The following is a 56,960-nucleotide window of genomic DNA, read 5'->3' on the forward strand; positions in this document are numbered from 1 at the left end:
CCCCCCCCCCCCCCCCCCCCCCCCCCCCCCCCCCCCCCCCCCCCCCCCCCCCCCCCCCCCCCCCCCCCCCCCCCCCCCCCCCCCCCCCGCCGCTCATCGGGGCGCGTCCCGGCTACTGCTTGCGCAGCTCCCGGACGGCCGCCTCCAGCCGCTGCCCGTAGTCGGCGTCGGCCTTGCGGAAGTTGTCGACCGCCCGCTCGACGATGTCCTCGCGGTCGGCGGAGACCTTGGCGATGAAGCCGGCCAGGTTGGCGATCAGCCGCTGCTTCTCGTCCTCCGAGAACAGCCGGTACAGGTTGCCTGCCTGCACGAAGTCGTCGTCCTCGGCGTGCGAGGGCGCCTCGTGGTTGCCGGTGGCGCCGGTGACCGCGGTGGCGGCCCACAGCGGGCGGCCGGTCTGCACCGGGCCGCCGAAGCTGTTCGGCTCGTAGTTCTTCTGTCGGCCGTGGCGGCCGTCGTACAGGTGGCCGTCGCGGCTGTTGGTGCGCGCCTCGGTGGCGTGCGGGCGGTTCACCGGCAGGTGGTCGGCGTTGATGCCGACGCGGTAGCGGTGGGCGTCCGCGTACGCGAACAGGCGGCCCTGCAGCATCTTGTCGGGGGACGGGCCGATGCCGGGCACGAAGTGCGACGGGGAGAAGATCGACTGCTCGACCTCGGCGAAGACGTTGTCGGGGTTGCGGTTGAGCTCCAGCCGGCCGATCTCGACCGGCGGGTAGTCGGCGTGCGGCCAGACCTTGGTGAGGTCGAAGGGGTTGAAGCGGTAGTTCGCCGCGTCGGCCGCCGGCATGATCTGGACCTGCACGGTCCAGCTGGGGAACTCGCCGCGCTCGATCGACTCGCGCAGGTCGCGCTGGTGGCTGTCCGGGTCCTCGCCGGCCAGCCGGTTGGCCTCGTCCTGGGTGAGGTTCCTGATGCCCTGGTCGGTCTTGAAGTGGTACTTGACCCAGAAGTGCTCGCCGGCCTCGTTCTGCCACTGGAAGGTGTGCGAGCCGTAGCCGTTGAGGTGGCGGTAGCTGGCCGGGATGCCGCGGTCGCCGAACAGCCAGGTCACCTGGTGGGTGGCCTCGGGCGACAGGCCCCAGAAGTCCCAGACGTTGTCCGCCTCCTGGGAGCCGGTGTACGGGTCGCGCTTCTGGGTGTGGATGAAGTCGGGGAACTTCACGGCGTCCTTGATGAAGAACACCGGGGTGTTGTTGCCGACGAGGTCGTAGTTGCCCTCCTCGGTGTAGAACTTCAGCGCGAAGCCGCGCGGGTCGCGCACCGCGTCGGCCGAGCCGAGGTTGCCGGCCACGGTGGAGAACCGCAGGAAGACCTCGGTCTGCTTGCCGACCTCGGACAGGAACGAGGCCCGGGTGTAGGGCGTCAGGTCGGCGGTCACCGTGAAGGTGCCGTAGGCCGCCGCGCCGCGGGCGTGCACCACGCGCTCCGGGATCCGCTCGCGGTTGAAGTGCGCGAGCTTCTCGAAGAGCTGCTGGTCCTGGATGAGCGCCGGGCCGCCGGGGCCCGCGGTCTCGGTGTTCTGGTTGTCGGCGACGGGGGCACCCGCCTCCGTGGTGAGGGTGGGGCGCAGCTCGTCCTGGGTCGTCATAAGAGGGCCTCCGCGTTATCCGGTCGTGACGACTCGATCCTAACTTGGACTTTGTCCAAGTCAACACTGGAACCAATCTCAGAGCGTGACTTATCCTGTTCCCATGAGCGACCTGCTGGAACGACTTCGCGGACGCGGCTGGCGGCTGACCTCACAGCGCCGGGTCGTGGCCGAGGTCCTCGACGGCGACCACGTGCACCTCACCGCGGACGAGGTGCACGCCCGCGCCGTCGCCCGCCTGCCCGAGATCAGCCGCGCGACCGTCTACAACACCCTCGGCGAACTGGTCGGCCTCGGCGAGGTCCTGGAGGTCGCCACCAACGGACGCGCCAAGCGCTACGACCCCAACGCCCACCGCGCCCACCAGCACCTGGTCTGCTCCGGCTGCGGCGCCATCCGCGACGTCCACCCGCACGGCGACCCGCTCGCCGCCCTCCCGGCCGGCGAACGCTTCGGCTTCACCGTCACCACCGCCGAGGTCACCTACCGCGGCCTCTGCCCGGACTGCACGGGCACGCCGTAACACGGCCCCCAGAAACCGCCGCCCCGGGGGGCCTCCGGACACGCCCTACGCGCTCAGCTCCGCGTGCAGCGCGCCCAGCAGGCGCCCGGCCCGCTCCGCCACCTCGGCCGGCCCGTAGTCGGCCGCCCGGCGGCACCAGTTCTCCGCCTGCACCGGCTCCCCCCGGCGCAGCGCCAGCAGTGCCAGGCGCAGCGCCGCCCGCCCGTGCCCGGCGTCGGCCGCCCGGGTGTACCAGAGCATCGCCTGCGCCTCGCGGTCCTGCCGGGCCAGCAGCAGCCCCAGGTTGAAGGCGGCACTGCGGCTGCCGGCCTCGGCCGCCCGCCGGTACCAGCTCTCGGCGATCTCCAGCGCGCCGCGCTCGGCCGCCCGCACCCCCATCCGCACCTGCGCCCGCCGGTGCCCGGCATCGGCCGCCAGCGCGTACCAGTGCTCGGCCTCGGTGTCCGCGTCACCGCGCCGGTCCAGCACCGAGGCCAGCCGGAACGCGCCCTCCGCCGACCCGCCGGACGCCGCCTGCCGGTAGCGCTCCAGCGCGCCGGCCAGGTTGCCCCGCTGCTCCTGGGCGACGGCCAGTTGCAGCGCGGCCTCGCCGTGGCCCTCGGCGGCGGCCCGCGCGTACCACTCCTGGGCCTGCCGCTGCTCGCCGCGCCCGGCGTGCAGCACGCCCAGGTTGAACGCGCCGTCCACGCTGCCGGCCTCGGCCGCCTTGGAGAACCACGGCTCGGCGCCGGTCTCCTCGCCGCGCTGCAACAGCACCACGGCCAGCGCGTTGCAGGCCTCCCGGTGCCCGGCGTACGCGGCCCGGCGGTACCACTGCTCGGCCTGCTGGTCGCGGCCGGTGGCGACGCAGAGCAGGCCGAGGTTGAAGGCGCCGTTCTGGTCGCCCGCGTCCAGGGCGGTGCGGTACCAGTGCTCGGCCTCCTTGGACTCGCCGCGGCCGGCGTGCAGGGCGCCCAGCGCGTTGGCGGCGTTGCCGTCGCCGGCCTCGGCGGCCTCCCGCCACCACTCGGCGGCGGCGGCCAGGTCCCCGGAGTCGCGCAGCAGGAAGCCCAGCGCGCAGGCGGCCCGCGGCTCGCCGTTCTGTGCGGACTGCCGGTACCAGCGGGCGGCCTCCTCCAGCAGCGGCTGGTCGGTGGCGGCACGCTCCTCCAGCAGCACGCCCAGGCGCAGCGCGGCGCGGGCGTGGCCGCGGGCGCCGGCGGTGCGGTACCAGGCCTCGGCGATCTCCTTGTCCCCGGCGGCCTCGCGCATCCGGGCCAGCCGGTAGGCGGCCTCCCGGTGCCCGGCGTCGGCGGAGACCTTGAACCAGCGCTCGGCGCGCACGTCGCGCCGGTGCTCCATCAGGTCGCCCAGCGCGTAGGCGCCGAGCGGGTGGCCGTGGTCGGCGGCGAAGTGCAGCCAGTACTCGGCGGCCTCCTCCTCGCCCTGGTCGCGCAGTTGGAGCCCGAGCGCGTGCGCGGCGGGGGCGCTGCCGGCCACCGCGGCCTGGCGCCACCACTGGGCGGCCTCGGCGCGGTGGCCCTGCTGGTGCAGCAGCACGCCGAGGTTGTTGGCGGCGGCGCGCGTCCCGGCGGCCGCGGCGGCGCGCAGGTAGGGCTCGGCGTCCTCCAGGTCGCCGCGGCGCAGCAGCAGGGTGCCGAGCCGGCTGGCGGCGTCCGGGTCGCCGTCGTCGGCGGCCTGCCGGTGGCGGGCCTCCAGCGCGGCGCTCTCGCGGGCGGCCAGCGCGGTCTCGAAGCTGGTGGTGTCCAGGCCGGCCGGGTCGAGTGCGGCGGCGTTCGGGCCGTCGGCGGCGGCGCCGTCGGGCCCGTACGGGCGGACGGCGTCGGCGAACTGACGGGTGGGCACGCGGACCAGGCTGTCGGGGCCGTAGCCGGCGACCGGGGGGCGCTCGGACAGGCCGCTGGTGCGCTGGGCGGGCAGGGCTCCGGGGCGGCTCTCGGGGCTCTCCGCCCAGGCGTCGGTGTCCGCCTCGGTGGCCGCCGCGGACTTGGTGCCTGACCCGTTCTTGCCGATCAGCCTCATGCCGACTCCCGCTCCCCCAGAGTGTCGCGGCATCGTGCCCCGGCCCGCGGCCGGGGGGACCCCCAGGGGAGGTACCGGAACCGACGGCCGGTCAGCAGCCGCGCACCGTCCCCCATGTGTCCCATCGTCGCACCACCCGCAACCCGCGTACACCTGCCCCGGCCGAATTCGGGCGGGGCCGACCCGAAGCCGACGAAATTGCTTCGGCGCTTTGTCGATTTCCCGACACTCGGGCCCCACAAACCCCGTGCCGTCGTCGTTGGCGACGGTTGATGGTACCGGAGCGGTTCCCACCGCTTCGGGGGAAAAACGCCAGAGGCCCGGAGGAAGAATCCTCCGGGCCTCTGGCCACTGAGTAGCGGGGACAGGATTTGAACCTGCGACCTCTGGGTTATGAGCCCAGCGAGCTACCGAGCTGCTCCACCCCGCGTCGGTAGTTGAACCATAGCACGGGTGCGGGGTGGAACAGGAATCGGTTGCCGCAGCTCAGCGGGCTACGGCTGCGGCTACGGCTGCCCGGACGGCGATCCGGTCGGCGTCGCACCCGGGGTCGCACCCGGCGTCGGGGCCTGCACCGGGCTCCCGCCGCGGGCCGCCTCGGCCGCCTTCAGCGCATCGCCCAGCGCCTTCTGGGCGTTGCCGTAGGCCACCCAGTCGCCGTTCTTGAACGCGGTCTGGCTGTCGTTGTACGCCTTCTCCGCGTCCCCGAGCGCCTTCTGCAGCTCCGGCGAGATCGTCCCGCCCGGCGTCGCCGTCCCCGGACCGGTCGACGTCCCCGGATTGGTGGGCGTCCCCGGGTTGTTCGGCGTGGACGGCGCGGTCGGCGTGGTCCCCGGGGCCGCCCCGGCGAACACCTTCTTCAGCGCGTCCTCCAGGGTGTTCTCGAACGCCACGTTGTCGTTCCCGTACACCGCCAGCACCTTCTGCAGCGTCGGGTACTTGGCGCCGCGTCCGCGCACGTACACCGGCTCGACGTTGAGCAGCCCGCCGCCGACCGGCAGGGTCAGCAGGTTGCCGTACTCCAGCTCGGTGTCACCGCCGCTCTTCAGCGCGAAGATCTGCGAGGCCACCTCCTGCCGGGAGTTGAACGTCGACTGCACCAGGCCCGGGCCGGGGGCGCTGTTGTCCCCCGAGATCTTCAGGATGCGGATCTTCCCGTAGTCCGGTCCCGGATCGGCGTTGACGGCCATGAACGCGGCCAGGTTCGGGCGGCCGTTGGGCACGAAGGTCGTGGTCAGCGAGAAGCTCGCCGAGGTGACCTGCGGGTCCGGCATCCGCACCGTCACGTAGTACGGCGGCTGGACCTGCTTGGTGTCGCTGGTCGGGTCGACCGGGATCTGCCAGATGTCGCTGCCGTTGAAGAAGGAGTTGGCGTCGGTCACGTGGTACTGGCCGAGCAGGTCGCGCTGCACCTTGAACATGTCCTGCGGGTAGCGCAGGTGCGGCAGCAGCGTGCCCGGGATGTCCGCCTTCGGCTCGACGGTGCCGGGGAACGCCTTCATCCAGGTCTTCAGCACCGGGTCCTGGTCGTCCCACTGGTAGAGCTTCACCTCGCCGGTGTAGGCGTCCACCGTGGCCTTGACCGAGTTGCGGATGTAGTTGACCTGGTTGGCGACGGTCAGCAGCTCACCGCGCTGGTTGGTCAGCGAGTCCTTGGTCGCGGTGCCCAGCGTCGTCTTCGACGAGAACGGGTAGCCGTCCGAGGTGGTGTAGCCGTCCAGCACCCAGACCACCCGGCCGTCCTGCACCACCGGGTACGCGTCGGCGTCGATCGACAGCCACGGGGCGACCTTCTCCACCCGCTCCTTCGGCGTCCGGTTGTAGATCACCTTCGCGCCGTCGGTGATCGCCCCCGCGTACAGGATCTGCGGCTCGGCGAAGCGCACCGCGTACGCGGCCCGGGTGATCGGGTTGTCCAGCGAGACACCGCTGTTGCCGGTGTAGGTGTACTCCTTGTTCTCGCCGGTCTTGGTGGTGTAGTCGATCTCCTTGTTCGAGCCGCCGACGATCGAGTACGACGTCGTCTTCTCGCCGTAGTAGATCCGCTGCTGGTAGTCGCCCAGCGCGCCGGTGGCCGGCAGGCCGGACTCGGTGAACACCGGCTCGCCCTTGTCGCTGACCTGGTTGCCCTTGGCGACGACCGCGCCGTAGCCGTGGGTGTACTTGAAGTGGTCGTTGATCCAGTTGCGCTGCACGCCGTTGAGGTCCAGCTCGCGCAGGCCGATCACGGTGTCCTGCTTGTCCGTGCCGGAGCCGTAGCGGTCCACGTCCAGGGTGTTCGGGAAGGCGTAGTAGTTGCGCTGCTGCTCGATCGACTGGAAGGTCGGCGAGACGACGTTCGGGTCCAGCAGCCGGATGTCGGAGATGGTCTGCGCGTCCGGCTTGAGCGCCTCGGCCGTCGTCGACCCCTGCGGGCTGTACTGGGTGGTCTGCGCGTCCGCGATCCCGTACGCCTGCCGCGTCGCGTCGATGTTCTTCTGGATGTACGGCGTTTCCTTGGCCTGCTCGTTCGGCTTGACCTGGAACTGCTGCACGATCGCCGGGTACAGCCCGCCGATCAGCACCGCCGACAGCACCATCAGCCCCAGCCCGATCAGGGCCGGCGCCCAGGTGCGGCGCACCGGCGTCAGGAAGAACAGCAGCGCGCAGATGATCGCCACGAAGAACAGGATCGTCTTGGCCGGCAGGAACGCGTTGGCGTCCACGTAGCGCAGGCCGGTCCAGCCGGAGACCCCCTTGTAGGAGCCGGTCTTCACCGCCAGCGCGTACCGGTCCAGCCAGTACGCCACCGCCTTCAGCAGCACGAACACGCCCAGCAGCACCGCCAGGTGCCCCTGCGCGCCCGCGCTCGCCCGACGGCCCGGGCCCTGCAGCCGCAGCCCCCCGTACAGGTAGTGCACCAGCGCCGAGGTCAGCAGCGAGACGATCACCGCGCTGAACGCGAAGCCCAGCACGAACTCGTAGAACGGGAGGTCGAAGGCGTAGAACGAGACGTCCATGCCGAACTGGGCGTCCTTCTCGCCGAAGGGCGTCGCGTTCGTCCACATCAGCCAGGTCCGCCACTGGCCGGACGCCGCGGCGCCCGCCACCAGGCCGATCACCAGCGAGACCCCGATCAGCGCCCAGCGCTTGAACGGCGCCAGGCCCGACCGGTAGCGGTCCAGGCTCTGCTGCTCGACCGACATCGCCGACAGCGGCGGCCGCAGCCGGTGCGCCAGCCAGACGTTGAAGCCGACGATCACCGCCATCAGCAGGCCGAACACCGCGAACAGGCCGATCTTCGTCCACAGCTGCGTGGTGAACACCGAGGAGTAACGGACGGATCTGAACCACAGCCAGTCCGTCCAGAACCCGGCGAACATGACGAACAGCAGGAACAGCACCGCGAGCACGCCCAGGGTCAGCAGGGCCACCCGCGCCCGCCGGGAGGGCGGCCCTACCCTGCGCCGGAAACCCGGCCCTGAGCGTTCCGGCATCTGGAATACCACGGTGGCACCTCAGCTGTGTCGTCTGGAGTCAGTCGGTCTTCAGGGAAACTTAACCAGGCTTTGGCCGAGTTCCCACCGTTAGCAGACGGTTACGACGCCGTTCCCCGTCCCGGCCGCTCCCCGGCCCACCGGCGGCGCCCGGCGCCCGGGCCCCCGCCCGGCGTGTGAGGATTGAGGCATGTCCGACGCGTCCAATGCACTCAACACCCCCGGCTCCCCCGACGACGTCTCCAAGCTCCCCGCCGCCACCCCGCTCACCCGGGCCGCGCTGGAGATCGACGAGTACGCCGCCACGCTCGGCTGGGACCTCCCGGCCCGGCTGTTCGCCCTGGTGGACAGCACCGCCCTGCGCAAGGCCGACCCGAAGATCGCCGCCCAGCTCGGCCTCGGCGACGACGACACGGCCGGCCTCACCCCGGTCGAGCAGGACGAGCTGCCGGCCGGCATGGAGCTGGACAAGTTCCTCGGCACCATCGCCTGGCCCGACGCGGTGGTCGGCTGCGCCCTGGTCGTCGAGCGCCTGATGCTGCCTCCGGGCTCCGAGCAGACCCGCCCGCGCAACGCCAGCGACGCCCAGCTCGCCGAGTGGGTGGCCAACCACCCCAAGCGCGAGGAGGTGCGGATCACCGCCGCCGTGCTGCGCAACGGCAAGAAGGAGATCGCGCTGCGGCTGCGCTCCAAGGACGTCGCCCGCGAGGTGCTGACCGGCCCGGACCTGGTGCCCGGCCTGACCGCGGCGCTGCTGGCGACCTTCTCGTAGCCCCCGGCCGCCCCGGCGGCACCCCTTCACGTTCACCGCACTACGTCACGGCATTACTTCACGGCACTACTTCACGGCGCAGGACGGCAGCGCGGAGGTCTGCCCGGAGCGGATCTGCTCCAGCGACTTCAGCGCGCCGTCCAGCGTGTCCGTCTTGATCAGGTTCAGCCCGGACGGGACGTTCTTGGTCGCCTCGGCGCAGTTCGAGGACGGGGTGAAGAAGTACTCGGCGCCGGCGTCCCGGGCGGCGATCAGCTTCATCGATATCCCGCCGATCGGGCCGACCTTGCCGTCGTCGTCGATGGTGCCGGTACCCGCCACGAACCGGCCGCCGGTGAGGTCGCCGCCGGGGGTGAGCTTGTCGATGATGCCGAGCGAGAACATCAGTCCGGCGCTCGGCCCGCCGACGTCCTGGAGGCCGATGTCGATCTGGAACGGGTAGGTGTGCCGGATCGTGGTGCCGATGCCGACCACCGCGAGTTCCGCCCGCTCGGCCGGGGCCTTCGGGTCGAGGTCCTTGGCCCGCACGGTGGGGACGGTGACGTCGGTCCGGTCCCCCGGGTTGGCGCCGCCGTTGCCGGTCGCGTCCTTGACCCGCGGGACCACGGTGAAGACCACCGACTCACCCGGCTTGTGCCTGGTGACCGCGGCCACCACCTGCTCGGCCGTGCTGACCGGCGTGCCGTCGACGGCCACGATCTGGTCGCCCGCGTGCAGCCGGCCCTCCGCCGGAGCCCCCGCCGTGACCGATTTGATGATCAGCTCGGTGCCGACCGGGATGCCCATCTGGTTGAGCGCGGCGGTGCGGGCGCTGTCCTCGGAGGAGGCGAACTCCTCGGCGTTCTGCTTCTTGGCGTCGGCGTCCGTCTGCCCCTTCGGGTAGACGTTGTCGTGCGGCACGACCATCACGTCGTCGCGCAGCCACCCGACCACCGCGTTGACCAGGCTGGGCTCGTACTTGGCCCCGGTGACCTGGACGGTGGTCATGTTGAGGTGCCCGGTGGTCGGGTACGAGTCGCGCCCGGTGATGGTGATCACCGACTTGCCCCCCTGGTTGCCGAGCGTGTTGTACGTCGGCCCCGGACTCATCTCCGTGTACGGCACCTTCATCAGCACCGAGACGCAGAGCAGCGCTATGAGCAGCAGGGTGGCAGCGAGCATCGTCGCGGAGCGGCGTGGCATGCCTCGACAGTACGGGACGCGGATGAGCGGGCGCCCCCCGGGCTAGCGGCCGGAACCGTCCTCGGAGGCGGCGCTTCCGGCGGTGGTGCGTTCCATCGCGGCCATGAAGCGCCGGTGCTCGGCGAGCGAGGCCGGGTCCCCCGTGGCTCTCGGGGCACGCTGGGCCCAGCCCGCCCACAGGGCGGCGAGCAGGACGGCGATGACCGGAATGATCAACCAGGCGAGCGCACCCATATCAGTACTCCCAGCTCGTCGTGTCTATGAGCAGATTAACCACTCCGGCGGACAACGCGGCCGGCGCCGTCCGGGTTACGGGACGGCCGATCGGCTCACTGCCAGGGAGTATTCGGCCCACTGACCCAGACCCGTTCGAGTGAGAGCCCGGCCCGCCCGGCATGTTCGTCGCATTCCGTGCGCAGGTGGCCACTCTCCGCAGCCAATCGCCCTTTTCGGGTCCGCCCCGGTCCGATCCGGTCCGGTCCGCAGGGGCACCCGGGTCAGCAACTGCCGGCGCCGACCCACTCCTCCTCGCCGTCGGTGAAGACCTGGTGCTTCCAGATCGGCACCTCGTGCTTGAGGTCGTCGATCAGCCGCCGGGCGGCCGCGAAGGCCTCGCCCCGGTGGGCGCAGGACACGGCGACGATCACCGCCTTGTCGGTGATCTCCAGCCGGCCGACCCGGTGCACCGCGGCCAGCGCCCGCACCGGGAAGTCGGCGACGACCTTCTCGGCGATCCGACGCATCTCCTGCTCGGCGGTGGGGTGGCAGCTGTATTCCAGCGCGGTGACCGACTTGCCGCCGTCGTGGTCGCGGACCGTCCCGACGAAGACGGTCGTCCCGCCGGCCGCGTCGTCGCCGACCGCCTCGTACACCTCGTCCAGCGAGAGCGGGGTGTCGCGGATGGCGAGCAGGCGGATGGGGTCGTGGTTCTCGGACATGCCCCCATGATTCCCCATCCCGGGTGGTTTGAGGCAAGCAGGTTCCGCATCACGATGGCGGGATTCCGCATCGTGAGAAAACCTGCCCGTCCCTCGGGGCCGCCGGTCTCAGAAGCGGCGCCGCTTGCGGGCCCGGCGCACCAGCGCGGCCGTACCGACCAGCGCCACCGTCGCCCCGGCCGCCCCCAGGCTGGTCGCGGCCTCCTTGCCGCCCAGCCGGCGCCCGGCCACCGCGTGCTTCCCGGCGACCTGGCCCAGCAGCTCGGCCAGCACCTGCTCGTTGCTGTGCTCCGGACGCCAGCCCGCCTCGTGCAGCCGGCTGCCGGACACCACCCACGGGTACATCGTGTAGGCCAGGTCCCCCGCCGGGGCCGGGGTCAGGCCCAGCCGGTGCAGCCGGGCCGCGGTGCCCAGCGCCAGCGAGGCCGGCAACTCCATCCGCCGGATCCCCGACAGCCGCTCCACGTCCTCCTGCTCCAGCCAGCCGTCACAGCCGACCGTCACCTCGCCCTCCACCAGGCCCAGCGCCGCGTACTCCAGCGCCGCCGCCAGGTCGTCCACGTGGCAGAACTGCCAGCACGGGCGGGAACCGGCCACCACCAGCAGCCTCGGCGCCTCGAAGTGCCGGGTCAGCACGGTGTCCACGCCGGGGCCGACCACCACCGCCGGACGCAGCACCGTCACCTGCAGCCCCGGGTGGGCGCGCGGCGCCCGGCGGGCCAGGCGCTCGATCTCCAGCAGGTCCCCGACCAGCGAGGCCTCCTCGGTCGCCCGCAGCTCGGAGTCCTCGGCCAGCGGCACCTCGTTGTCGGCCAGCGCGCCGTAGACCATCGCGGAGGTGCAGAGCACCACCCGGTGCACCCCGGCGGCCGCGGCCGCCGTCAGCACGGTCTGCGCGCCGCGCACGTTGTAGGCGCTGCGGGCGCGCGGATCCGACTCCATGCCGAAGTCCATCGCCAGGTGCACCACCACGTCCACCCCGGACAGCCGCTCGGCCACCGCGGGGTCGCGCACGTCCAGCACCCGCCACTGCACACCCGGCACCTCACCGCGCCGGTCGTCCACCGCCAGCACCCTGCGCACGTGCGGCGAGGCGACCAGACGGGCCGCGACCCGTTCGCCGATCACGCCGGCGGCACCGGTGACGGCCACGGTCAGCGGCCGTCCGCCGTAGGCTGGAGGCGGCGACGCCGTGATGTCCGGGGCGTCCTCGTCTCCGGTCAGCCCAGAGCGAACGTCCGAAGGCGGGGAACTCACCGACCATCCTCCACGGTTAGCTTATGTGCGTACGGACGTGTGTCACGTACGTCCATCCTGCCCGAGGCGAAGGCCCGGCGGTGCACCCGGCGCGGGCCTGCCGCACTGGAGCCGCCCACGAGTCCCCCACTCCGCTGGTGCCCCGGGCGGGCAGCACTTCCCGCCACACCCGTATGACGGCCGACCGGATCGAGGACCCCGTGAGCGACCTTCCCTTCGGATTCGGCGTTCCGCCCGAGGAGCCCGAGGACGGCAAGGCCAAGCCCGACAACGAGCAGCAGAAGAAGGACCAGGGCTCCACAGGCTCCGACCAGAGCGGCGCGCAGCCGTTCGGCTTCGGCGCCGGCAACCCGTTCGGCGCGCTGTTCGGCATGCCCGGCGGCGGAGCCCCGGGCGGCCCCGGCGGGGCCGACAACCCGTTCGCCGCGATGTTCGGCGGCCTCAACCCCAACGACCTCGGCAGCGCGTTCCAGCAGCTCGGGCAGATGCTCTCGTTCGAGGGCGGCCCGGTGAACTGGGACCTCGCCAAGAACATCGCCCGCCAGAGCGTCGTCGCCGAACCCGCCGAGGGCAAGAGCAAGGACCGCTCGGTCAGCGCCGCCGAGCACTCCGCCGTCGCCGAGGCCGTCCGGCTCGCCGACCTGTGGCTCGACGGCGCCACCGAGTTCCCCTCCGGCGCCGGCACCGCCGTCGCCTGGAGCCGCGCCGAGTGGATCGAGGCCACCCTCCCGGTCTGGAAGGACCTCGTCGACCCGGTCGCCGAGCGGGTCGGCAACGCCATGGGCGGCGTCCTGCCCGAGGAGATGCAGGCCATGGCCGGCCCGCTGATGGGCATGATGCGCTCGATGGGCGGCGCCATGTTCGGCACCCAGATCGGCCAGGCGCTCGGCGCCCTCGCCGCCGAGGTGGTCGGCTCCGCCGACGTCGGCCTGCCGCTCGCCCCGGCCGGCAAGGCCGCACTGCTGCCGCAGAACGTCGCCGAGTTCGGCGAGGGCCTCAACGTGCCCGCCGACGAAGTCCGGCTCTACCTCGCCCTGCGCGAGGCCGCCCACCAGCGGCTCTTCGCCCACGTGCCGTGGCTGCGGGCCCACCTGCTCGGCGCCGTCGAGGCCTACGCCCGCGGCATCAAGGTCGACACCTCCCGGATGGAGGAGCTCGTCGGCCAGCTCGACCCGAACAACCCGGAGGCGCTCCAGGAGGCGCTGGCCGGCGGGCTGCTCCAGCCCGAGGACACCCCCGAGCAGAAGGCCGCGCTCGCCCGCCTGGAGACCGCGCTCGCGCTGCTCGAAGGCTGGGTCGACGCGGTCGTGCACGCCGCCGCCGAACCGCACCTGCCGCAGGCCGGCGCGCTGCGCGAGACCGTCCGCCGCCGCCGCGCCGCCGGCGGGCCCGCCGAGCAGACCTTCGCCACCCTGGTCGGCCTGGAGCTGCGCCCGCGCCGGCTGCGCGACGCCGCCCGGCTGTGGGCGCTGCTCGCCGACGCGCGCGGCATCGAGGGCCGCGACGCGCTCTGGCAGCACCCGGACATGCTGCCCACCGCCGCCGACCTGGACGACCCGGACGCCTTCGTGCACCGGGGCACCGGCGACCTGGAGGGCGGCCTCGACTTCGACGCGATCGACAAGCTGCTCGGCGAGGCCGCCGCGGGCGGCACCGCCGCCAAGCCGGACCTCACCAAGAACGACGGGCCGGCGAAGAGCGAGGAGCCGAAGCGGGACGGCGACGGCGACGGCGACGGCGACGGCACCGACGGAAAGGGCGAGCCCACCGCATGACGGCCACCGACACCGGGGCGATGTCCCTGCACGCGGACGCCGTGCGCACCCTGACCGGGTGGCGCCCCGCCGACGAGGAGCAGGACCGGCTGCGGCTCGACTACCTGGCGCACCTGGCCGAGCAGCCCGAGGGCCTGTACCGGTCCTGCCTGCCCGCGCACATCACCGCGAGCGCGGCGGTCGTCGACCCGGCGGCCGGGCGGGTGCTGCTCACCCTGCACCCCAAGGTCGGCATCTGGCTGCAGATGGGCGGGCACTGCGAGCCCGACGACCGGGACCTCGCGTCGGCGGCGCTGCGGGAGGCCGTCGAGGAGTCCGGCATCCCCGACCTGGCCCTGCTGGAGCTGGACGGCGTCCCGGTGCCGGCCAAGCTGGACCGGCACCGGGTCCGCTGCACCGGCAAGGACCGGCCGGAGAACACCCACCTGGACGTCCAGTACATCGCGGTGGCACCGGCCGGTGCGCAGGCGCTGATCAGCGAGGAGTCGCTGGACCTGCGCTGGTTCGACTACGACCGGCTGCCGGAGTTGACCGACCACTCGGTGCGGGACCTGGTGGCACGGGCCCGCCGGCTGACCAGCTGAGGTGAAACGCGAAGAGGGGGGGGGGGGGGGGGGGGGGGGGGGGGGGGGGGGGGGGGGGTGTGTGGGGGGGGGGGGGGGGGGGGGGGGGGGGGGAAAAGGGGGGGGGGGGGGGGGGCCCGCCCCCCCCCCGCCCCCTCTTTTCGTTCCCCGCATCGTTCCCCGCATCGTTCTCCTCGCCACCCTCTCCGCCGCCGCCTCCCGGCCGGGCGTCAAGCCGTCAGCCGCAGGAACAGGCCGGATCGGCATCCCGGTCGGCGTGCCGGGCGCCGGGGATGTGCGGCAGCCGGGCCGCCGAGACCACGCCCTCCAGGTAGCCGCGGGCCCGTTCCGTCCGGGGGTAGGCCTCCAGCAGGGCCCAGAACGCCGGGCCGTGGTCCGGCACCAGCAGGTGGGCGAGCTCGTGCAGCAGCACGTAGTCCAGGACGTACTCCGGCATGCCCTGCAGACGGTGGGAGAGGCGGATCGTCCCCTCGCTGGGGGTGCACGAGCCCCAGCGCGAGTTCTGGTTGGTGACCCAGCGGACCTGGGCGGGCCGGGCGCGATCGCCCAGGTAGGCGGCCGACAGCCCGCGCGCCCGGTCCATCAGCGCGTCGTCGCCGAGGATCCGGCGGCTCTCCTGGGCGGCGAGCTTCTCCAGCATCTGCGCGACCCAGCGCTGCTCCTCGGCGTGCGACATCCGGGCCGGGATCAGCACGATCGTGCGGTCGCCCTCGCGGTAGGCGGAGACGGTGCGGCTGCGACGGGCGCTGCGGCGCACTTCCACCCGGCCGCGGTCGTGCGGCTCCGGTGGCGCGGCGGCGGGTGGGTGTTGCGGCGACGCGGGCCTCGCCTGCTGATCCTGGTCCCGACGCCCACGCGTGCTGGGCGCCGCCACTTGCGACCCGGACGCTGCACGGGCACGCCGACGCGACGCCGGTGGATGGGAGTCCCGCTCGGCTGCCATGGCACACGACGTTACCCGGTACCACGGACAGAAGTCCGGTGCCGTGGCCGAAATCTTTCATGGAGTGATCGGGAACGAAAAGTCGACGGCGGGTGTCCGGAAACCGGCGCCGGAGCGGATGGGCGGTTATCCACAGGGTCTGCGAACAGATGATGTGATCATGAGCCTGGGCCTGTGGATAACTTTGCGCACGACGTCGGCGCGATGGGGCATGCTGCGGTCAGCCGTCCGGAAACGATCGGAAGGGAGATCGCCGTGCGCCTCGTACTGAAGCCCGCCCTGTCCCGCAGCTGGCGGGACTCCGACACCCTGCAGTTCGGGACCATCACCCGCTACGCCGGGGTGCTCGGCCAGGCCGACAAGACCCTCTGCGACTTCCTCGGCCTGGTCGACGGGACCAGGGACCGCCCCGAACTGCTGGAGGCCGGCGAGCAGCTCGGCCTCGGCCGGGAGCCCGCCGACGCACTGCTGACCGACCTGGAGGAGACCGGGTTACTGGACGACGCGGAGGCGGCCGGCACCGCGATGGCCCGCTTCCCCCAGCCCCACCGGGACCTGCTCGGCCCCGACCTCGCCTCGCTGTCCCTGGTCCACTCCGGCCCCGGCGCCGCACCGGCCGTCCTGGCCCGGCGGGCAGGCGTCCGGATCGAGGTCCGCGGCGCGGGCCGGGTGGGCGCCGCCGTGGCGGCCGTGCTCTCGGCCGGCGGGGCGGGCACGGTCACCGTGGTGGACGGCGGCCGGGTGCGCCCCGGGGACTGCTCCCCGGCAGGACTGCCGCCGGGGGACGTCGGGCGGCTGCGGTTGACGGCCGCCCGGGAGGCCGTGCAACGGGCGGCGGGCCGACCACTGGTGCCCGTGCCCCGGCGAAAGCCCGACGGGCCGCCGCCCGACCTGGTGGTGCTCGCGCCCCGGGACGGGAGCGGGGCGTTCGCCGGCGGGACGTACGAGGCCCGACTGCTGCTCCGGGCCGGGGTGCCGCACCTGTACGTCGGAGTGGTCGAGGAGTTCGGGGTGGTCGGGCCCCTGGTGCTGCCAGGGGTGTCGGCCTGCGGACACTGCCTGGTCCTGCGCCGGGAGGACGAGGACGCCGCCTGGCCCCGGATCCTGGCCCAGCTGGCGGACGGCGGGCCCGGCCGGGCGCGCACCCCGGCCTGCGACACGGCCCTGGCCACGATGGTGGCCGGCCTGGCGGCGCTGCACGTCCAGGTCCACCTGGACGGCGGGCGGCCCCCGAGCGTGGACGGGTGGTGCGAGGTGTCGGCCGGCGAAGGGATGCCACGACGTCTGCGACTGCGCGGACACCCGGACTGCGGGTGCCTCTGGCAGCCGCAGCCACCGAGGTGAGGAGGAGAGGAACCTGCCGGGCGCGGGCCTGGCCGAGGAGAGAACCTACCGGGCGCGGGCCATGCAAGGCGGGGATCCGCTGTTGCCAGCGGGAGGTGGTGGGCGGGAGGTGGGGAGGGTGGGGGGCGGGGGGGGGAGGGGGCCCCAGAGATCAGGCAAAGAACCACGCGCAGGAAGTCGGCCCGTCCGACTTCCTGCGCACCACCACACCACCGCCCCACCCCACCGCACCGAAGGCCGGTGCCCCGGGGGCACCGGCCTTCACGGCGAGGCGGACCAGCCAGGTCCAGCGAAGTCAGGCGGCGATCCCGGCGTCCTCCACCGACGCCCCGGCCACCGGCTCCCCCGCCGCCGTCCCGGCCTTCCGGTCGCGCATCACCAGCGTGGCCACGACCGCCGCCGCCAGCACCCCGATCGCGCTGATCGTGAAGGTCGTCGACATCGCCGAGGTGAAGGCCTCCCGGACGGTCCGGACGAGCCCGGCGTCCCCGTTGGCCAGCGCCAGCGCCCCGCCGACGGAGTGCTTCGCCTCCTCCGGCATCCCGGCGGGCATCTCGGCGGCGAAGCCGCTCGACAGCAGCGAGCCCAGGATCGCGATGCCGAGCGCGGTGCCGGCCTGCTGGATGGTGTCGTTCAGCGCCGAGCCGACGCCCGCCTGCTCCGGCGGGATGGTGCCCATCAGCGCCCCCACCGCCGCCGGCATCGCCAGGCCCGCGCCGAGGCCGAGCAGCCCGAGGGCGACCGCCGGGACGGTGAAGCCGGTGCCGGCGGTGACGGTGGTCAGCAGGGCGAAGGAGGCGGCCATGACGAGCATCCCGGTGAGGATGAGCAGGCGGTTGCCGATCGTGGCGGCGAACTTGGCGCCGACCCCGTTGCCGACCAGGGCGGCGATGGCCAGCGGAACGAACGCGAGGCCCGCCTTGACCGGCGAGTAGCCGAGCACGAACTGCAGGTACTGGGTGAGCACGAGCAGCAGGCCGCCATTGCCGATCTGCACCAGGGTCAGCGACAGCGAGCCCCCGCTGAAGTTGCGGTGCTTGAAGAGCGCCAGCGGGACCATGGGCGCGGAGGTGACGTTCTCCCACACCACGAACCCGCCGAGCGCGAGCACCGCGACGGCCAGGGTGACCAGGGACTGGCCGCCGAAGGCGCCGTGCTGCGGGATCTCGATGATCCACCAGACCAGGGCGGTCATGCCGGCCGCGGACAGCACCGCGCCGAGCGGGTCGGGCTTCTGCCACGGCCCCTTGGACTCCGGCATCAGGAGCAGGCCCGCCAGGATCGCCAGGGCGACGACCGGAACGTTGATGAAGAAGATCGAGTGCCAGGAGAAGTGGTCGATCAGCACGCCGCCGAGGACCGGGCTGCCGACCAGCCCCAGCATCGCCACCGAGCTCCAGGCGGCCATCGCCTTGTTGCGCTCGTCCTCGTCGAAGACGGTGATGAGGATCGACAGCGTCGAGGGCATGATCAGCGATCCGCCGACGCCCATGGCGACCCGTGCCGCGATCACCTCGCCGGGGTTGGTGCAGAAGGTGGCCGCGAGGGAGGCCGCCCCGAAGAGCAGCAGTCCGATGATCATGATCTTCCGGCGGCCGAAGCGGTCCCCGAGGCTGCCGGCGGTGAGCAGCAGCCCGGCGAAGACCAGGACATAGGAGTCGAGGATCCACTGGGTGTCCTGGGCGCTGGCGTCGAGGTCCGCCGTCATCGAGGGCACGGCGACCGTGAGCGCCATGCTGTCGACCACCAGGACGAGCGAGCTCAGGCACAGCACGATCAGGATCCACCAGCGGTGCGGGTTGCGGCCCTCGGTCGCGTTGAGCGCTGTCATCAGCCACCCCTCCATTCTGCGCACACCGTTCCCCCGATGCGCACGTCGCTCCTTCGTTGCGCACACTGTACGCACTGCGGAACGGTGTGCGCAACACCCGACTCCTGTACGCTCGATGCGAACGGTGTACGCAGCGAAGCAGGAGCAGAGGGAAGGGGAGCCGCCATGGCCGCCGAAACGAACCCGATCCCGTCCGTGTGGGCCCGTCGGCAGCGCGAGCCCGACCAGCCCGCACTCAGCCGGGCCGCGATCGTCCGCGAGGCGATCACCATGCTGGACGCCGAGGGCATCGAGGCCCTGAGCATGCGCAAGCTGGCCACCCGGCTGAACGCGGGCGCCACCTCCCTGTACCGGCACGTGGCGACCAAGGACGAGCTGATGGAGCTCGCGGTGGACGAGGTCTTCGGCGAGATCACCCTCCCGCCCGCCGACAGCCCCGACTGGCGCGCCGCCGCCACCGAGGCCGCCGGCGCCTTCCGGGCGACGGCCCTGCGCCACCCCTGGCTGTCGTCCGTCCTCGGCCAGGCCGGCCTCGCCTACCTCGGCCCCAACCTGATGTCCTACGGCGAGCGGCTGACCGCCTTCTTCACCTCGGCCGGCTTCCCCGAGCCGGTCCGGGCGATCGACGCGGTCATCTCCTACGTCGTCGGCATGAGCACCACGGAGGCGGCCTGGCTCACCACCGTCGCCCGGGCCGGCGAGAGCGAGGCCGCGTTCATCGCCCGGCTGATGCCCGCCGCCCGGGAGGCCACCGCGGGCTTCGCCCACCTCACCGACGCCTACTCGACCGTCTCCGCGGACCCGGACCCGGCCGCCACGCGCGACGCCAAGTTCGCCTACGGCCTCGACGTGGTCCTGGACGGCCTGGCCCTCCGCCTGCCCCGCTGACTCTCCGGTCGGACGACCCCCGGCCACTCCGCTCAGCGCGCAGCCGCCGTCCGCCCACCACGCCGGGCCGACCGGACCAAGCCGTCCAACTCCCCCGCAAAGGGACAGCGGTCGCGTCCCACGTGCGGGCGCCCCTTCCCCGCCTGGCGAAATACCGGCGGTCGCGGGGTGGGGAGCGGGCACAATGGCCTAGTGATGGTGGGCCGTCCGGTGTCGGGGGGCCAGGGAATGGAGGCCCGGGTGAGCGATCTTCCGCGCAAGGCAGTGACCCGCACGGCACGGCTCGCCGCCCTGCCGCTGGGGATAGCCGGACGCGCCACGCTCGGTCTGGGCAAGCGCATCGGCGGCCGCTCCGCCGAGGTGGTGACGGCCGAGCTCCAGCAGGCCACCGCCGACCAGCTGTTCAAGGTCCTGGGTGAACTCAAGGGCGGAGCCATGAAGTTCGGGCAGGTGCTGTCCGTCTTCGAGGCCGCGCTGCCCGAGGAGGTCGCCGGGCCGTACCGGGCCGCGCTCACCAAGCTGCAGGACGCCGCTCCCCCGATGCCCGCCGCCAAGGTGCACACCGCGCTCGCCCAGCGGCTCGGGGACGGCTGGCGCGAGCTGTTCCGGGAGTTCGACGACCGGCCGGCCGCGGCCGCCTCGATCGGGCAGGTGCACCGGGCCGTCTGGCACGACGGGCGCCGGGTCGCGGTCAAGGTGCAGTACCCGGGCGCGGGTGACGCGCTGCTCGCCGACCTGACGCAACTGAGCCGGGTGGCCTGGCTGTTGGGCCCGCTGATCCCGGGGCTGGACATCAAGCCGCTGATCGCCGAGCTGCGCGAACGGGTGTCGGAGGAGCTGGACTACGAGCTGGAGGCGCAGGCCCAGCGCCGGCACGCCGAGGAGTTCGCCGGCGACCCGGACATCGTGGTGCCCGGCGTGGTGGCGCAGGCCGACCAGGTGCTCGTCTCCGAGTGGATGGACGGCACCCCGCTGGCCGAGGTGATCACGGACGGCACCCAGGAGGAGCGCGACCGTGCCGGGCAGTTGCTGGCCCGGTTCCTGTTCGCGGGCCCGTCCCGGACCGGCCTGCTGCACGCGGACCCGCACCCGGGCAACTTCCGGCTGCTGAAGGACGACGGCCCGGCGTCGGGCTGGCGGCTGGGGGTGCTGGACTTCGGCACGGTGGACCGGCTGCCGGGCGGGCTGCCCGCGCCGATCGGGGCGTCGCTGCGGATGGCCCTGGACGGCGACGCGGCGGGCGTGCTGAAGATGCTGCGCGAGGAGGGCTTCGTCAAGCCCTCGATCGAGCTGGACCCGGACGCGGTGCTGGACTACCTGCGGCCGATCATCGAGCCGGCCGCCGTGGACAGCTTCCACTTCACCCGGGCCTGGATGCGCGCGCAGGCGGCCCGGATCGCCGATCCGCGCTCGCCCGCCTACAACCTGGGCAAGCAGCTGAACCTGCCGCCCGCGTACCTGCTGATCCACCGGGTGACGCTGAGCACCATCGGGGTGCTCTGCCAGCTGGGCGCCCAGGCGCCGTTCCGGGCGGAGATGCTGGCGTGGCTGCCCCAGTTCGCCGGCCGGGAGCCGGCGAAGCCGGCCAACCCAGCGGGGACGGCGAAGCCCGCCGGTCGCAAGCCGGCAGGCGGCAGGCCCGCCAGCCGCACCCGCAAGAGCTGACCGGAACGCCGCCCCCGACGACCGCAGGCCGCTCCCCGTGACGGGGGGCGGCCTGCGGCACGACGGGGGTGGAACGCGGGGAGGCCCCGCACGCGACGACAGCCGCGACTACATCAGGGCGACGGCGATCGCCTTGCGGGCCCGCAGCGAGGCGCGCTCGGCCCGCTGCTTGAGCCGGCGGGCCCGGGCGACCCGGGTGACGAGGCGTTGGTGCTCGGCCTCGTGCAGGCGCTCTTGCATATGGGCCCGGGCCAGGGATTCGTGGAGGAGTTGCATTTCGAGGGTCCTGTTCTGGATCTGAAGTTCGGTGGTCTGCTCAGCGCGGACGGTCGGATCGATGGCGGCGGCGGTCATGTGGTGGTCCTGCTCGTGGTGCGTGCTCGGGAAGGGGGCTGGCCGGGATGCGTCGGCCTTGGCGGCGGCGATCCGGACGGAACGGCGGAGGGAGCTGTCCAGCAGGGGCTGCTCTCCCCGGCGGACGGCCCTGGCGCCGTGGGCGGGGTTCACGCCATGACCTCGGTCTTGCGCGGACGGCCACGCGGCCGCTTGCGGGCCACGACGACGCCCTGGACGAAGAGCTCGCCACCCCAGACGCCCCACGGCTCGCGCCGCTCCAGCGCACCGGTCAGACAGGCGTCCTTGACCGGGCAGGTGCCGCAGAGGGACTTCGCGTACTCGACGTCGGCGGGCGTCTCGGCGAAGAAGACCTCGGGGTCGAAGGCGCGGCAGGGGATGGGGAGCCCGAGCGCCTCGGCCTGCTCGATGGAGCTGATCTGCATGGAAGGAACCTCCGGGGGGTCGGCCTGGTCGGCCTTGGTGATCTGGCTTGTCGGCGGTACGGACGGGATGGGCGGCGTGATGACCGTGGACACTGTGGCGTCTTCCTCGTCTTCTCAGTGGTTCCGGCCCAGATGGCTGGTGGGTCTGGGCCGGAGGCCCCGGGGGGCCTGGGTGGTCTTGCGTACCGGACAAAACAGAAGGGCCGCGGATCCCGGTGTGACGGGTTCCGCGGCCCTGGAGGTGCCGACCTGAGGCTTACTCAGGTTCGTTCTCTCCAGGGTTCAGGCCCGCGGAAGGCCCGCATCCGGATGGCCGTGGCGCCCGCAAAGGCGGCCATGGCCTGGTTAATCTGCTGCTCGTTCTGCTTCTGGGTGCTTCCGGCACCGACGACCTGCGCATAGTCGCCATGCATGGCGGCTGCTACGACTGCCTTCGGTGCCTGGGTCGGTCGCTCATCACGCAGGGAGCGCGACGTACCGAACGACGCCCAGTCGCCGGACAGACCGGCCTCGACGGAGGTGCCTTCGACGTTCCTGCCGCCCGCGGCGCAGACATCAGTGTGTCCAAGGCCACTGACAGCGGGGACGACGGAGACACCGGTGGTGTCGAGACCCAGACCGGTTCCACCGAGCTCGGCGAGCGCCCGCAGACGGGCGGCACGCAGGGAGGCAGCAACAACGGTCTGGCCAGTCATTTTGGTGATCATGATGTTTCCCACTGTCATCGCCTCCTCTCGGCGTCTCGCGGAGCCAGGTCGCCCCGGTTCCGAATGTTCGGATGTCTGTCTCGGTGAAGCTGTTGGGTGCAGGGGATTCGGCACAGGTGTCACCCCGTGCGATCTCGTCCCCTTGACCGCTCCGGCAGGCTATTGCGCTCCCGGTATGCCGCGCAAACTATTTTTCACGGCGGGTTCGGATGTCCCCCGAGCGGCCCCCGGGAGACTCCCCTGGACCGCGCCCGGACCGGCTCACGCCGAATCGACCGGCTCGCCGTCCTCGACGCCGTCCGGATCCTCCTCGGGCTCCTCCCCCGCACACAACGAGAGCACGGCCGCCCCGTACTTGTCCAGCTTCATCGCGCCGACCCCGGAGATCACGGCCAGCTCCTGGCGGCTGGCCGGCACGTCCTCGGCGATGGCCATCAGCGTGGCGTCGGTGAACACCACGTAGGCCGGCGCCCCCTGCTTCTTGGCCTGGCGGGCCCGCCACTCGCGCAGCCGCTCGTACAGCGCCTCGTCCATGGTGGACGGGCAGCTCTCGCAGCGGCGCAGCTTGCGCTCGACCGCCTCGGTGAGCACCTTCTCGCAGACCCGGCACTTGACCGGGCCGCGGACCCGCCGTCCGGCGGAGCGCTCGCCGGGCTCCACGCCCCCGCGCCCGCCCCGCCCGCCGGTGCGTGCGCCGGGGGCGCTGGAACCGGGGCGCAGCCCGTCCAGGAAGCGGCTGGGCTTGCGGCTGGCCCGGCCGCCCGGGGAGCGGCTGAGCGCCCAGGAGAGGGAGAGGTGCTTGCGGGCCCGGGTGACGCCGACGTAGAGGAGTCGGCGCTCCTCCTCGATCTGCTCGTCGGTCTTGGCGTAGATGATCGGCAGGGTGCCCTCGGTGAGGCCGACGAGGAAGACGGCGTCCCATTCGAGGCCCTTGGCGGCGTGCAGCGAGGCGAGGGTGACGCCTTCGACGGCGGGGGCGTGCTGGGCGGCGGCGCGGGCGTCGAGTTCGGCGACGTAGGCGGCGAGGTCGGCGCTGTGGCCGGCGGCGGTGCGGGTGCGCTCGAACTCCTCGGCGAGCCGGACGAGGGCGGCGAGGGACTCCCAGCGGTCGCGCACGGCGCCGGAGCCGGCGGGCGGTTCGGCGGTGAAGCCGCGGGCGGCGAGGACGGCGCGGACCTGGCCGGCCAGGTCGGGGGCGTCGGCGGTGAGCGGGTCGGCGCCGGCCCGGGCGGCGCCGCGCAGCAGGACGCCGGCGTCGCGGACCTCGGGGCGTTCGAAGAACCGCTCGGCGCCCTTGAGCTGGTAGGGGACGCCGAGGTCGGCGAGGGCCTGCTCGTAGACCTCGGACTGGCCGTTGGTGCGGAACAGGACGGCGACCTCGCTGGCGCGCACGCCGGTGGCGAGCAGGTCCTTGATCCGGCGGGCGGTGGTCTCGGCCTCGGTGGGTTCGTCCTCGTACTCGGTGTAGACGGGTTCGGGGCCGGCCTCGCGCTGGGAGACGAGTTCGAGGCGGTGGCGGGCGGCCTCGCCGCGGGCCTGGCTGAGCAGTCCGTTGGCGAGGTGGACGACCTGCGGGGTGGAGCGGTAGTCGCGGACCAGCTTGACGACCGTGGCCTCGGGGTGGCGGGTGCGGAAGTTGAGCAGGTAGTCGGGGGTGGCGCCGGTGAAGGAGTAGATGGTCTGGCTGGCGTCGCCGACGACGCAGAGGCTGGCCCCGCCGCCGGGGCCGGTCCACTGGTCGAGCAGCCGCTGCTGGAGCGGGGAGACGTCCTGGTACTCGTCGACGGTGAAGTGCCGGTACTGGGAGCGGACCTGGTCCGCGATGTCGGGGCGGTCCTCCAGGATGGCGGCGGTGAGCAGCAGGACGTCCTCGAAGTCGATGACGCCGCGGCGGCTCTTGGTCTCCTCGTAGACGCGGTAGACCTGGGCGGTCTCGGCCGGGTCGCGGGGGGCGTCGCGGCCGGACTTCTGGACGGCGGCGGGGTAGTCGTCGGGGCCGAGCTGGGTGACCTTGGCCCACTCGATCTCAGCGGTGAGGTCGCGCAGTTCGGTGCGCTGGACGCGCAGGCCGCAGCGGCCGGCGGATTCGGCGACGAGCTGGACCTTGCGTTCGAGCAGCTGGGGCACGGGGCCGCCGACGGCGCGCGGCCAGAAGTACTGGAGCTGGCGCAGGGCGGCGGCGTGGAAGGTGCGGGCCTGGACGCCGTCGGCGCCGAGTTGGCGCAGCCGGCCGCGCATCTCGCCGGCGGCGCGGGCGGTGAAGGTGACGGCGAGGACCTGCTGGGGCTGGTACACGCCGCTGCGCACGCCGTAGGCGATCCGGTGGGTGATGGCGCGGGTCTTGCCGGTGCCGGCGCCGGCGAGGACGCAGACGGGCCCGTGCAGGGCGGTGGCGACGGCGCGCTGTTCGGGGTCGAGCCCGGCGAGCACGGCGTCGGGGCCCGTGGCGGCGGTGGGGTCGGCCCAGAGGGAGCCGTGGGGGCCGTCGGACGGGCTGCCGCTCAAGAGGTCTTCCTGCATGCTTTCCATCCTCTCAGCCCGCTGGGACAACGGGGGCGGGGTTGTCCACAGGCACGGTGTGATCGCAGGATGATCGCTGCGCACCGGGGCGCGCGGGGCCGTTCGGGCGCCGTCGTGGTGCGACGGAGCGTGGCCGTGCGGAATGACCGTCGCGCGGTGGGCGTTCCTGCCCTGAGACCGTACGCCCTCTTCCTGAAGGAGCCTCCTCGATGTCCGGCAGCGTGACGATGTACAGCACGACCTGGTGCGGGTACTGCAACCGACTCAAGAGCCAGCTGGACCGGGAGGGGATCGGCTACACGGAGGTCAACATCGAGGAGGACCCGGCGTCGGCGTCGTTCGTCGAGTCGGTCAACGGCGGCAACCAGACCGTGCCGACGGTGCTGGTGACGCCGAACGCCGGCGGCGAGCGGGTCGTGATGACCAACCCGAGCCTGCTCCAGGTGAAGAAGGCCCTCGGGGTCTGAGTGGTCCGAACGGCCTGAGCGGTCCGCGCGACCCGAGCGGCCCGCATGGTCCGTGCTGCCCGAGCGGGCTTGAACAGCCCGGCCGGGCCGGCCCGGGGTCCGGGCCGGCGCGCGTCACTGCGCGTCGGCCCTGGCGGGGTCGACGGGTGCGGCGGGCGCGGGCAGGGTGGCGCGCGCGCCGAGGTCGCCGATGCCGTAGACGAGCCGGCTGCGGTCGGCCGAGTAGCGGGTCTCGATGACCCGGACGGGCCCGCGCCGGTCGTAGGTGACGCGGGTCTGGACCATCAGCGGCACGCCGGGGCCGCCCTGGAACCACTGGGCCTCCTCGGGGCCGGGCATCCGGGCGACCAGGTGGTCGACGGCGCCGATCTCGGTGCGGCCGAGTTCGTTGAGGACGGCCTCGTCGCCGCCCTCGACCGGGTCGGGTTCCATCAGCGGGGTGCCGGCGGCGAGTCCGGCCCGGTAGTGGCTCTCCTCGATGGAGTACGGCTCGCGGTCGAGCAGGCGCAGTTGGCGGCGGACCACGATGGCCTCGCCGGGGCGCAGTCCGAGCCGTTCGGCGATGTCGACCCGGGCCCGGACGATCATCATCTCGAAGTCGGTGGTGAGTTCGCGGCCGGCCTCGGCGGCCTCGCCGAGGTAGACGGCGGAGGGCACGGCCAGGCAGTCCCGGGGGGCGGGGGCCAGGGTGGGGCCGTAGGCGCGGTGGTCCAGGACGGGATGTTCCCGCAGGTAGGTGCCCTTGCCCTGGAGGCGGACCAGGCGGCCTTCGTTGACCAGGACGTCGACGGCGAGCCGGACGGTGTTGCGGGCGACTCCGTACTGGCGTTCCAGTTCGCTCTCGACCGGGAGTGCGGCGTCGGCGGTGAACTCGCCCTCGGCGATCCGGCGGCGCAGGTCGGCGGCGAGACGCTGGTATTTGGGGGATTGGGCGGTGCCCCGGGGGATTGTCACCCGAGTGAATGTAGCGAGCGCGATGGCGGGGTTTCAGCCGTTTCCGGCAATGTCGTCCGCGCGGGTTGACGACGGCTTCGGGACGGCGGGCGGTGGTAGCAGAACTGGCCCGTCCGGCCACGAACATCCGATCGTGGCGGATTCGGAAAGGAAGGGAAAAGAAAAACGGGGGCGCGCGGGATAACCCGCACGCCCCCCATTCGTCGGGGATTACCAGCGCGCCGCCGACGGCAGCGGTCCGCCGTACCAGAGCTCGACCAGGTGGCGCGCGATCGAGATCCCGGAGGGCGGCAGGATCTCCCCCGCCTCCATCCCGGCCCGCAGCTCCTCGCGGGAGAACCAGCGCGCCTCGGCCAGTTCCTCGCCGTCCACGGTGATCGCCGTGCCGCCCGGCAGCGCCCGGCCCGTGAAGCCGAGCATCAGGCTCGACGGGAAGGGCCAGGGCTGGCTGGCGACGTAGCGCACCTCGCCGACCTGCACGCCGGCCTCCTCGTGCACCTCGCGCACCACCGCCTGCTCGATCGACTCCCCCGGCTCGACGAAGCCGGCCAGGGTGGACCAGCGGCCCTCCGGCCACAGCGCCTGGCGGCCGAGCAGGCAGCGGTCCTGCTCGTCGGTGATCACCATGATCACCGCCGGGTCGGTGCGCGGGTAGTGCTCGGCCGCACAGGAGGTGCAGCGCCGCACGTGCCCGGCGCCGGCCTTCTCGGTCGGGTGCCCGCAGCGCGAGCAGAAGCTGTGCAGCCGGTGCCAGTGCTCCAGCGCCACGGCGTGCACCAGCAGTCCGGCGTCCCGGTCCGACAGCAGCGCGCCGACCTCGCGCAGTCCGGCCGGGCGGGCGTCGCCGTCCAGCCGCCCGGGCAGGCTCTCACCGGCCAGCGCGAAGTACGAGACGCCGTCCTCGTCGGTGCCGAGGAAGTACCGGTCCCCGGTCTGCGGCGCCTCGAAGGAGGGCATCAGCACGAGTTCGGTGCCCTGCGCGGTGTCGACGACGAACGCCTCGCCGCCGGCGATCGGCAGCACCCGGGTGGCCGGGTGGCTCCAGGCGGCGGCCAGCCAGGGCTCGTCGAGCCGGTGCTCGGCCGCCCGGTCCACCCCGGCCCGGGCCAGTGCCAGGTTCAGTGGGCGTTCGGTCTCAGGCACGGTGCTCACTTCGTTCCATCCCCACGTGATGAATCATCCGGATGAGTGATCTGACTGCCATGGTGTGCCCGCGCGGGGTCACGCGCCGGGCCGGAAGTTCTCGGCCAGGTCCCCCCACAGGTACGCGGCCGTCTCCACGCCCTTGGCCAGCAGGTCCAGTTCGACCTTCTCGTTGACCGAGTGCCAGCCGTCCGAGGGCACCGAGATGCCGAGGAACAGCACCGGCGCGCCGAGCACGTCCTGGAGGTCGGCGGCCGGGCCGGAGCCGCCCTCGCGGGTGAAGAGGATCTTCTGCCCGAAGGCCCGGCCCATGGCGCGGACGGTGGACTGCAGCGCCGGGTGGTCCAGCGGGGTCAGGCAGGGCCGGGTCGCGCCCGGGAAGGTCAGCTCGTGGCGGACGCCCTCGGGCACCCGCGCGGCCACCCACTCCCGGACGGCCTCGCGCACCTTCTCCACCTCCTGCCCGGCGACCAGCCGGAAGGACAGCTTGAGGTGCGCCGAGGACGGCACGATGGTCTTGCCGCCGGGGCCGGTGTAGCCGCCCCAGAGGCCGTTGACCTCGGCGGTCGGGCGGGCCCAGACCCGCTCCAGGGTGGAGTAGCCGGCCTCGCCCCGGGTGCCGTACGACTTGGCGACCCTGAGCCACTGCGCCTCGTCGAAGGGCAGTTCGGCGAACAGCTGGCGCTCGCGGTCGGTCAGCTCGATCACGCCGTCGTAGAAGCCCGGGATGTCCACCCGGCGGTCGGCGTCGTGCAGGCCGGCCGCCAGCTCGGCGGCGACCTGCGCCGGGTTGGGGACGGCGCCGCCGAAGGAGCCGGAGTGGATGTCGGTGTCCGGGCCGTACAGGTCGATCTGGGCGTCGGCCAGGCCCCGCATGCCGGTGCAGACGGTCGGCGTGGTCTCGGACCACATGCCGGTGTCCGAGATGACCACCACGTCGGCGGCCAGCCGCCCGGCCTCGCGCCGGACCAGGTCGGCGAAGTGCGGCGAGCCGGACTCCTCCTCGCCCTCGATCAACAGCTTGAGGTTGACGGCCGGCGCGGTGCGGCCGGTCGCGGCCAGGTGGGCGCGCACGCCCAGGGTGTGGAAGAACACCTGGCCCTTGTCGTCGGCCGCGCCGCGGGCGAACAGCCGTCCGCCGACCACAGTCGGGGTGAACGGCTCCGTGTCCCAGCCGTCCTCCTTGGCGGCGGGCTGCACGTCGTGGTGCCCGTAGACCAGGACGGTCGGCGCGGACGAGTCCCCGGAGGGCCACTCGGCGAACACCGCCGGCAGGCCGTCGGTCTCCCACACCTCGGCCACCGGGAAGCCGGAGTCGCGCAGCTTGGCGGCCAGCCACTCGGCGGAGCGCCGCACGTCGCCGGCGCGGGCCGGGTCGGCGGAGACCGAGGGAATGGCCAGCCACTCGGAGAGGTCGGCGAGGAAGCCGGCCTGGTGCTGGTCGATGAAGGAGCGGACGACGCTGTCCGGAGTTCTCGTCATACGGACGACTTTAGTTCGCCCGTGCGGGTGCCCGCCCCGGCCGTCCGGCTGCCGGGCGCCGTCGGGGCTGTAACCTCCGTCACCCCCGCCCGCGCCCCCGGAGTGGAGGGGGCGCGGACGGGGGTGACGGGAGGGGGCGCGAACCTCAGCCGGAGCGGCGCAGCAGGGAGATCCGCGAGCGGGTGAGCAGCGCGGCCAGGCCCGCCGCGAGCACCGGCAGCGCCACCACGGTGACCGCGATGGTGAGCCACGGGAGGACCACGACCGAGTTGTTGGCGATCGTCTCGGCGCTCATCCCGGGGACGGAGGTCGCCACGCCCTGGACCTTGCGCAGGGCCACCGCCGGCACGATCCCGCAGACGGTGCCGAGGAGGGTGCCCATGGCGGCGATCACCCCGCACTGGAAGCCGGAGAGCGTGCGCCGGATCCGGGGCTCGGCGCCGACCGCCGCGAGGGTGGTCAGGTCGCGCTGGGAGTCGGCGGCGGCGAGTCCGGTGGCGATGCCGGCCGCGCCGAGGGCGACGATGCCGGCGAAGATCGACAGGCCGAGGCCGATCAGGTCGGACCTGGACTGGTAGCCGCGCTCGATCGAGAGGACGTCCTGGTCGGTGAGCTTGGCCAGCGCCCCGTTGGCCTTCTGCTGGGCGCCGTCGGAGGGCGAGCTGTCGGGCAGCCAGACCGAGCCGGCCGGGGAGGTGGTGAGGCCGAGCCGGGTGGCGGTGTCGGGGCTGATCACGGCCTGGCCGCTGGCCGGCACCACCGCGGACGCGAGGACGGCGTCGACGGAGATCTCGGTGTGGCCGCGCTTCCGGGGGGACGGCCCGTCGGTCTCCTCCATCGGATCGTTCAACCCGACCGCGACCTTGCCGTCCTTGAGGTACTTCGCGTCGAAGACCACGGCCTTGCCGGCGGCGAGGGCCTGCCCGGCGGCCGGGTCGGTGACGCCGTAGAGGTTGCGCAGCAGGGTGGCGTCGCCCGCGGAGAGGTTGCTGAAGTGGTTGCCGCGGTGGCCGATGCCCTGGCAGCGCGGGTCGGTGCCGAGGATGCGTTCCGTCTCGTCGGTGCTGCGCTCGGTGTCGTCGAGGGCGGGGCAGCGCAGTTCCTTGGGCAGTTCGACCTGGATGTAGCCGCAGCCGCTGCCGCCGTCGGCGCAGTCGCCCTTGTAGTCGACGCGCTGGATGTCGGCGCGCGATCCGAGGGCGGGGATGTTGCGTTCCACCGCGTCGCGCATCTGCGGCAGCAGCTTGCCCTCGGAGGCGGGCAGCCATCCGCTGCCGAGCATGACGGCGCCGGAGGGGGCGGCGGCGGTGTACTCGCGGCGGTTCCCCTCGTCGTAGCTGGCGAGGTAGACGCTGACCGCGACGGTGCCGGCGACGGCGGCCATCACGGCGGCGACGGCGGGCGCGGTGCGGCCGCGGTGGCGCACCGAGTCGCGCAGGGCGAGCCGGGGGCCGAGCGAGAGCCAGCGGCCGAGCCGGCCGAACAGGCCGACCAGGTAGGGCGTCAGGGCGACCATGCCGAGTTCGGCGACGGCCGAGCCACCGAGGACGGACAGGCTGCGGTTGGCGAAGCCGCTGGTGGCGCCGAGCAGGGCGAGCGCGGAGCCGCCGCCGAGCATCAGCAGGCCGAGCAGGGCGAGCTTGCGGCTCGGGGGCTTGAGCGAGTCGCGGCCGGTGAGCGCGGCGACGACGTCCTGGCGGGAGGCCTGGACGGCGGGCACGACGGCGGCGAGCAGGCCGGTGACCAGGCCGACCAGGAGCACGCCGAGCAGGTCGAGCGGCTGGAGGTTGAAGTGGCCGAAGCGCTGGCCGGCGTACTCCTCGGCCCGGGTGCGCAGCAGGGCGACCAGGCCGATGCCGAGTCCGAGGCCGACGACGGCGCCGGTGATGCCGAGGACGATGCCGCCGCCGAGGACGACGGCGCGGATGTTGGCGCGCTCACCGCCGCCGGCGGCGAGCAGTCCGAGCTGCCGCCGGGAGCGCCTGGCCCCGACGGCGAAGGCGGGGCCCGCGAGGAGGACGATCTCCAGCAGGGCCATGCCGACGACGGTGGCGAGGATGACGACGGAGGTGCGGTCGAGGTACCCCGGGGTGGGGCCGCCGTGCTTGTCGGCCTCGACGTAGTAGGGGACGTCGGCGCGGGCCGGCGGGTCGAGCAGGACGGCGCGGGAGGCGAGGGTGAAGCCGTAGCCGCCCAGTTCGGTGACCTTGGGCCAGTCCAGGCTGCCGGCGGGGAGCTTGACGAGCCAGCGGGTGGGCGCGTCGGTGCCGGCGTTGCGGCTGCGGTCGGCGCCGGGGAGCTTGGCGATCTTGCCGATCAGGGTGCCGGGCCGGGCGATGATCTCGGTGGCCGTCAGTTCACCGGGGTACTCGACGACGCCGGTGATGGTGAAGGGGGTGTCCTCCAGGCCGCGGACGGCGGTCTGGTCGCCGATCTTGAGGCCGGAGCGGGTGAGGAAGTCCCGGGTGACGGCGGCTTCGCCGTCGGTGGCGGGGGCGCGGCCCTTGACCAGGTCGACCCGGCCCTTCCAGACCGGGTCGGTGAGGTCCAGCTCGGTGGTCCGGGTGCTGAGCAGGCCCTGGGAGCTGCCGGCGGCGGTGTAGGGGCCCTGCCGCTCGGGCACGAGGACGGTGCCGGGCGGGAGCAGCTGCTTCGCCAGTTCGACGGGTTCGGTGTCGAGGCTGCGCTGCTGGGCGGGGGTGTACTGGGGGGCGGCGCCGTTCTTCGCCTCGTCCTTGGCGCTCCTGGTGGACATTCCCTTGTCGGGGTCGGGCGCCTGGAGGACGATGGCGCCGCGTTCGAGCATCTGCAGTTCGCCGTCGGCCTGGCCCATGACGCGCAAGACGTGTTCGGCGGGTTCGAGGTCGGCGCTGCGGAAGACCACGTCGGCGCCGGTGACGCCGAGGACGGGCAGTGCGACCATGGCGACCACCAGGGCGCTGCGGCCCTTGGCGCGCAGGGCGTCGCGGCGGGCGATGCGCAGGGCGACCCGCCAGGCGCTGAGCTTCACTCGTCCACCTTCATGCTGTTGGTGGCGGCGCTGACGAGCAGGCTGGCGGCGTCCTGGCTGACGCTCTCGTCGACCATGCGGCCGTCGCGCAGGAAGACCACGCGGTCGGCCCAGGCGGCGTGCCGGGCCTCGTGGGTGACCATCATGGCGGCGGCGCCGGCGTCGCAGCGGGCGCGCAGGACGGCGAGGACGGCCTCGCCGGTGGTGGAGTCGAGGGCGCCGGTGGGCTCGTCGGCGAGGACGAGGCGGCGGTCGCCGATGAGGGCGCGGGCGATGGCGACGCGCTGCTGCTGGCCGCCGGACATGTCGTCGGGGAAGCGGTCGGCGAGCTCGGGGATGCCGAGCTCCTCCAGGGCGGCGAGCGCCTCGCGGCGGGCGGCGCGGGCGGAGAGGCCGTCGAGTTCGCGCGGCAGCGAGATGTTCTCGCCGGCGGTGAGGGCGGGGATCAGGTTGTAGTCCTGGAAGACGTAGCCGATGGAGCGGCGGCGGACCTGGGCGAGCCGCTTGCGGTTGAGCCCGCCGAGGGCGACGCCCTCGACGAGGACCTGGCCGGTGGTCGGGGTGTCCAGTCCGCCGGCGAGGGTGAGGAGCGTCGACTTGCCGGAGCCGGACGGGCCCATGACGGCGACGAACTCGCCGGGGTGGACCTTGAGGTCGATGCCGCGCAGGGCTTGGACCTCCGCGGCGCCTTGGCCGTGGACTCGGGTGACGTTCTCCAGGTGCAGTACCGGCGTCTGCCGGGCCGGGTCGGTGTGGGACATGGTTCCCCCCTTGTGCTGGTGGTGGGCTCGGCGTCGGGTCCGGGCCGGTGGTTCGGGCGGGCCGTCGCGGTCAGGTGCGCGAGCGGCGGCCGTCGCGGGTTCGGGTGCGCGAGCGACGGCGGGCGGGGTCAGGTGCGCGAGCGACGGCGGGCGGGCCGGGCGGCCGTGGCGCCGCCGTCGCGGGCGGCTTCGGCGGCGCGGGCCTGTTCGGTCTCCGCGTGCTGGTGGAGCCGGGTCTCGCAGTGGTCGAGCCAGCGGATCTCGGCCTCGGTCTGGAAGATCAGCTGGTCGAGGACGAGCAGCCAGGCCAGGTCGTTGCTCGCGGAGGGCGCGATGCCGGGCCGTGACTCCCCCGCCAGCGCGCGGCCCTTGAGCCGGGTGTAGTCCTGGAGCGCCTTGATGCTGTGGCGGCGCTGGCCCTGGACGACGGCGGAGACGTCCACCCCGGGGACGGTGACGGCCATGGCGAGCTTGATGGCCAGTTCGTCGCGCGGGGGGTTGGTCCGGGGCACCGGGGTGTCGAACCAGGCCCGCAGCTCGGTGCGTCCCTCTTCGGTGACGGCGTAGAACTGGTGGCCCTCGTCGTCCTCTCCGGCGGGCTCGACCAGGCCGTCCCGCTCCAGTCGGGACAGCGTCGTGTAGACCTGCCCGACGTTGAGCGGCCAGGTGGCGCCGGTGCGCGCCTCGAACTCGGTGCGCAGTTGGTAGCCGTAGCGCGGGCCCTGGTCGAGCAGGGCGAGCAGGCCGTGTCGGATGGACATACTCAGTATGTATACCCGGTATGCCCCACGGGCTCAAGCCGCGCCCCCTCCCCCGGCGAGCGGGTACCGTCGTGCGGTGTGAGCCAGTTGCGCATCGCCACCTTCAACCTGCTGCACGGTCAGCCGCTCGCCCCGGACGGCGCCCCGCGGCCCTACCCCGCCGACGCCGGCGGGCCGCTGGCGGAGGCGGTGGCCGCGCTGGACGCCGACGTACTGGCCCTCCAGGAGGTGGACCGCCACCAGTCCCGCTCGGGCGGCACCGACCAGGCCGCGGTGGCCGCCAAGGCCATGGGGGCCGCCGACTGGCGGTTCGCCGCCGCCCTGCACGGGCGCCCGGCGCCGGTCGCGGGCTGGGTGCCGGAGCCCTCCGTGCCCGGCGGCCTGCGGGTGTACGGGCCCGGCGACGTCGGCGACGGCGCCCCGCCCTCGTACGGCACCGCGCTACTGACCCGGCTGCCGGTGCGGCACTGGCGGGCCCGCCGGTTCGCCCCGGCCCCGTTCGGACTGCCACTGCGGGTGGCCGGCCGGCGCGGGCTCACCCCGGTGCCGGACGAGCCGCGGGCGGCGCTGGCGGCCGTGCTGGAGGGCGACCACGGCCCGTTCACCGTGGTGGCGGCGCACCTGTCCTTCGTCCCCGGGTGGAACATGGCGCAGCTGGCCGGCATCCGGCGGTGGATCGCGGACCTGCCGCAGCCGTACCTGGTGCTGGGCGACTTCAACCTGGTCGGCGCGGTGCCGCGCACCGTCCTCGGCGGGGCGACCGCACTGGAGCGCACCGCGCCCCGGGCACGGGTCCGGGAGCTGCGGGCGGCCCGGCGGGCCCGGCCGGCCCTGGCCGAGCCGCGCCGGCGCCGGGTGCGCGAGCCCCGCCCCCGTCTGCAGGGCTGGTACGACCTGGCCCGCACCCCGACGTACCCCTCGCACCGCCCGGCGGTGCAGTTCGACCACGTGCTGGCGGTCGGCGTGCCGCGCGCCGCGGTCGGCCCGGCGGCGGCGCCGCGCGCGGCGGTGTCGGACCACCGGCCGCTGCTGGTGGAGGTCTCGCTCTAGTGCGGGCCCAGCACGGGACTAGTGCCGGGTCAGGACGCCGTGCTGGTGCGGTAGTTGGGTGCCGGCGGCGGGGGCCGGCGCGTACTGGAGGAGCAGCATGGCCGCGTCGTCGCCGAGTTGGCGGCCGACGTGGCGCACCACGTCCTCGTGCAGGCGCTGCAGGACGTCCGCCGGGCGGCCGTCGGCGCAGCGCGGGAGGCGCTCGGCGAGCGGGTAGAAGGCGCCGGAGCGGTCGCGGGCCTCGATCACCCCGTCGGTGAACAGCAGGACCCGGTCGCCGGGCCGCAGTGCCACCCGGTGCACCGGCGGCCGGACGTCGGCCGGGTCGAGGACGCCCAGCGGCGGGACGGTCTCGGCGAGTTCGAGCGGCCGGACATCCCCGCCGCGCAGCAGCAGCGGCGAGGGGTGGCCGCAGTTGACCAGTTCCGCGGTGCCGTCCGCCCCGACGCCGATCAGCACCAGGGTGACGAACTCCTCCTCCACGCCCGGGTGGTCGTTCTCGTGCAGGGCCCGGTCGAGGCTGACGGCCAGCCAGCCGGCGACCCGGTCCAGTGCGGGCTCCTGGTGCGCGGCCTCGCGGAAGGCGCCGAGGACGGCGGCGGCGGTCTCGACCGCGCCGAGGCCCTTGCCGCGGACGTCGCCGACCACGGCCCGCACCCCGTGCCGGGTGTTGACCACCTCGTACAGGTCGCCGCCGATCCTGGCGTGCGCGGCGGCGGCCTCGTAGTGGACGGCCGCCTGGACGGTGCCGACCCGCTCGGGGACGGGCCTCAGCAGCACCCGGCGGGCGATCGAGGCGACGAGCTGGGCGTCGGCCAGCGCCCGCTCCTGGCGCAGCCGCAGGGTGGCGCTGACCCAGCCGATCAGCGCGACCAGCAGGATCGCGAAGACGCTGGCGGCGTGCACGGACTGGTCGAGCGCGTCGCTGCGGAAGGCCATCAGGAAGGCCACCGCCTCGGTGAAGAGGCCGATGGCGAGCGGGTACCAGGTTCGGTGGCTGACCACGGCGGCCAGCGCGGGGACGGCGGTGAGGGCCGGTTCGACCGTCACCTCGGTGTTGCTGACGAAGTCGAGGGCGACGATCAGCGCCATGCCGATGAAGGGCAGCGCGAGCGCCGTCCTCGGCCAGGTGCCGGTCGTGCCCGGAGCGGGTCCCGGGGTCGGCCCGGTGAACCGCTCTCTGATCCATCCGGTCGCGCTCAACGTCGTTACTCCAGCAGAAGACGCCGATGCCCTGGGGCACCTGCGGTGATGACTGAGGGTTAGGGAATGCGGGCCTCGCTGGCGGCCGGAGCACGGGGGTTGACCGGTTACCGACCCCACAATAGGCACGAAACGTGCATGACGCACAGGTTTCGGGCGCTGCCGTGATGACTTGAATGCTCTGCGTGACTCATTCTTCACTGTTCCCGATCAGGAGCCGTTCCAACTCTTTTCGGTCGGGAAGTCCTGCCGGACGGACGATCCGCCCGCTGCGGACGTACAGGAAGGAAGCCGTGACCTGCTCCGGCGGAACGCCCGCCTGCTCGGCCCAGGCGATCCGGTAGACCGCGAGCTGCAACGGGTCGGCAGTCTCCTCGCGGTGGGTCTTCCAGTCCACCACTTCGTAGCGTGACGCGCCACCGGCTACTGACGTCACGTCACCGTCCCGGTAGACCGCGTCGATCCGGCCGCGCACCACCCGCCCCCCGAGCACCAGCTGGAACGGCGCCTCCACCCGGTGCGGCCGGCGCTGGGCGTACGGGGTGCGCAGGAACGCCTCCTTGAGCTGCTCCAGGTCCTGCTCGTCCTCGATGCCGTCGTCGTCCGCGCCGGGCAGCGCGCCCGGCTCGATCAGCAGCAGCGGTTCGATCCGGGACTGCACCCAGGCGTGGAAGCGGGTGCCCCGCCGGGCGGCCGGCTGCGGCGGGCGCGGCATCGGCCTGGCCAGGTCGCGCGCGAAGCCGTCCGGGTCGGCAGCCAGGCGCAGCAGTTGGGTGGCGGACAGCGCGGCGGGCAGCGGCACGTCGCGGGCGGTGCGCCGGGAGCGCTCCAACTCGCCCAGCAGCGCGGTGAGGTCGCGGTCCCAGGAGGCCGCCTGGCGCTGGTCCTCGGCGGCCATCGGCTCGGGCTCGGGGGCGGGCGCGCCGGCCAGCCGGGCGTGCACCACCTCGGCGACCCGGCGGCGGGCCAGCTGGGCGGCCGGGTCCAGCGGCAGCGGCCAGGGGTGCTCGACGGGGGCGGCCAGCGCCGGGTTCTCGGCGCCCTTCTCCGGCTGCTCGGCCCAGTGCTCGACCTCCCCGGCGCCGGGCCGCTCGCAGTGCTCGCGCAGCTGCTCCAGGAAGGCGGACGGGCCGCGGACGGTCTTCTGGTTGGGCCCCCACCAGTGCCCGGAGGCCAGCAGCAGCGTGCGCGGGCGGGTGAACGCGACGTAGCCCAGGCGCAGTTCCTCGGTGCCGGAGTGCTCGGCCAGCTGCCGTTTGAACGCGGTCATGGCCTTGCCGTCCCACCCGCCGCGCACGTCGGGCAGGGTGTCCGCGTCGCCGCGCAGGGCGTGCGGGAGCACCCGCTTGCTGCTGGTCCAGCGCTCGCGCGAGGTGGTGGACGGGAACGAGCCCTTGACCAGGCCGGGGACGGCGACGACGTCCCACTCCAGGCCCTTGGACTTGTGTGCGGTGAGCACCTTCACGGTGTCCTCGCCGCCGGGCAGGCTGCTGTCCAGGCCGCGCTCGTACTCCTGGGCGGCGCGCAGGAAGCCGAGGAAGGCGGCCAGGCCGGGGTCGCCGTCGAGGTCGGCGAAGGAGGCGGCGACGTCCAGGAAGGCGTGCAGGGTCTCGCGCCGCCGGGCGGCCAGCGCCTGCGGGGAGGCGGCGAGTTCGACCTCCAGACCGGTGACGGCCAGCACCCGGTGCAGCACGTCCATCAGCGGGTCGGCGAGCGAGCGGCGCAGGTCGCGCAGCTCCTGGCCGAGGCGGGCCAGGCGGACCCTGGCCTCGGCGGAGAAGGGCAGTTCGTCGGGCTGCTCCGCGTCGAGGAAGGTCTCCACCGCGTCGGCGAGCGAGACCACCTCGGTGGGGTCGGCCTCGGCGACGGCCGCCGTCAGCGCCTCCACGCCCTCGGGTCGGTCGGTGCGCACCAGGTCGGCGGCCCGGCGACCGAGCAGGGCGAGGTCGCGCGGGCCGATCCGCCAGCGCGGGCCGATCAGCAGGCGCACCAGCGCGGCGTTGGCGGTCGGGTCCTGGAGCACCTCGCAGACCGCCACCAGGTCGGCCACCTCGGGCAGTTGCAGCAGCCCGCCCAGGCCCACCACCTCGACCGGCACCTCGCGGGCGACCAGGGCCGCGTGGATGTCCGGGAAGGCCGCGCCGCCGCGGCACAGCACGGCGATCCGGCCGGGCGCGGTGCCGGTGCGCACCAGGTGGGCGATCGAGTCGGCGAGCCAGTCGACCTCCTCGGCGTGGGTGGGCAGCAGCGCCGCCCGCGCGTAGCCGTCCTGCTCGGCGCCGGGGGCCGGGCGCAGCGCCTCGACGCCCTCGTGCATGGCCCGCAGCGGCGCGGCGAGTTCGTTGGCGAAGGCGAGCAGCCGCCCGCCGCTGCGGCGGTTCTCGCTGAGCGCGTAGCGGGCGGCGGGGCGGCCGTCGGCCTTCGGGAAGTGCCGGGGGAACTCGTCGAGGTTGGCGACGGAGGCGCCGCGCCAGCCGTAGATCGCCTGGCAGGGGTCGCCGACGGCGGTGACGGGGTGGCCGCTGACGGGGTGGGCACCGCCCGGTCCCCCTGGGCCGGCGCCGAACAGGCCGGCCAGCATCAGCCGCTGGGCGACCGAGGTGTCCTGGTACTCGTCGAGCAGCACGACCCGGAACTGGCCGCGGAGCAGCGCGCCGACCTCGGGCCGCTGCTGGGCGAGCCGGGCGGCGGCGGCTATCTGGTCGCCGAAGTCCATCAGCCCGGCGGCGTGCTTGCGGCGCCGGTAGTCCTCGACCAGGCGCAGCAGCTCCAGCCGGGCCCGGGCGGTGGCGGGGACGGCCCGCAGGTCGTCGTTGGTGAGCTTGACGGTGGCGAGGGTGTCCAGCAGGTCCTCGTCGTGGGCGCGCAGGGTGTCCGGCTCGACCAGGTGCTCGGCGAGTTCGCCGTCCAGGGCGATCAGGTCGGCGACCAGGTTGGCGAAGGTGCCGGTGAGCGCGGGGAACGGGCCGCGGGCGGTGCGCAGCACCTTGGCGGCGAGCTGGAAGCGGGTGGCGTCGGCGAGCAGCCGCACGTCGGGTTCGATGCCGATCCGCAGGCCGTGCTCCTTGAGCAGCCGGCCGGCGAAGGCGTGGTAGGTGGAGATCTCCGGTTCGCCGAGCGGCTCCGCGCCGTCCTCCCCGGTGACACCGGCCCGCAGCAGGGCGGTGCGCACGCGTTCGGCGAGTTCGCCGGCGGCCTTGTTGGTGAAGGTGAGGCCGAGCACCTCCTCGGGCCGGACGGCGCCGGAGCCGACCAGCCAGACCACCCGGGCGGCCATCACCGTGGTCTTGCCGGACCCGGCGCCGGCCACGATCACGGCCGGTTCCAGGGGGGCGCCGATGGCCGCCATCTGCTCCCGGTTGAACGGGATGCCCAGCAGCTCCTTGAGCTGGTCGGGATGGCTGAGCACGGCGGTCACCCCGCAACGTTAACCGGAGCGGCGGACAACCTTCACTCGACGAGTTGCGCCCCGTCCCGCTGGGCGGAGCAGCTGCGGCGGAAGGTGCAGCGGTCGCAGCCGCCGCCGGTCTGCGGGACGAAGCGCTCGGCGAGGACCCGGCCGGCCGCGTCGGCGAGCAGGTTCTCGATCCACGGCTCGCCCTCCGGCGGGTCCTGCCGCTGCACCTTGGGGGCGTCCTGGGCGGCCTTGGCGGCGGGCTCGCGCAGGTGGACGAGTTCGGCGCCGCCGGTGGCCGGGGGGCGGTCGGCGAAGCCGGGCAGCTCGTTGAGGGCCCCTGCGCGGACGGCGAGCTGGTAGACGGCGAGCTGCTTGTGCTCGGGCAGCGACCTGTCGGTGGGGATCTGCTTGCCGGTCTTGAAGTCGACGACGTAGGCGCGCCCGGCCGCGTCCTTCTCGACCCGGTCCATCGAGCCGCGGATGCGCACCGAGACGCCGCCGGCGTCGAGGGTGACGTCGAAGCCGTGCTCGGTGGCGACGAGGTCGCGGCCGCGTTCCAGCACGTGCCAGTTGAGGAAGCGCTCCAGGGCGGCGCGGGCCTGGGTCTTCTCCTGCTGGGACTTCCAGGGCGCGTCGAAGGCCAGCGCGTCCCAGACGGTGTCCAGGCGTTCCATCAGGACGGCGAGGTCGGCGGGGGTGCGCCCGGAGCCGACCTCGTCGGCGAGCGCGTGCACGACGTTGCCGAAGCCCTGGGCGGCGGAGCCGGCTGCGCGGGCCTTGACCTCCTTGTCCAGGAACCACTGCAGCGAGCAGTTCTCCAGTTGCTCCAGGCCGCTGCCGGACAGCCGCACCGGCAGGTCGGCGCTGCGCAGCGGGTCGGGGGCGGCGGTGGCGTCGGCCAGGCCCCACCAGCGGTCGGGGCGGGCGGCGGGCACCAGTGGCAGGCCCTCGTCGTCGGTGGCGGCGGCGAGCAGGGCGAGCCGTTCGGCGGCGGCCCGGCGCAGTTCGGGCGAGCGGGCCGGGTCGACGGTGACGGCCCGCAGTTCGGCGACCAGTGCGGCGACGGACAGCGGGCGGCGCGGACGGTGGGTGACGTCCTCGACGACGACCGGCGGGGTGCGGCGCACGACCCTTCCGGTGCGCGGGTCGACGTCCTCGCGGTAGAGCTCGCGCAGGAAGCGGGAGGGCTCGTCGCCGTCGTCGGCGGGGGCCTTGACGGCGGTGACGATCAGCCGCTCCCGGGCGCGGGTCGCGGCGACGTAGAAGAGCCGGCGCTCCTCGCCGAGCAGGGCGCCCGGGGAGAGCGGTTCGGCGAGGCCGTCGCGGCCGATCCGGTCGGCCTCCAGCAGGGAGCCGCGGCGGCGCAGGTCGGGCCAGAGGCCGTCCTGGACGCCGGCGACGACGACCAGGCGCCACTCCAGGCCCTTGGAGCGGTGGGCGGTCATCAGCCGGACGGCCTCGGGGCGCACGGCCCGGACGGTGAGGGTGTCGGCGGCGATGTCCTGGGCGTCGAGCTCGGCGAGCAGGTCGAGGGCGCCGCGGTGGCCGGTGACCTGTTCCTCGGCGCGGGCGGCGGTCTCGAACAGGGCGCACAGCGCGTCGAGGTCGCGGTCGGCGTTGCGGCCGGCGGCGCCGCCGCGCAGGGCGGCCCGTTCCAGACGTTCGCGCCAGCGGCGGCTGCCGTCCCACAGCTCCCAGAGCGCCTCCTCGGCGGTGCAGCCGCCGGCGAGGCGTTCGCGGACCTTGCGCAGCAGGGTGCCGAGGTCGCGGGCCCGGCGGGCGTGGGCGGGGTCGAGGGCGATCAGCCGCTCGGGTTCGGCGAGGGCCTCGCGCAGCAGGTCGCCGGCCGGGCGCGGGGCGGCCGGGTCCCCGTCGGCGCGCAGGGCGGCGCGTTCCTCCTCGCGCAGGGCGCGGCCGAGGCGGCGCAGGTCGGAGCCGTCGAGGCCGCCGAGCGGGCCGGTGAGCAGGGCGTGGGCCAGGTCGGTGGTGAGCGGGTCGGGTGTGTCGGGGTCGCCGTGCCGGTCGCGGGCGGCCTGCTCGGCGCAGACCCGCAGGGCGAGCAGCAGGTGGGCGACGGCCGGCTCCTCGCGCAGCGGCAGGTCGTCGCCGTCGATCTCCAGCGGGACGCCGGCCGCGCTGAGCGCCCGCCGTACGCCGGGGATGGAGCGGGCGCCGGCCCGGACCAGGACGGCCATCTCGCCCCAGGGCACGCCGTCCTCCAGGTGGGCGCGGCGCAGCAGGTCGGCGATCGAGTCGAGTTCGGCGCCGGGGGTGGGGTAGGTGTAGACCTCGGCCCGGCCGCCCTCGCGGGAGGGCAGCAGCGCGCGGTGCTGGGCGAGCTTGTCGGCGGGCAGCCGGCCCATCGGCATCCGCCGGGCGAGCTCCCGGGAGGCGGCGAGCAGGACGGCGCCGGAACGGCGGGAGACACGCAACACCTTGACGTCGGCGGGTTCGCCGTCGGCCCGGCGGAAGGTCTGCGGGAAGTCGAGGATGCCGTTGATGTCGGCGCCGCGGAAGGCGTAGATCGACTGGTCGGGGTCGCCGACCGCGACGAGTTCGCGACCGCCGCCGGCCAGCTGGCGCAGCAGCCGGACCTGGGAGGGGTCGGTGTCCTGGTACTCGTCGACGAACACCACCTCGTAGCGCCGCCGCAGTTGCTCGGCGACCTCGGGGCGTTCGGCGAGCAGGACGGCCCGGTGGACGAGTTCGGCGTAGTCGAGGACGCCGCGCAGGTCGAGCACGTCGAGGTAGTCGGCGAGGAAGTGCGCGGCGGCGGCCCAGTCGGGGCGCTGGACGCCCTGGGCGAAGCGCTCCAGTTCGGCTTCGCCGAGGCCCAGCTCGCGGCTGCGGGCGAGGACGGCACGGACCTCGTCGGCGAAGCCGCGGGTGGTCAGGCAGGCCCGCAGGTCGAGCGGCCAGTGGATCCGGGAGCTGCCGAGTTTCGCGTCCTCGGCTCCGCCGGCCAGCAGTTCGCGGACCATGACGTCCTGCTCGGGGCCGGAGAGCAGCCGCAGCGGTTCGGCGTAGTCCTGCGGGTCCTGGTGGGCGCGCAGCAGGGCGTAGCTGAAGGAGTGGAAGGTGGTGGCCTGGGGGGCGGCCGAGGAGGAGCCGAGCCGGGCGGACATCCGGTCGCGCAGTTCCGTCGCGGCCTTGCGGCTGAAGGTGAGGACGAGGATGCGCTCGGGGTCGGTGCCGTCCTCGATCCGCCGGGCGACGGCCTCGACCAGGGTGGTGGTCTTGCCCGTCCCGGGGCCGGCGAGCACCAGCAGCGGCCCGCCGCCGTGCTCGACCACGGCGCGCTGGTACTCGTCCAGCACGGGTGGGGCGGGCTGGACGAGCGGGCTGCGCACGAGCCGGTACGGGGAACTCACGGAGGCGGATCCTGGGGTTGTGCTGGAGGCGTGGCCGGGCGGGCCCGCCGGGGCCCGCCCGTATCGAGCCTACGATCCTGCCCCGTCATTCCCGTCGGCGCGGCGGTTTCGCGGCATCCCCGGTCCGCAGCGACCCGGTCCGCGGCGGCCTCGTCGCGCGTTCCGCGGCGGCCTCATCGCGCGGTGCCCGGCTCCCGTCCGTCCCAGCGGGCCCGGCGCAGGTCGACCCGGGGCGGGTCGGCGAGTTCGCGCAGCGGGGTGCCTTCCTCGCCGTAGTGGGCGAGGGCGCGGTGCTCGTGCCCGGGCAGGAAGCGGCCGTCGGCGCGGATGACCCGCCACCAGGGGACCGAGCCGCCGTACAGGGCCATCACCCGGCCGACCTGCCGGGGGCCGCCCTGGCCGAGGTACTCGGCAACGTCCCCGTAGGTCATCACCCTGCCGGGTGGAATCCGCTCGGTCAGGTCGAGCACCAGTTCGGCGAAGGGCGGCAGGGTGTCCGGGAGGCCGTCGTCTGTTACGTCCGTCACCTGCGGCATTCTTCCTCACGGGGGCGCACCCGCGGCCCCGTACGAACGATCCGCCGCGCCCGATCCGGCCCCTGTCCAGCACGGGGCGCCGAGGCATGCCACCATCTTCGGGGCGGTGAGTGGTGATACGAGGACAAGACCAGATGACCGGGACGGCTGACGTGGGTGTGGACGAGGACTCCGACGAGTCCGCCGCCGCCGTGCCCTCGGCTCCCGGTGGTGGGCCCGCGACCGGGCCTACGCCGGAAGTCTCCCTGATCAAGGACCGGACGATCAAGACCCCCGCGCCCGCCGAGGCCTCCGAAGAACCCGCCGAAGCCGCCGAACCCGCCGAGGCCCCCGGGGAACCGGCCGTCCCCGGACCGGCGGCTGCCGAACCGCCGGCCCGGCGCCCGCTGCCCGACTACCACGACCCGCTGGACGGCACCCCGCACCTGGACGTCGACGAGCCACTGCTCGCCGCCCGGGCGCACCGCCCGTCCGACCTGATCCGCTTCCTGGCCGGCGTCTTCGGCATAGTCGCCGTCTTCGTGCTGGCGGGCATCGCCACCTCGACCACCACCGGCATCGAACAGGACATCGCCACCAACGCGCCGCACTTCTCCGCGGTGCTCTCCACGATCACCGGCCTGCTCTCCAGCGTCGCGGTGCTCGCCGTGCCGCTGGCCTTCGCGGTCGAGCGGCTGATCAAACGCGACGGCCTGCGGGTCGCCGACGGCGTGCTCGCCTCGGTGCTCGCCTACGGCGTCTCGCTGGGCATCGACTGGTGGGTGGCCGAAGGCGCCTCCGACCACATCCGGGACGCGCTGACCAGGCTGCCGATGGACAGCAACGGCACCCTCACCGACCCGGTGCACGGCTACCTCGCCCCGGTGATCGCCTACATGACCGCGGTCGGCATGTCGAGCCGCCCCCGGTGGCGGGTCGCCCTGTGGGTGGTGGTGGTCTTCAGCGGGATCACCGAACTGCTCGGCGGCTACACCACCCCGCTGTCGCTGCTGCTCACCGTCCTGATCGGCTGGTCCGTCGCGTACGGCACGCTGTACGCGATCGGCTCCCCGAACATCCGGCCCACCGGCCAGCACCTGATGATCGGCCTGCGCAAGGTCGGCTTCACCCCGGAGAGCGCCCACCGCGCCCCGGACGCGCCCGGCGGCACCCGCCGCTACTACGTCACCCAGCAGAGCGGCCCGCCGCTGGACGTCCACATCATCGACCGCGAGCAGCAGGCCTCCGGCTTCTTCTACCGGGCCTGGCGGCGGCTGCGGCTGCGCTCGGTGGCGGTGCGCCGCAGCCCGCAGTCGCTGCGCCAGGCGCTGGAGCAGGAGGCCCTGATCGCCTACGCGGCGGCCGCGTCGGGCGCCCGCGCGCCGCAGCTGGTCGCCACCTCCGAGCTGGGTCCGGACGCCGCGATCCTGGTCTACGGCAAGGTCGAGGGCCGCATCCTGGACGAGCTCTCCGACGAGGAGGTCACCGACCAGGTGATGGCCTCGCTCTGGGAGTCGGTGGCGGCCCTGCACGAGCGCCGGATCGCCCACCGCCGGCTGACCGGCGAGTCGCTGCTGGTGGTGGACGAGAAGACGGCCTGCCTGGTCAACCTCTCCGGCGGCGACATCGCCGCCACCGACCTGACGCTGCGCATCGACGTCGCCCAGCTGGTCACCACCTTCGCGCTGCGGATCGGCCCGGAGCGGGCCGTCGCCACCGCCAACGCGGTGCTCGGCGCCGACCGGGTCGCCCAGGCGCTGCCGCTGCTCCAGCCGGTCGGGATGAGCCGCTCCACCAGGGTCGACCTCGCGCGGCTCACCAAGGAGCGCAAGACCGTCGCCCGGGCCAGGGCGCTGGAGCAGGTCGCGGCCGGCGAGCGCACCCAGCAGCAGGCCGAGGAGGACATCGCGGTGGCCGGCGAGGACCTGCTGAGCCGCATCCGCGGCCAGATCCTCCAGATCGCCCCCGAGGCGCCGATGGAGCCGGCCAAGCTGGAGCGGCTGAAGCCGAAGAGCCTGATCATGGTGATCGCGCTCACCTTCGCCGCCTACCTGGCGCTGACCACCATCAAGCCGGCCCAGCTCAAGCTCTCCCAGATGGACTGGGTCTGGGCGGCGGCGGCCCTGCTGGCGGCCGCGTTCAGCTACGTCGCCGCCGCGATGAGCCTGACCGGATTCGTCCCGGAGAAGCTGCCGTTCCGGCGCACCGTCGCGGCCCAGCTGGCCGGCTCCTTCGTCAAGCTGGTCGCGCCCGCCGCGATCGGCGGCATCGCGCTCAACACCCGCTACCTGCAGAAGGCCGGGATCCGCTCCGGCCAGGCGGTGGCCTCGGTCGGCGCCTCCCAGCTGGCCGGCCTGGCCGGGCACCTGCTGCTGCTGTTCAGCTTCGGCCTGATCACCGGCAGCCAGACCAACGGCGACCTGTCCGCCTCCCGCGCGGTGATCATCGGCGTGCTGACCGCCGCCGTGCTCGCCCTGGTGGTGGCGGCGGTCGCGCCGCTGCGCCGGTTCGTGCTGGGCCGGCTGCGTTCGCTGTTCTTCGGCGTGGTGCCGCGGATGCTCGACCTGATGCAGACGCCCAGCAAGCTGGTCACCGGCTTCGGCGGCATCCTGCTGCTGACCCTGTCCTTCACCGCCTGCCTGGACGCCTCGGTTCAGGCCTTCGGCGGCGACGTCAGCTTCTCGGCGGTCGCGGTGGTCTTCCTGACCGCCAACGCGGCCGGCTCGGCGATCCCCACCCCGGGAGGCATCGGCCCGGTCGAGGTCGCCCTGATCGGCGCCCTGACGGTCGCGGACGTGTCGCCGGCGGTCGCCACCCCGGCGGTCTTCCTCTACCGGGCGCTCACCTTCTGGCTGCCGGTGCTGCCGGGCTGGATCTCCTACAACGTGCTGCAGCGCCGCGGCGCGCTCTGACGTCCACCGGATACGCGGAAGGGCCCGCCGAGGCGGGCCCTTCCGGTGCGTTCCGGCGTTCTAGTAGACCGGCTTGTGCGGCTCGATCTGGTTGACCCAGCCGAGCACGCCGCCGCCCAGGTGGACGGCGTTGGCGAAGCCGGCCGCCTTGACCACGGCCAGCACCTCGGCCGAGCGCACGCCCGACTTGCAGTGCAGCACGATCTTGCGGTCCTGCGGCAGCTTCTCCAGGGCGTCGCCCATGAGGAACTCGTTCTTCGGGATCAGCACCGCGCCGGGGATGTTGACGATCTCGTACTCGCCGGGCTCGCGGACGTCGATCAGGAAGATGTCCTCCTTGTCGTCCTGCCACTGCTTGAGCTGCGCCGAGGTGACGGTCGAGCCGGCGGCGGCGGCCTGCGCCTCCTCCGACACGACGCCGCAGAAGGCCTCGTAGTCGATCAGCTCGGTGACCGTCGGGTGCTCGGAGCAGACGGCGCAGTCCGGGTCCTTGCGGACCTTCACCTGGCGGTAGTTCATCTCCAGGGCGTCGTAGATCATCAGCCGGCCGACCAGCGGGTCACCCACGCCGGCCAGCAGCTTGATCGCCTCGGTGACCTGGATCGAGCCGATGGACGCGCACAGCACGCCCAGCACGCCGCCCTCGGCGCAGGAGGGGACCATGCCCGCCGGCGGGGCCTCCGGGTAGAGGCAGCGGTAGCAGGGGCCGTGCTCGGCCCAGAACACGCTGGCCTGGCCGTCGAAGCGGTAGATCGAGCCCCACACGTACGGCTTGCCGAGCAGCACCGCGGCGTCGTTCACCAGGTAGCGGGTGGCGAAGTTGTCGGTGCCGTCCACGATCAGGTCGTAGCCGGAGAAGATCTCCATGACGTTGGAGTTGTCGAGGCGCTCCTCGTGGAGGATCACGTCGACGTAGGGGTTGATCTCCTTGACCGAGTCCCGCGCCGACTCCGCCTTGGAGCGGCCCACGTCCGACTGGCCGTGGATGATCTGGCGCTGCAGGTTCGACTCGTCGACCACGTCGAACTCGACGATGCCCAGCGTGCCGACACCGGCCGCGGCCAGGTACATCAGCGCGGGCGAGCCCAGGCCGCCGGCGCCGACGCACAGCACCTTGGCGTTCTTCAGCCGCTTCTGCCCGGCCATGCCCACGTCGGGGATGATCAGGTGGCGGGAGTACCTGCGGACCTCGTCAACGGTGAGCTCGTCGGCCGGCTCGACCAGGGGTGGCAACGACACGGGGACTCCGATGGGTGTCTGGTTCAGGTGGCCTGGGCCAGCCTCATGGTGGTTGCTGCGCCGCCACGCGGGTGGCTCCTAGGCCAACAGTGTCACGCCCCTTCGGTATTCCGAGACAGCTCGTCCGATGGGCGAGACGGCCGGCGTCGGATCGTGGGACCGCCCGCCGGAGCCCGGAAAAGCGCCCCGGGCCTGTGCCGACAGGCCCGGGGCGCTCCCGGTGGCCGCTCAGACCCGGCAGGCCGTCTCCAGCCAGACGTCCCCGAGCGACTCCTCCAGCGGCACCTGTGTCCGCCAGCCGAGACGGTCCCGGGCGGTGCGCACGTCCGCCTGCCGCCACGGCACCGGCTCCCCCGCCGCGACCCGGCCCTCCGGCCGGTGGCCCGGCAGGTGGTGGCCGGGCAGGTGGTCGCCGACCGGGCCGCCGGCCTGCGCGGGCAGCAGGACCTGGCGGTTCTCCTCGACGATCGCCCCCTCGAAGCCGGACGCCCGGACCAGCAGCTGGGCCGCGTCCCGGGCCCGGACGGCGTGCCCGCTGCCGATGTTGACCACCCCGGTGGCGGCCGACACCGCCGCCGCCTGAATCGCCCGCGCGACGTCCCGCACGTCCACGAAATCCCGGTATCCGGACAGGTCCGGCATCCGCACCTGGGTTTCGTCCCGCTCCAGGGCCCGCCGCAGCCCCTCCGCGAGCCGCCCGAACAGCGAGGCGGTCGGCGCCCCCGGGCCCACCACGTCGAACACCCGCAGCACCGCCGCGTCCAGGCCCGACGCCAGCACCAGCTCCGTCCCGGCCAGCTTGGACACCCCGTACGGGCCGACCGGCCGCGGCTCGGCCTGCTCCGACACCGGCACCCCGCCCGGCACCGGGCCGTACTCGGCGGCCGAGCCGACGTGCACCAGCCGGGCCGGCTCCCGGCTGCGCCGGATCGCCTCGCAGACGGTGGCGACGGCCAGCGTGTTCGACCGGATCAGGGTGCGCGAGCTGCCGTAGGTGGCGCCCGCGCAGTTGATCACCACCTGCGGCACGACCGCGTCCAGGAACCGGGCCAGCGCGCCCGGGCTTCCGGTGGTCAGGTCGAAGCGGATGTCGGCCGAGTCGCGCCGGCCGAGCACCGTCACCTGCAACTCCTGGTCCATGAGCAGACGATCGGTGACCCGGCGGCCGATGAAACCGTCGGCGCCCAGCAGCAGCACCCTCATCGGGGGCGTCCTTCCACGAAGCGAGGTCGGGGACGACCTGGCGGACTGAAAATCAAGAGCGGACTGAGTGAGAGCAGAGAGAAGGGGGCGGCACCCGGGGCCGCACCGGCGGGCGGGGCTCAGCGGTGCGAACCGGCCCGGCCGAGCACGGCCCAGGCGTACGCCAGCAGCACCGCGGCGACCGCGCCGCCGCCGAGCACCCCGGCCGTCGGCCCGGAACGGCCCAGGGCGAGCAGCCCGAGCGCCACGGCGGGCCCGGCCAGCGCCCCCGCCGCGGCGGCCGCCGTCCGGCCGCAGCGGGCCAGCAGCGCGGGCAGCACCAGCAGCAGGCCCAGCACGCCCTGCGCCGCCCACTGCGCGGCGCCGGCCCGTTCGGCCGCCAGGTGCAGCAGGCCCCCGCCGTGGCCCGGCCCGGGGCGCGGCGCGAGGACGGTCAGCACCGCCAGCGCGGCGAAGGTCAGCACCGCGAGCACCGCCAGGTGCAGGGCGACCGCCACCGGGAGCACCGGCCGCATCCGGGACCGGAACTCGGCCAGCGTGGCCGCCGCGCCGAGATGGCCGCGGCCGACCTGCCGGTACCAGCGGGCCGCCCGCTCGGCCGACCCGGCCGACACCGCCCCGGCCAGCACCAGCGCGGCGGTCAGCCGCCGGTCCCCGTCCGCCGCGGCCAGCGGGAGCAGCAGCAGCGCGGCCAGGCCCAGCCCGTGCCCCAGCGCCGCCGGGTGCCACCGGGAGCCGGCCCGCCGCGGCGCCCGCGCCGGGCCCAGCCCGTCCGCCGCGCCGCAGGGGCGGGTGTCCGGCGGGCCGGGCTCGGCGGCGGGGTCCGCGGCCAGGGCGGGCACCAGCACCAGCGGGACGGCGGCCGGCAGCAGCACCGGCCAGCGGGCGCCGAGCGCGACCACGGCCGCGCAGGGCAGTGCGGCCAGGGCGGCGGCGGTCAGCGTCGCCCGGGTGGCGGCGGCGCACTCCCGGCCGCGCGGCGGCTCCGGCACGGGTGGGCGGCGGGGCACCCGCGCGTACAGCTCCTCGGCGAGCGAGAACAGGTCGGCGTGCCGGCAGCGCGCGGCGGCCTGCGGGCCGAGCCCGGCCTCCTCCAGTCCGGCGGCGATCTCCAGCGGGTCGACGGCCCGCTCGCACAGCGCCCGGTGCTCGGCCATCACCTCGCGCACCGGGTCCCCCACCGGGCTCCCGGGGCCGCCCGGCGCCGCGCCGCCCGCCATCAGACGGCCTCCGCGAGGGCGCCGGGGCGCTCTTGCGCGCCGGCGTCACCGCCCCCGTCCTCCGGCCGCTCGGACCCGGCCGGCCCGGCGCCGTGGCGTCCGCCGGGGCCGTCCGCCGCGTCCGGGGCACCCTGGCCGCCCGGGCCGTCCGGCGCGCGGCGGCCGTCGGCGAGCCAGTACTCGGCGGGCCGGGCGAACGGGCGCGGCGACTCCCCGGCCGCGCCGCCGGCCCCGCCGCCGGGGAAGGCCGGGTACTGCGAGACCAGCTCCAGGTAGATCTCCCGGAAGGCGCCGATCACCGGCTCCACGGCGAAGCGTTCCTGCGCCCGCAGCCGCCCGGCCAGCCCGAGCCGGGCGCGCCGCTCCTCATCGCGCAGCAGCGCCAGGCAGGCGCCGGCCAGCGCGCGCGGGTCCCGGGCGGGCACCAGCAGCCCGGTCGGCCCGACCACCTCGCGGGCCACCCCGACGTCGGTGGACACCACGGCCCGGCCGCTGAGCATCGCGTCCGCGAGCAGCCGGGGGCTGCGCTGGGACAGCGCGGAGAACACGGCCAGCGTGCCGCCCTCCCAGACCTCGGCGAGCGAGCCGGGCCGCCCGGCGAAGTCCACCGCCGCGGCCAGTCCGAGCCGCTCGGCGAGCGCCGCGCAGTGCGCCCGGTAGCCGGGCTCGGCCTCCTCGCCGTGGATCACCAGCCGGGCCCTCGGCAGGTCGGCGCGCACCCGCGCGAAGGCGTGCAGCATCAGCTCGGTGTCCCGCCCCGGCTCCAGCGCGCCCGCCCACACCAGGGTCGGCACGGCGGGCTCGGGCCCGGCCGCCGGGCGGACCACCGCGGGCGTCCCCTCGTAGACCACCCGGGTGCGCGCCGGGTCGGCCCCGCAGCGGCGCTGCCACTGCTGGTCGTGGGCGCTGCCGGGGGTCAGGACGGCCGCCTGCCGGTAGGTCTCCTCGGTGAGCGCCCGGAAGTACGCCAGCAGCAGCGCCCGGACCGGCCACCGGTACGGCGCCTCGCGGTGGCCGAGGTACTGCTCGCGCAGGTGCAGGCCGTGCTCGGTGACCACGAACGGCACCCCGTGCAGGTACCGGGCGACCAGCGCGGGCAGCGCCGCGGGGCCGCCGCCGACCACGTGGCACAGGTCGGCGCCGCCGAGGCCGTCGGGCCCGGTGCCGTACCAGGGCGCGGACAACGGCCGCAGGCACTGCTCCAGCAGGTCCGCCGCGACCAGCACGTCGCGGACCAGCGGCTGCCCGGCCGAGGTCTCCGCGCCCGGCAGCCGCCAGACCCGCTCCAGGGTGCGCCGGGCGTGCGCGGAGGCGAGGAAGGCGGGCAGCGTGCCGTCCTCCCGGGCGAGGACGGCCAGCCGGTACAGCCCGGCCCCGAAGCCGGCCCGCTCCCCCGGCAGCACCAGGGCTCTGACCAGGTCCTCGTACGCCCGGGCGTACTGGCGTCCGCGCAGCGTGCCGGGCACCCGGCCGCCCGGCCGGCGCCCCCACAGCGCCAGCTCGCGCGCCCCGCGCCAGGCGGGCGACAGCCGCTCGGCGGTGCCCTGGCCGCCCTGGCCGGTCAGCAGGTACAGCCCGAACTCGTGCTCCGGCAGGCCCGCGGCCAGCCGGTCGCACCAGCCTCCGGCGCCGCGCCGGGAATGTGGGCCGGCACCCTCGGTGAGCAGGGCGATGCGCACGGGAGACCTCCAGGGCAGAGCGGATCACGGGCGGGCGGATCGACGGATGGCTTGAGCGGCTTGAGTGGCCACCGGGGCGGCCCCGCACGGCGGCGGGGACGGTCCGGGGGCGAGGAGTCCGGTCGGCCGGGTACGACACCGCGACGCTCCCCCGGGGCGGGGCACCACCGAGCGGTGGTGCGGCCGTCCGGCCCGACGGTCCGGCCGCGCCCCTCCCGCGATCCGTTCCCCCGGGCGCACGCCCGTTCCGGCGGCCCCCCCCCCCCCCCCCGGGCCCCCTGGGTGCGGCCGCCCTCCGGATTTCCCCGGCGTCCGCGGCCTCCCCCACACCTGTTCGGTCCGACAGCAGAAAGGTAGGACCGGGCCCGGGCAATCCATCGGTCACATGCCTGGTTGCCACCTGAACGAGTGAACGGGCGTGACCTCGCCCCGAACCGGGCCGTTACCGGGCGGCGCCGACGGCCGGGCGCCGGTCGCCGGCCTCCCCGCTCATGGCGGACGATGGGAGTGGCCTTGTTCGCCGCCGCGAGGGGCCCCGGGTCCACGATGCCGGCCCGCGCTCCGCGCTCGGTGACGCCGCCGGTGCGGTGCGTCACGAGGTTCGGATTCCGACGGCCCGGACGGCCGTTCCGGCCCCTGTCACACCCCTGCCGACGCCGAGGTCAGCGCCGTATTGTGGGCTCCTGACAAGGAGGCCGAGGTCCTTTTCTCACTCCCGCCGAACGCGGAAGCGGTTACCGAAAAGTAGAATCGGCCCTCTTGCCAGCCCCGAACAACCGAAGTGAGGAGCGCCGTGACGGCCATCCAGGAGGCGCAGGAGCGCCCGCGCGGTGCCCGCCTGCCGCGAAGCGCCCGCCGTGAACAACTGCTCGGTGCCGCCCAGGAGGTGTTCGTCGCGCAGGGTTACCACGCGGCCGCCATGGACGACATCGCCGACCGCGCCGGGGTCAGCAAGCCGGTGCTGTACCAGCACTTCCCCGGGAAGCTGGAGCTGTACCTGGCGCTGCTGGACAAGCACTGCGACGCCCTGGTCGAGTCGACCCGCGACGCACTGTCGACGACCACCGACAACAAGCTCCGGGTGGCCGCGACGATGGAGGCGTACTTCAACTACGTCTCCAGCGAGTCCGGCGCGTTCCGCCTGGTCTTCGAGTCGGACCTGACCAACGAGCCGGCCGTGCGCGAGCGGGTCGAGCGGGCCTCCGAGGCGAGCGCGACGCTGGTCAGCAAGGTGATCCAGGAGGACACCGACCTGCCCGAGGCGGAGTCCAAGCTGCTCGCCGCCGGGGTCTGCGGCCTGGCCCAGATCACCGCCCGGTACTGGCTGTCGCAGGGCCTGGACATCCCGCGCGACGAGGCGGCGCGACTGGTCGCCAGCCTGGCCTGGCGCGGGCTGAAGGGCTTCCCGATGCACCCCACCTCGGAGGGCGGAGAGGCCCTCTAGCAGGGGTGATCCACCGACCTTCGCCGCCGCGGTGATCCCGTGCTCTATGGTGAAGCCGTACGGCGCGGTCGTCGCGAACGCTTGTCCCAGGCGGTCGGGGTGTCCGCGCGTGGAGGCTGCAACCCCGGAGGGACGGAAGCCGTGGAGGTCAAGATCGGCGTGCAGAACACGCCGCGCGAGATCGTGATCGAGAGCACGCAGAGTGCCGATGAGATCCAGAGCGCGATCGCCAAGGCGCTGGAGGGTTCGGAGAAGCTCTTCGCGCTGACCGACGAGCACGGCCGCCGCGTCATCGTCCCGGCCGAGCGCCTGGCGTACGTGGAGATCGGCGAGCAGGCCGCCCGCAAGGTCGGCTTCGGCACCGCCTGAGGCGTCGTCCGAGCTGCTCACCCGGTGCCCCGCTCCCCCAGGGAGCGGGGCACCGTTGCGTGTACGGCCGGGTCGGCCGGGGTACGGCGACAGTGCGGCCGTCGGCGCCGCGCGCCCGTCCCCGGGAGGCAGTTTTGCTGGTCGAGTCGATCGCCTTCGCCCTCGTCGGCCTGGCCGCGGGCCTGGCCGCACTGCTGGCGCGGCCCGCGTACTTCCGGGCGGCCCGCACCCTGACCCTGGGCACCGCCCTGGCGGCGGCGCTGCTCGGCGGGACGGTGGCGCACTTCTGCCTGGACGGGCGCTACCCGGCGGCGTCGATCGCGGCCGCGGCGCTGGCCTCGGCGGTGCTGACCACGACGCTGGCCCGGCCGGACCTCGCCGCCGGGCGGGCCCCGGCGCACCGGCACCACCCGCACCGGGCCGGTGTCCACCGCACCCGGCGCCACCGGCCGGCCTGACGCCCGGGCCGGGCAGGCCCTAGCTGGCCAGGCCCAGGGCGGCCATCCGCCGGGTGTGCGCCTCGGTGATCCGGTTGAACATCTTGCCGACCTCGACCAGGTCGAAGCCCTGCACCTGGACGCCGCCGACCAGCAGGTTGGACAGCGCGTCCCTCTCAGCGACCACCCGCTGGGCCTGGCTGAGCGCCTCGCCCATCAGCCGCCGGCCCCACAGCGCGAGCCGGCCGCCGGAGCGCGGGTCGGCCTCGATGGCCTGGCGCACCTTGTCCACCGCGAACTGGGCGTGCCCGGTGTCGGACATGACGCCGAGCACCAGGTCGCGGGTGTCGTCGTCGAGCCGGACGGCGACCTCGCGGTAGAAGTCGGTCGCGATGGCGTCGCCGACGTAGGCCTTGACCAGGCCCTCCAGCCAGTCCGAGGGCGCGGTCATCCGGTGGAACAGCTCCAGCGGCTCGACGAACGGGCGCATCGCCTCCTGCGGGTCGGCGCCGATCTCGGCGAGCCGGTCGTGCAGGCGCTGGTAGTGCTGGAACTCGGCGGAGGCCATCCGGGCCAGGGCCGCCTTGTCGGCGAGGTCCGGCGCCAGCTTGGCGTCCTCGGCGAGCCGCTCGAAGGCGCTCAGCTCGCCGTAGGCGAGTGCGCCGAGCAGGTCCAGCACCGCCGCCCGGTAGCCGGGGTCGGCCGAGCACGCGGCCCAGTCCCCGATCGAGCCGGCCGCGGCGTCCTGCGTCTCACCATGGGTCTCCATGACCCGCCACCTTAGTCCCGCCGGCCCGGCGGACCCACCCTGGCCGGCCGTCGGCCGGTCGCCCGGGTGACCGGCCGGAACACCCCTTCCGGCCCGGGTCGGGAGGGGCAATGTCAGACGCGTCACGTGTTCGAGTCGTCGCCTGACTGTATGGTGGTACGGAGCCCCGTCGTGTTCGCACGGTGTCACCGCCGTCTCGGTGTCCCGCGCAAGCCCGCTCCGAAGCGGCACCGTCCATCCGGACGTGTCCGCACCGGAGCCACGGGTACTCACGTACGCGGATGCCCGGTCGGAGAGCCGATCGGCTCCGACCATGGCTTGGACTTCAAGCCTTGGCACCGCATCAGTGGCCGAGCGAGGGCCGCCGAGACCACGCCCCCTGGCGAAGGTCCCGCGCAGGTCCCTCATGGGAATCCTCCCCGACGCCGCCGGCGACGCGCCCCGCACAGGGCAGCGCGCACCGGCCGGCCGCAGGGACCGGCGCGGTTGTGCGTCCGCTCAGCTGCATCAGGGCCGCCAGGCCCGTACGCAGCCGTGCGGCTGCCCGCCCGCCGCTCGCTCTCGGCCCCTTTCACACGGAAGAGGCAGCACCCTGTCCACCACCGCTGAACCCATCAAGACGACGTTCCGGGATCTGGGAATCCTCCCGGAGACCGCCGAGGCGCTCGAGTCCGTCGGCATCGTCCACCCCTTCCCCATCCAGGAGATGACCCTCCCGGTCGCGCTGACCGGCCACGACGTCATCGGCCAGGCCAAGACCGGCACCGGCAAGACCCTCGGCTTCGGCCTCCCGCTGATCGAGCGGTGCGTCGTGCGCGCCGACGTGGACGCCGGCCGGGCGACCGAGGAGCAGCTCTCCGACGGCCCGCAGGCGCTCATCGTCGTCCCGACGCGTGAGCTCTGCACCCAGGTCACCAACGACCTGCAGACCGCCGGCAAGGTCCGCGACGTGCGCGTCCTGGCCGTCTACGGCGGCCGCGCGTACGAGCCGCAGGTCGAGGCGCTCGCCAAGGGCGTCGACATCGTGGTCGGCACCCCGGGCCGCCTGCTGGACCTGGCCGGGCAGAAGAAGCTGAACCTGTCCAAGGTCCGCTCGCTGGTCCTGGACGAGGCCGACGAGATGCTCGACCTCGGCTTCCTGCCGGACGTCGAGAAGATCATCACCATGCTGCCGGCCAAGCGGCAGACCCTGCTGTTCTCGGCCACCATGCCGGGTCAGGTCATCAGCCTCGCCCGCCGGTACATGAGCCAGCCCACCCACATCCGGGCCGCCGCCCCGGACGACACCGGCACCACCGTCGCCAACATCGAGCAGCACATCTTCCGCGCGCACTCGCTGGACAAGGTCGAGCTCGTCTCGCGCATCCTCCAGGCCGACGGCCGCGGGCTGGCGATGATCTTCTGCCGGACCAAGCGCACCGCCGCCGACGTCGCCGACCAGCTGACCCAGCGCGGCTTCGCGGCCGGCGCCGTCCACGGCGACCTCGGCCAGGGCGCCCGCGAGCAGGCGCTGCGCGCGTTCCGCAACGGCAAGGTCGACGTGCTGGTCTGCACCGACGTCGCCGCCCGCGGCATCGACGTCGAGGGCGTCACGCACGTGGTCAACTACCAGTGCCCCGAGGACGAGAAGACCTACCTGCACCGGATCGGCCGCACCGGCCGGGCCGGCGCCTCGGGCACCGCCGTCACCCTGGTCGACTGGGACGACATCCCGCGCTGGCAGCTGATCAACAAGGCGCTGGAGCTGACCTTCAACGACCCGGAGGAGACCTACTCCACCTCGCCGCACCTGTACGAGCTGCTGAAGATCGCGCCGGGCACCAAGGGTGTGCTGCCGCGTTCGGAGCGGACCCGGGCCGGGCTCGGCGCGGAGGAGGTCGAGGACCTCGGCGAGACCGGCGGGCGCGGTGCGCGCACCGCCCGGGCCAAGGGCCCGCGCAGCGGCTCCGGCCGCACCGGCGCCCCCGAGGCCGCCGTGGCGACCGAGGAGAAGCCGCGCCGCACCCGTGAGCGCCGCCGCACCCGGGGCGGCTCCGCGGTCGCCGAGGGCGAGGCCGGGACCGTCGTCGAGGCCCCCGCGGCCCCGGCCGTCGAGGGCACCGAGGGCGAGGCGGCCCCGCGCCGCCGTCGCCGCCGTTCGCGCGGCGCCGCCGCCGGCGAGGCCGCCGTGGTGGCCGAGGCGGCCGTGGCGGCTCCGGTCGCCGAGGCTCCGGCCGCGGTGGCCGTCGTGGCCGCCGCCGAGGCCGTCGTCGAGGCCGTCGTCGCGGAGAAGCCGGCCGCCCGCACCCGGACGCGCGCCGCCCGCAAGCCGAAGGCGGAGGCCGTCGAGGCCCCGGCCGAGGCTCCGGCCGTCGAAGCCGTCGAGGCCGCTGAGGCCGTCGTCGCGAAGAAGCCGGCCACCCGGACGCGCACCCGCAAGCCGAAGGCGGAGGCCGTCGAGGCCGTCGTCGAGGCCCCGGCCACCGAGGCCGCCGTCGCGGAGAAGCCGGCCACCCGGACGCGCACCCGCAAGCCCAAGGCCGAGGCCGCGACCGCCCCGGCGGCTCCGGAGGCTGCGGCCGCCGACGCCGCGACCGAGGTCCCGGCCCCGCGCAAGCGCACCCGGGCCCGCAAGGCCGCCGCCGCGCCGGAGGCCACCCCGGAGAGCTGACGCACCCCGTCCCGGGGGGGGGGGGGGGGGGGCCGCTGGGGGTGGGCCCTCCCCCCCCACCCTTTTGGCCTTTCGGGGGGTTGGGTTTTCGTGTTGCCGGAGTCCTTGTGTTCTTGGCCAGGGGGGAAGA

General features: G+C 74.2%; 42 protein-coding genes and 1 tRNA gene. 14 read left to right on the top strand and 29 right to left on the bottom strand.

Translation table 11 applies throughout. The features are described 5' to 3' along the window. Nucleotides 1-112: 112 nt before the first annotated feature. Nucleotides 113-1,588 carry a catalase gene (locus AC07AL_RS10640; protein ID WP_363586983.1) on the bottom strand — a complete coding sequence of 492 codons (1,476 nt, stop codon included), beginning with the start codon at nt 1,586-1,588 and terminating at the stop codon, nt 113-115. 103 nt (nt 1,589-1,691) lie between these two features. Here AC07AL_RS10640 and AC07AL_RS10645 point away from each other — a divergent pair, with 103 nt between their 5' ends. Then, nucleotides 1,692-2,111, top strand: coding sequence for a Fur family transcriptional regulator (locus tag AC07AL_RS10645; RefSeq protein WP_063347892.1), 420 nt, complete (start codon nt 1,692-1,694; stop codon nt 2,109-2,111). A gap of 45 nt (nt 2,112-2,156) precedes the next feature. Here the strand turns inward: AC07AL_RS10645 and AC07AL_RS10650 are convergent, their stop codons facing one another. From AC07AL_RS10650 to AC07AL_RS10660, 3 genes are all read right to left on the bottom strand, one after another. Next, a complete protein-coding gene (locus AC07AL_RS10650; protein ID WP_363586984.1) occupies nt 2,157-4,133 on the bottom strand; it encodes a tetratricopeptide repeat protein in 1,977 nt (658 codons plus the stop codon). Between the two features lie 356 nt (nt 4,134-4,489). Beyond that, nucleotides 4,490-4,563: transfer RNA gene (locus AC07AL_RS10655), tRNA-Met, on the bottom strand. Between the two features lie 76 nt (nt 4,564-4,639). Next, entirely contained in the window at nt 4,640-7,609 is a 2,970-nt protein-coding gene (locus AC07AL_RS10660) for a UPF0182 family membrane protein (protein ID WP_400806468.1), read from the bottom strand. A 190-nt stretch (nt 7,610-7,799) separates the two neighbouring features. On the opposite strand from AC07AL_RS10660, the gene AC07AL_RS10665 reads away from it, so the two are divergent. Next, nucleotides 7,800-8,381 carry a PPA1309 family protein gene (locus tag AC07AL_RS10665; RefSeq protein ID WP_363586986.1) on the top strand — a complete coding sequence of 194 codons (582 nt, stop codon included), beginning with the start codon at nt 7,800-7,802 and terminating at the stop codon, nt 8,379-8,381. 66 nt (nt 8,382-8,447) lie between these two features. On the opposite strand, the gene AC07AL_RS10670 is transcribed toward AC07AL_RS10665, so the two are convergent. The 4 genes from AC07AL_RS10670 to AC07AL_RS10685 all read right to left on the bottom strand — a co-directional run bounded on the left by AC07AL_RS10670 (nt 8,448) and on the right by AC07AL_RS10685 (nt 11,758). Beyond that, nucleotides 8,448-9,563, bottom strand: a complete 1,116-nt coding sequence (locus AC07AL_RS10670; RefSeq protein ID WP_363586987.1) for a YlbL family protein — start codon at nt 9,561-9,563, stop codon at nt 8,448-8,450. Nucleotides 9,564-9,605: 42 nt separating this feature from the next. Next, nucleotides 9,606-9,797: a hypothetical protein gene (locus AC07AL_RS10675; protein ID WP_350879703.1), complete on the bottom strand. Its 192-nt coding sequence runs from the start codon at nt 9,795-9,797 to the stop codon at nt 9,606-9,608. 263 nt (nt 9,798-10,060) lie between these two features. Then, nucleotides 10,061-10,501 carry a molybdenum cofactor biosynthesis protein MoaE gene (locus tag AC07AL_RS10680; protein ID WP_350879704.1) on the bottom strand — a complete coding sequence of 147 codons (441 nt, stop codon included), beginning with the start codon at nt 10,499-10,501 and terminating at the stop codon, nt 10,061-10,063. Between the two features lie 108 nt (nt 10,502-10,609). After that, the gene (locus tag AC07AL_RS10685; protein ID WP_107452871.1) at nt 10,610-11,758 is read right to left on the bottom strand and encodes an NAD-dependent epimerase/dehydratase family protein; all 1,149 of its coding nucleotides are present in this window, start codon (nt 11,756-11,758) and stop codon (nt 10,610-10,612) included. Nucleotides 11,759-11,958: 200 nt separating this feature from the next. Between AC07AL_RS10685 and AC07AL_RS10690 the strand changes: the two genes are divergently transcribed. Beyond that, complete coding sequence (locus AC07AL_RS10690) at nt 11,959-13,533, top strand: zinc-dependent metalloprotease (protein WP_478317330.1); 1,575 nt, start codon at nt 11,959-11,961, stop codon at nt 13,531-13,533. A 20-nt stretch (nt 13,534-13,553) separates the two neighbouring features. Continuing rightward, nucleotides 13,554-14,117: an NUDIX hydrolase gene (locus tag AC07AL_RS10695; protein WP_363586992.1), complete on the top strand. Its 564-nt coding sequence runs from the start codon at nt 13,554-13,556 to the stop codon at nt 14,115-14,117. A gap of 217 nt (nt 14,118-14,334) precedes the next feature. On the opposite strand, the gene AC07AL_RS10700 is transcribed toward AC07AL_RS10695, so the two are convergent. Further along, complete coding sequence (locus tag AC07AL_RS10700; protein ID WP_371517208.1) at nt 14,335-14,991, bottom strand: M48 metallopeptidase family protein; 657 nt, start codon at nt 14,989-14,991, stop codon at nt 14,335-14,337. Between the two features lie 324 nt (nt 14,992-15,315). On the opposite strand from AC07AL_RS10700, the gene AC07AL_RS10705 reads away from it, so the two are divergent. Next, on the top strand, nt 15,316-16,404 hold the full coding sequence (locus AC07AL_RS10705) for a ThiF family adenylyltransferase (protein WP_400988599.1): 1,089 nt from the start codon (nt 15,316-15,318) through the stop codon (nt 16,402-16,404). A 295-nt stretch (nt 16,405-16,699) separates the two neighbouring features. On the opposite strand, the gene AC07AL_RS10710 is transcribed toward AC07AL_RS10705, so the two are convergent. Further along, on the bottom strand, nt 16,700-18,235 hold the full coding sequence (locus tag AC07AL_RS10710) for an MFS transporter (RefSeq protein ID WP_400809883.1): 1,536 nt from the start codon (nt 18,233-18,235) through the stop codon (nt 16,700-16,702). A 165-nt stretch (nt 18,236-18,400) separates the two neighbouring features. On the opposite strand from AC07AL_RS10710, the gene AC07AL_RS10715 reads away from it, so the two are divergent. Both AC07AL_RS10715 and AC07AL_RS10720 read left to right on the top strand, forming a co-directional pair. Next, nucleotides 18,401-19,123: a TetR/AcrR family transcriptional regulator gene (locus AC07AL_RS10715; RefSeq protein ID WP_363586723.1), complete on the top strand. Its 723-nt coding sequence runs from the start codon at nt 18,401-18,403 to the stop codon at nt 19,121-19,123. 240 nt (nt 19,124-19,363) lie between these two features. Next, complete coding sequence (locus tag AC07AL_RS10720) at nt 19,364-20,788, top strand: ABC1 kinase family protein (RefSeq protein ID WP_363586724.1); 1,425 nt, start codon at nt 19,364-19,366, stop codon at nt 20,786-20,788. Between the two features lie 108 nt (nt 20,789-20,896). Here AC07AL_RS10720 and AC07AL_RS10725 read toward each other — a convergent pair whose 3' ends face one another. The 4 genes from AC07AL_RS10725 to AC07AL_RS10740 all read right to left on the bottom strand — a co-directional run bounded on the left by AC07AL_RS10725 (nt 20,897) and on the right by AC07AL_RS10740 (nt 24,803). Next, the gene (locus tag AC07AL_RS10725; RefSeq protein ID WP_079136258.1) at nt 20,897-21,142 is read right to left on the bottom strand and encodes a hypothetical protein; all 246 of its coding nucleotides are present in this window, start codon (nt 21,140-21,142) and stop codon (nt 20,897-20,899) included. Between the two features lie 149 nt (nt 21,143-21,291). Further along, nucleotides 21,292-21,660, bottom strand: a complete 369-nt coding sequence (locus tag AC07AL_RS10730; protein ID WP_400335999.1) for a WhiB family transcriptional regulator — start codon at nt 21,658-21,660, stop codon at nt 21,292-21,294. 167 nt (nt 21,661-21,827) lie between these two features. After that, nucleotides 21,828-22,286, bottom strand: a complete 459-nt coding sequence (locus AC07AL_RS10735) for a hypothetical protein (protein WP_363586725.1) — start codon at nt 22,284-22,286, stop codon at nt 21,828-21,830. A gap of 249 nt (nt 22,287-22,535) precedes the next feature. Further along, on the bottom strand, nt 22,536-24,803 hold the full coding sequence (locus tag AC07AL_RS10740; RefSeq protein ID WP_478317331.1) for an ATP-dependent DNA helicase UvrD2: 2,268 nt from the start codon (nt 24,801-24,803) through the stop codon (nt 22,536-22,538). Nucleotides 24,804-25,003: 200 nt separating this feature from the next. Here AC07AL_RS10740 and AC07AL_RS10745 point away from each other — a divergent pair, with 200 nt between their 5' ends. Next, nucleotides 25,004-25,261 (top strand): mycoredoxin, encoded by a 258-nt coding sequence (locus tag AC07AL_RS10745; protein ID WP_363586726.1) that lies wholly within the window; start codon nt 25,004-25,006, stop codon nt 25,259-25,261. Between the two features lie 114 nt (nt 25,262-25,375). Here AC07AL_RS10745 and AC07AL_RS10750 read toward each other — a convergent pair whose 3' ends face one another. The 6 genes from AC07AL_RS10750 to AC07AL_RS10775 all read right to left on the bottom strand — a co-directional run bounded on the left by AC07AL_RS10750 (nt 25,376) and on the right by AC07AL_RS10775 (nt 33,372). After that, nucleotides 25,376-26,215 carry a GntR family transcriptional regulator gene (locus AC07AL_RS10750; protein ID WP_363372614.1) on the bottom strand — a complete coding sequence of 280 codons (840 nt, stop codon included), beginning with the start codon at nt 26,213-26,215 and terminating at the stop codon, nt 25,376-25,378. Between the two features lie 210 nt (nt 26,216-26,425). Further along, on the bottom strand, nt 26,426-27,367 hold the full coding sequence (nudC, locus tag AC07AL_RS10755; protein ID WP_363586728.1) for an NAD(+) diphosphatase: 942 nt from the start codon (nt 27,365-27,367) through the stop codon (nt 26,426-26,428). A 69-nt stretch (nt 27,368-27,436) separates the two neighbouring features. Further along, nucleotides 27,437-28,840 carry a dipeptidase gene (locus tag AC07AL_RS10760; protein WP_363629517.1) on the bottom strand — a complete coding sequence of 468 codons (1,404 nt, stop codon included), beginning with the start codon at nt 28,838-28,840 and terminating at the stop codon, nt 27,437-27,439. A 145-nt stretch (nt 28,841-28,985) separates the two neighbouring features. Then, nucleotides 28,986-31,850, bottom strand: coding sequence for an FtsX-like permease family protein (locus tag AC07AL_RS10765; protein ID WP_478317332.1), 2,865 nt, complete (start codon nt 31,848-31,850; stop codon nt 28,986-28,988). Further along, nucleotides 31,847-32,611, bottom strand: a complete 765-nt coding sequence (locus AC07AL_RS10770; RefSeq protein ID WP_363586731.1) for an ABC transporter ATP-binding protein — start codon at nt 32,609-32,611, stop codon at nt 31,847-31,849. The genes AC07AL_RS10765 and AC07AL_RS10770 overlap by 4 nt, the downstream gene beginning before the upstream one ends. A gap of 128 nt (nt 32,612-32,739) precedes the next feature. After that, the gene (locus tag AC07AL_RS10775) at nt 32,740-33,372 is read right to left on the bottom strand and encodes a PadR family transcriptional regulator (protein ID WP_063347909.1); all 633 of its coding nucleotides are present in this window, start codon (nt 33,370-33,372) and stop codon (nt 32,740-32,742) included. Nucleotides 33,373-33,450: 78 nt separating this feature from the next. On the opposite strand from AC07AL_RS10775, the gene AC07AL_RS10780 reads away from it, so the two are divergent. After that, nucleotides 33,451-34,422, top strand: coding sequence for an endonuclease/exonuclease/phosphatase family protein (locus AC07AL_RS10780; RefSeq protein WP_363372609.1), 972 nt, complete (start codon nt 33,451-33,453; stop codon nt 34,420-34,422). Nucleotides 34,423-34,440: 18 nt separating this feature from the next. On the opposite strand, the gene AC07AL_RS10785 is transcribed toward AC07AL_RS10780, so the two are convergent. The 4 genes from AC07AL_RS10785 to AC07AL_RS10800 all read right to left on the bottom strand — a co-directional run bounded on the left by AC07AL_RS10785 (nt 34,441) and on the right by AC07AL_RS10800 (nt 42,929). After that, nucleotides 34,441-35,625, bottom strand: a complete 1,185-nt coding sequence (locus AC07AL_RS10785; RefSeq protein WP_363586732.1) for a PP2C family protein-serine/threonine phosphatase — start codon at nt 35,623-35,625, stop codon at nt 34,441-34,443. 190 nt (nt 35,626-35,815) lie between these two features. Beyond that, a complete protein-coding gene (locus AC07AL_RS10790; protein ID WP_363586733.1) occupies nt 35,816-39,043 on the bottom strand; it encodes an ATP-dependent DNA helicase in 3,228 nt (1,075 codons plus the stop codon). 32 nt (nt 39,044-39,075) lie between these two features. Continuing rightward, nucleotides 39,076-42,393, bottom strand: a complete 3,318-nt coding sequence (locus AC07AL_RS10795) for an ATP-dependent helicase (RefSeq protein WP_363586734.1) — start codon at nt 42,391-42,393, stop codon at nt 39,076-39,078. A 173-nt stretch (nt 42,394-42,566) separates the two neighbouring features. Then, nucleotides 42,567-42,929 carry an MGMT family protein gene (locus AC07AL_RS10800; RefSeq protein WP_371517224.1) on the bottom strand — a complete coding sequence of 121 codons (363 nt, stop codon included), beginning with the start codon at nt 42,927-42,929 and terminating at the stop codon, nt 42,567-42,569. Between the two features lie 134 nt (nt 42,930-43,063). Between AC07AL_RS10800 and AC07AL_RS10805 the strand changes: the two genes are divergently transcribed. Further along, nucleotides 43,064-45,820, top strand: coding sequence for a flippase-like domain-containing protein (locus tag AC07AL_RS10805; protein ID WP_478317333.1), 2,757 nt, complete (start codon nt 43,064-43,066; stop codon nt 45,818-45,820). Nucleotides 45,821-45,880: 60 nt separating this feature from the next. Here AC07AL_RS10805 and moeZ read toward each other — a convergent pair whose 3' ends face one another. The 4 genes from moeZ to AC07AL_RS10825 all read right to left on the bottom strand — a co-directional run bounded on the left by moeZ (nt 45,881) and on the right by AC07AL_RS10825 (nt 51,161). Further along, nucleotides 45,881-47,059, bottom strand: coding sequence for an adenylyltransferase/sulfurtransferase MoeZ (moeZ, locus tag AC07AL_RS10810; protein ID WP_363372596.1), 1,179 nt, complete (start codon nt 47,057-47,059; stop codon nt 45,881-45,883). 228 nt (nt 47,060-47,287) lie between these two features. Beyond that, nucleotides 47,288-48,262: an NAD-dependent epimerase/dehydratase family protein gene (locus AC07AL_RS10815; RefSeq protein WP_363586737.1), complete on the bottom strand. Its 975-nt coding sequence runs from the start codon at nt 48,260-48,262 to the stop codon at nt 47,288-47,290. Between the two features lie 119 nt (nt 48,263-48,381). Continuing rightward, nucleotides 48,382-49,482 carry a hypothetical protein gene (locus AC07AL_RS10820; protein ID WP_363586738.1) on the bottom strand — a complete coding sequence of 367 codons (1,101 nt, stop codon included), beginning with the start codon at nt 49,480-49,482 and terminating at the stop codon, nt 48,382-48,384. Beyond that, nucleotides 49,482-51,161 (bottom strand): DUF3492 domain-containing protein, encoded by a 1,680-nt coding sequence (locus AC07AL_RS10825; protein WP_363629526.1) that lies wholly within the window; start codon nt 51,159-51,161, stop codon nt 49,482-49,484. The genes AC07AL_RS10820 and AC07AL_RS10825 overlap by 1 nt, the downstream gene beginning before the upstream one ends. A gap of 793 nt (nt 51,162-51,954) precedes the next feature. Here AC07AL_RS10825 and AC07AL_RS10830 point away from each other — a divergent pair. The 3 genes from AC07AL_RS10830 to AC07AL_RS10840 all read left to right on the top strand — a co-directional run bounded on the left by AC07AL_RS10830 (nt 51,955) and on the right by AC07AL_RS10840 (nt 53,432). Beyond that, entirely contained in the window at nt 51,955-52,605 is a 651-nt protein-coding gene (locus AC07AL_RS10830) for a TetR/AcrR family transcriptional regulator (protein ID WP_363586740.1), read from the top strand. Nucleotides 52,606-52,746: 141 nt separating this feature from the next. Further along, the gene (locus tag AC07AL_RS10835) at nt 52,747-52,974 is read left to right on the top strand and encodes a DUF3107 domain-containing protein (protein ID WP_063347919.1); all 228 of its coding nucleotides are present in this window, start codon (nt 52,747-52,749) and stop codon (nt 52,972-52,974) included. Between the two features lie 134 nt (nt 52,975-53,108). Continuing rightward, nucleotides 53,109-53,432: a hypothetical protein gene (locus AC07AL_RS10840; RefSeq protein ID WP_363586741.1), complete on the top strand. Its 324-nt coding sequence runs from the start codon at nt 53,109-53,111 to the stop codon at nt 53,430-53,432. Nucleotides 53,433-53,451: 19 nt separating this feature from the next. Here the strand turns inward: AC07AL_RS10840 and AC07AL_RS10845 are convergent, their stop codons facing one another. After that, on the bottom strand, nt 53,452-54,180 hold the full coding sequence (locus AC07AL_RS10845) for a ferritin-like fold-containing protein (RefSeq protein WP_063347921.1): 729 nt from the start codon (nt 54,178-54,180) through the stop codon (nt 53,452-53,454). 706 nt (nt 54,181-54,886) lie between these two features. Between AC07AL_RS10845 and AC07AL_RS10850 the strand changes: the two genes are divergently transcribed. Continuing rightward, nucleotides 54,887-56,830 (top strand): DEAD/DEAH box helicase, encoded by a 1,944-nt coding sequence (locus tag AC07AL_RS10850; protein WP_478317334.1) that lies wholly within the window; start codon nt 54,887-54,889, stop codon nt 56,828-56,830. Nucleotides 56,831-56,960 lie beyond the last annotated feature (130 nt).

This window comes from Kitasatospora sp. NPDC043949, assembly GCF_056435365.1.

Coding starts and splice junctions, on each gene's coding strand:
- AC07AL_RS10640 (WP_363586983.1), bottom strand. CDS start 1,588: ATGACGACCCAGGACGAGCTGCGCCCCACCCTCACCACGGAGGCGGGT.
- AC07AL_RS10645 (WP_063347892.1), top strand. CDS start 1,692: ATGAGCGACCTGCTGGAACGACTTCGCGGACGCGGCTGGCGGCTGACC.
- AC07AL_RS10650 (WP_363586984.1), bottom strand. CDS start 4,133: ATGAGGCTGATCGGCAAGAACGGGTCAGGCACCAAGTCCGCGGCGGCC.
- AC07AL_RS10660 (WP_400806468.1), bottom strand. CDS start 7,609: ATGCCGGAACGCTCAGGGCCGGGTTTCCGGCGCAGGGTAGGGCCGCCC.
- AC07AL_RS10665 (WP_363586986.1), top strand. CDS start 7,800: ATGTCCGACGCGTCCAATGCACTCAACACCCCCGGCTCCCCCGACGAC.
- AC07AL_RS10670 (WP_363586987.1), bottom strand. CDS start 9,563: ATGCCACGCCGCTCCGCGACGATGCTCGCTGCCACCCTGCTGCTCATA.
- AC07AL_RS10675 (WP_350879703.1), bottom strand. CDS start 9,797: ATGGGTGCGCTCGCCTGGTTGATCATTCCGGTCATCGCCGTCCTGCTC.
- AC07AL_RS10680 (WP_350879704.1), bottom strand. CDS start 10,501: ATGTCCGAGAACCACGACCCCATCCGCCTGCTCGCCATCCGCGACACC.
- AC07AL_RS10695 (WP_363586992.1), top strand. CDS start 13,554: ATGTCCCTGCACGCGGACGCCGTGCGCACCCTGACCGGGTGGCGCCCC.
- AC07AL_RS10710 (WP_400809883.1), bottom strand. CDS start 18,235: ATGACAGCGCTCAACGCGACCGAGGGCCGCAACCCGCACCGCTGGTGG.
- AC07AL_RS10715 (WP_363586723.1), top strand. CDS start 18,401: ATGGCCGCCGAAACGAACCCGATCCCGTCCGTGTGGGCCCGTCGGCAG.
- AC07AL_RS10725 (WP_079136258.1), bottom strand. CDS start 21,142: ATGACCGCCGCCGCCATCGATCCGACCGTCCGCGCTGAGCAGACCACC.
- AC07AL_RS10740 (WP_478317331.1), bottom strand. CDS start 24,803: ATGGAAAGCATGCAGGAAGACCTCTTGAGCGGCAGCCCGTCCGACGGC.
- AC07AL_RS10745 (WP_363586726.1), top strand. CDS start 25,004: ATGTCCGGCAGCGTGACGATGTACAGCACGACCTGGTGCGGGTACTGC.
- AC07AL_RS10760 (WP_363629517.1), bottom strand. CDS start 28,840: ATGACGAGAACTCCGGACAGCGTCGTCCGCTCCTTCATCGACCAGCAC.
- AC07AL_RS10770 (WP_363586731.1), bottom strand. CDS start 32,611: ATGTCCCACACCGACCCGGCCCGGCAGACGCCGGTACTGCACCTGGAG.
- AC07AL_RS10775 (WP_063347909.1), bottom strand. CDS start 33,372: ATGTCCATCCGACACGGCCTGCTCGCCCTGCTCGACCAGGGCCCGCGC.
- AC07AL_RS10800 (WP_371517224.1), bottom strand. CDS start 42,929: ATGCCGCAGGTGACGGACGTAACAGACGACGGCCTCCCGGACACCCTG.
- AC07AL_RS10805 (WP_478317333.1), top strand. CDS start 43,064: ATGACCGGGACGGCTGACGTGGGTGTGGACGAGGACTCCGACGAGTCC.
- AC07AL_RS10815 (WP_363586737.1), bottom strand. CDS start 48,262: ATGAGGGTGCTGCTGCTGGGCGCCGACGGTTTCATCGGCCGCCGGGTC.
- AC07AL_RS10820 (WP_363586738.1), bottom strand. CDS start 49,482: ATGGCGGGCGGCGCGGCGCCGGGCGGCCCCGGGAGCCCGGTGGGGGAC.
- AC07AL_RS10845 (WP_063347921.1), bottom strand. CDS start 54,180: ATGGAGACCCATGGTGAGACGCAGGACGCCGCGGCCGGCTCGATCGGG.
- AC07AL_RS10850 (WP_478317334.1), top strand. CDS start 54,887: ATGACCCTCCCGGTCGCGCTGACCGGCCACGACGTCATCGGCCAGGCC.